Below are 54,613 nucleotides of genomic sequence, written 5' to 3'. Positions count from 1 at the left end.
GCAGGGCGGTGCGGTGCCAGTTGATCGGCTCGAAATAGGCTTGCGGCGGCGGCACCTGCACATAGTCATGGGCCGGCACGTAGAAGGCGCGATTGCCGCCGATCCGGAAGTCGATCCCCGTCGCCGCGATCAACGCCTCGACACGCGGTTCGATCAGACCCTTCGGCACCGGCGGTGCGGCGGTCGCGACATCCTCGGGCAGGTTCTCGCACTGGTCGGTGTTGAAGACGGTGAAGCGCTTCAGGAACGGGATCGCCTGGGCGTCCTCGCCGGTCTCGCGCGCGCGGCGCTTCGCATCCTCCGGCACGAAGCGATCGGCATAGACGACAGTAGTGCCGCGCTCGCCCTTGCAGACATTGCCGCCGAGCGACAGCGCCTGGCGGAAGGTCAACCAACTTTGGCCGGAAAAGCCGCGCTCGATGACGGCGCCCCAGAGCAGCAGCACGTTGATCCCGGAATAGGTCCGGCCGGTCGAGGCGTTGTGCGGCATGGACAGCGGCGCCTTCGCGGCGGCCGTGCCCCAGGGCTGGACCCATGGCACCCGGCCGGCCTCCAGTTCGGCGATGATCTTGTCGGTGATTTCGGAATAGAGATTGGTCCGGTCGCGCTGGGTGCCGGTTTTGCGGTTGTGTCTGGACATCGCGGTTCTCCGCGACGGGCGCCGGAGGCCTCTCCTCCAGCCCTCAACCCGTCACGGAAAACCCGTCCGCACTCTCACTCTATTGGGATCGGTGGAAAGGTGTTTCGCTCACTCGCCCGTGTATCCTCTGCGACCGACCGGTAACCGACGAAGTTCAGCCCCACCTCAGCAAGCTGCTTGCGTGCTTGCAGCACGTGGACCGAACCTGCTGCGTGACCAGCACATCCGCCAATATTTATCCCCAGATATCCGTACTCCCTACTCCTGTGAAGTAGGCCTTCCTTCACGGACTCAGGTGTTGCAACGATCTCTGTGCATCAGCGTGACCAACTGGACAACGGCAAGTTCAGCGATGCCCCAGAGTGACGATCACTCGAAGGAAAGAACCTCGCGCTCATCCATCTACCGATATCGGCTACGCTACCCAAAAGCGCGGCCGAACCCAGGAGGCAGTATGTCAGAGACTAAATTTCTCACGCCTGAAGAAGTCACCGAGCGCTATCGCGGCGGCGTGTCGTTGGGGACACTTCGAAACTGGCGTACCCAGAAAATTGGGCCATCGTTTATCAAGGTAGGTAAGGCCGTGCTCTATCCGATGGAGGAGCTTGAAACATGGGATGAAAGGAATAAAGTGCAGTGCAGTGCTTCAAAGCAATCGGACGAGCATGCCGGTGATCAGCCGTGAAAGTCACGTGCAAGCATTGTGGACATACCCCAGTCTCCGGCACCAGTAGACAGAAAAATCCGAAAAAATACATATATTTCATCGCATTATAAAGATGGCTATACTGGTGCACAACCACCCCTCGGGCGACCCGACCCCCTCCGAGGCCGACGTGCTGATGACCGAGCAGGTGCGCGACGCGGTCGAGGCCCTCGGCCTCGTGCTGCACGACCATCTCGTGATCGGCAAGGAGAGCGACGTGAGCTTCCGCGCGGAGGGCTACCTGTAGCGGCACCGGCCTGATCCCGGAAAGCCGCGCGGGGCCGCGACGGCACGCACCGGCGCGAGGCACGTCCCCGGCGTGACGGGACCGGCGCCTGCAACTGCACCCCGAACCCGAGCCTCGAAGCCCCCGGGCTCCGCCGCTCTCCGGGCCGCCCGATCTGGCCGGCGGGAGGGATCCCACTGCTCCGGCACGCGCCGGCAGACCTCCCCGCCCGGGCCCGGGCCCGGCAAGCCGCCCGGATCCCCGCCGCGGGGCGCAAGGCCTGCCTTGCCCGGATCGGGCCCGCCCGGCGCGCCGCGCATGGCAGACGACGGGCGACTGCGCTGTGCGGGAGGCACGGAGCAGGCTGCCCGACGGCGTGGAGACCGGGGCATCGCCGGAGCGGCGGGCCGCCCGCGTCAGTCCGCCCCGCGCGCGCGCGGCTCGCGCAGCCAGACCTCGACCCGGCGGTTCACGGCGCGCCCCGCGGCATGAGCGTTGCAGGCCACCGGCGAGATCTCGCCGTAGCCGAAGGTGGCAATGCGCACGTCCTGCACGCTGCCCGGGGGCAATGCGCCGAGCACCAGCGCGCGCATGTCCTCGGCATCGCGCAGGGAGAGGTCGCGGTTCAGGTCGGCCCGGCCGATGGAATCGGTGAACCCGGCGAAGAGCACCTCGCGGCCGCCGAAGGCGCCCGAGGCGAGCAGCCCCGCCAGCCGGCGGATCTCCTCCCGGCTGCGCGCGTCCGGCCGGCCGGTGGCGGGATCGGTACGCAGCGTCGTCGACAGCCGCTCGGCGTCGCGCAGCTCGGTGAGCAGGGCGCGGATCTCGCCGACGCGGCCCTCCTCGTCGGGTGCCAGCAGCGTGTTGGCAAGGCGCACGCCCTGCTCGCCCAGCCCGATGCGCATGGCCGAGAGGCTCACGTAGCCCGCCGCCTCGATCACCGGCATCGCCTCGGGCGAAAGCAGGAACCCGCCGAGCCCCTGCCCGGGCACGAGCGCGCGCCCCGGTGCCGCGGCGAGCATCAGCGGCACAACGAACGGATAGTCGCCCGATTTCACCGTGAAGGGCGCCGGCGGCTCGAGCCGCCCGCAGGCGTCCTCGAGCCCGAGCTGCCGCAGCCCGCCGGCATGCGAGCGGCCGATCACCGCCAGCGCGCCGGGCGTGGCCGAAACGGCCTCGGCAAGGCGCGCCGCGCTGTCGAACATCCTCACCCGCGGCCCGGGCCGGCGCCCGGCCGGCGCCAGCAGCAGTGCCTCGGTCCGCGCGCCGGCCCCGGTCTCGGGCGAGAGCATCATCGGCACGATGGGCGCCGGCGGACCGCCGAGCGCGGCCCAGTCGGTGATCTCGCCGGCAAGCACGCCGGCCAGCGCACCGAGCGACACCGCCTCCACCGGGCCGCCCGGAGCGGTCACCGGCACGAGGGCATCGAGCGCGAGCGTACGCACCGCGGGCGCGGGAACGCCCCGGTCATCGGCCGCGCCGCCCGGGGCACGTCCGAACGGCCCGGCGGCCGAGGCACGGCCCTCGCCCGGCCCGGGCCCGGCAGCCGGAGCGGGCCTGTCGTCGCCAGAGCCCGCGCTCGCGCTGTTGCCGCCGGCCTGGGCGCCGCCTCGGCCGGTGGTGTCTGGCGTGCCGCCGCGGGAACTTGCCCCTTGCGCGGGTTCCCCGGCCGTTCCGCTCGGCGCGCCGCCCCCGGCCCCCTGCGTTCGCGGGCCGCCTTCGGCCCCTTCCCCGGACAAGCCGCCTCCGGCCCTTTCTCCGGACAAGCCGCCTTCGGCGGCGGGCGCATCCCGCAGGGCGGAGAGTTCACGCGGGCTGAGCGCGCGGTCGGTCACCGCGAGATCGGCATCGCCGTCGAGCAGCGCCTGCAGTGCGGCGGAGCTGGGGAGGGTCTCACGCGTCGGCCCGGCGACCTGCGGCGCAGCGCGCGCCTCGAGGAGGGCCGGCAGCAGCGCCTCGGCCGCCGCGGGCGCAACCGCGAGGCGCGGGGCGGTCCGTTCGGCGGGAACTTCCCGCGGACAGGCGGCGCCCTCGCAGCGCACCCGCGTCGCGTCGAGCGCGATCTCGCCGATGGCGGTGGCCAGCCGGTAGCGGCCGTCCTCCACCCCGAGCAGCTCGCCGGTCACCGACATCGCGCCGTCCGCCGAGCGCAGCACCACGGTCCGGTCCGGCTGCGCGCCGCCACCCTGGGCCAGCCCGAAAGCCAGCCCGATGGCGAGGAAGAAGCCCCGTCTCGCACTCACAGCATCATCTCCACCCTGCCCGTTTTTCCGCCCGGCTGCCGCCGGTGTTGCGGAGGCCCTGCGCCCTTCCCCTCCCGAGCGGAGCCGGCCGCGGGCGCCATGAAGACCATATCGGCAGCCCGGGCGCAATGTCACCAGCCCCGGCCGCGCTTCGGCTATTGACCTCGCCGCGCCGCACCGCACTATGCGGCCCATCGGACCCTGGGAGAGCAGCATCATGAAATTCGGCATCGGCCAACCCGCGTCCCGCGTCGAGGACCAGCGTTTTCTTACCGGCAAGGGCTCGTATGTCGATGACATCGCCCTGCCCGGCATCCTCATCGGCCACGCCCTGCGCAGCCCTGTCGCGCATGCGCGCATCACCGCGCTCGACGTGGCCGAGGCCCGCGCCCTGCCCGGCGTCCACGCGGTCTACACCCATGCCGAGACCGCGCATCTCGGCCCCGTGACCTTCCGCATGCCGCTCAAGCAGACCGACGGGTCCGACCTTGCCACCGTGCTGCTGCCCCGTCTGGCCGACGGCGTGGTGCGCTACGTGGGCCAGCCCGTGGCCTGGATCGTGGCCGAGACGCGCGACATCGCCCGCGACGCCGCCGAGCTGATCGAGGTGGACTACGACGACCTTCCGGTGATGGTGACCCCCGAGGCCGCCCTCGCCCCCGGCGCGCCGGCGCTGCACGAGGGCGCGCCCGGCAACCTCGCCTATGACTGGGACGTGGGCGACGCCGCCGCCACCGAGGCCGCCTTCGCCGGCGCCACGCACATCGCCCGGGTGAGCGTGGTGAACCAGCGCGTGGTGGTGAACCCGATGGAGCCGCGCGGCATCCTCGTGCGCTACCTGCCCGAGACGGAGAGCTGGGAGGCCTGGACCGGCAACCAGGGCGCCCATTCGGCGCGTGACAACCTCGCCCGCGGCCTCGGCGTGCCCTCCGACAAGGTGCGCTGCCACACGCCGGACGTGGGCGGCGGCTTCGGCATGAAGCTGATGGACCACCCGGAATACCCGCTCGCCGCGCTTGCCGCGAAGGACACCGGCCGGCCGGTGAAATGGGTGGGCGACCGCTCGGAGAGCTTCCTCGCCGATGCGCAGGGCCGCGACCTCGCCTCCGAAGCCGAAGGCGCCTTCGATGCGCAGGGCCGGCTGCTGGCGCTGCGCGTCTCCTCGATCTCCAACCTCGGGGCCTACTACTCCTCCTCCGGCCCGGGCGTGCACACGCTGTTCTCCGCGCCGCTGCTGGGCGGGATGTACGACGTGCCGGTGTTCCACCACCGGGTGCGCGGCGTGCTCACCAACACCACCCCCACCGACGCCTACCGCGGCGCCGGGCGGCCGGAGGTGATCCACGTCACCGAGCAGGTGATGGAGGCGGCGGTGGCCGTGACCGGCATCGACGGCGCCGAGCTGCGCCGGCGCAACCTCATCCGCCCGGCCCAGATCCCCTACCGCACCCACGGCGGCTTCCTCTTCGACAGCGCCGACCCGGAGGCGAACCTCGACCGCACCCTCGCCGCCATCGACTACACCGGCTTCCCCGCCCGCCGGGCCGAGAGTGCTTCGCGCGGCAAGCTGCGCGGCATCTCGGTGAGCTACTACTTCGAGCGCACCGGCGGCGGCCCGAACGAGAACGCGACGATCCTGGTGAACACCGACGGCTCGGTCGACACCGCGGTGGGCACCCAGAGCACCGGCCAGGGCCACGAGACCGCCTGGGCGCAGATCGTGCACGAGAAGCTCGGCCTGCCCTTCGGCTCCATCCGCCTCGCGGCGGGCGACAGCGACAGGCTGCCGCTGGGCGGCGGCACCGGCGGCTCGCGCTCGCTCATCATGGCGAGCCGGGTGTTCATCCTCGCCGCCGAGGACGTGATCGCGCAGGGGCTGGAGCGCGCGGCCGACCGGCTGGAGGCAGCCCCCGCCGACATCGCCTTCTCCGCCGAGGAGGGCGGCGTGTTCCGCATCGCCGGCACCGACCGCACGGTCTCGCTGCTCGAGCTCGCCGCCGACGAGGCGATCTTCGGCCAGGGCCGCGTGGGCGACAGCACCTCCACCTTCCCCAACGGCTGCCACGCCGCGGAAGTGGAGGTCGACCCCGAAACCGGCCACACCGCCTACCTGCGCCACGTGGTGACCGATGATTTCGGCGTGATCGTGAACCCGCTGCTCGCCGCGGGCCAGGTGCATGGCGGCATCGCGCAGGGCGCGGGCCAGGTGCTGGGCGAGGCCGCGGTCTGGGACCCCGAGACCGGCCAGCCCCTCGCCGGCTCGTTCATGGACTACGCCATGCCCCGCGCCGCCGACCTGCCGATGTTCGAGACCGGCTTCAACGAGGTGCCCTCCACCACCAACCCGCTGGGCGTGAAGGGCTGTGGCGAGGCCGGTTCCGTGGGCGCCCTGCCCGCGCTGGCCCTCGCGGTGCAGAACGCCCTCGCCTCCGCCGGCGTCACCCTCGCGCGCCCGCCCTACACGCCCCAGGCGATCTGGACCGCCCTGCAGGGCGCCGCCTGAGCCGGGCGGCGGGACCCGCGCGGGGCCTTCACGCGGGGGCCGGGGCGCGGCCCGCCTTCCGCAGCGGCGACGGGCGCGGGGGCCGCAATCCGGGTCTCCGCCCCCGGCGCCGGGGCCGCGGTCTGCCCCGGGCGGCCCGCTGCCGGGACACGGAGATCCGCCCGCCCGCAGGGGCGGAGCGGGGGGCGGGGCCGCTCAATCCGGGTCGCGGTCGTGCACGGCCATGCCGTCGGGCAGGCGCACCCAGGGGTGGCGGCGGCAGTCGTAGACCGAGTCGCGCGGAGGCGGGAAACCGGGATCCGCGAAGGCGCCCACGGCCACCATCACCATGTCCGCCTCGCTGCCCTCGCCGGTATGATAGAGCGTCGAGCCGCAGACCGGGCAGAAGCGGAAGCGGAACTGCGCTCCCCCGTCGCCCCGGCGCAGGTACTCGGTGGCGATGCCACTCACCCGGAAGGGCGCGGTGAAGGCCGCGAGCGCGGCAAAGGCGCTGCCGGTGCGGCGCTGGCAGTCGAGGCAGTGGCACAGCCCCACCCCGAGCGGCGCGCCCCGGACCTCTATGCTGAGCTGACCACAGGCACAGGACGCGGTTCTCGACTCCATGCCGGACCCCCTTCTCCGCCGGCCGGCGCGCGGCCGGACCATGGAGCGCAGTGTGCCCTGCCCCGCGCCCGCGGCCAAGAGGCCCCGTGCAAGAGAAAACGCCGCCCCGGGGGCTCCCGGAGCGGCGTTCGTGAAGTGATGAGCGCAGCGGCGCCCGGCTCAGAACTTGCCGTGGCAGGCCTTGTACTTCAGGCCGGAGCCGCAGGGGCACGGCTCGTTGCGGCTGATCTGGCCCCAGGTTTCCGGGGCGTTGGGGTCGAGCGTGGTGACCTCGGCCTCACCGGCGACACGGGCCTGCAGCTCGGGCCGGGCCGCCGGCGCCGCGTCGGGAGCCGTCTGGGCCGGGGCGGTGTCGGGAGCGGGCTGGGCCGGGGCGGCGGCGCGGGGCTGGGCCTGCGCCTCGCCGGCCTGCTTGGCGGCGGCCATCTCCTGCAGCCGGGCGATCATCGCCATCTGCTCTTCGCGGGTCATGATCTGCACATGGCTGAGCTGGCCGGTCACGTCCTCGCGCAGGCGGTTCAGCAGGGCCTCGAACAGGGTGAAGGCCTCGGACTTGAACTCGTTGAGCGGATCGCGCTGCGCATAGCCGCGCAGGCCGATCACCGAGCGCAGGTGCTCGAGCGTCAGCAGATGCTCGCGCCAGTGCTGGTCGATGGTCTGCAGCAGCACCTGCTTCTCGACCGAGCGCATGGTCTCGGGGCCGTATTTCGCCACCTTCTCGGCCATGAGCTTGTCGGTCTCGGTGTAGAGCCGCTCGCGGATCTGGGTGTCGTCGACGCCCTCTTCCTCGGCCCAGGAAATCACCGGCAGCTCGGAGGCGAAGTAGCGGATCACGTCGGCGTGGAGGCCCTGCGTGTTCCACTGGTCGGCATAGGCCTTGGGCGGCATGTGCTTCGTGACGAGATCGTCGATCAGCTCGTGGCGCATGTCGCGCACGGTCTCGGACAGATCGTCCGCGGCCATGATCTCGCGGCGCTGGTCGAAGATGACCTTGCGCTGGTCGTTCATCACGTCGTCGTATTTCAGGATGTTCTTGCGGATGTCGAAGTTGCGCGCCTCGACCTTGCCCTGCGCCTTCTCCAGCGCCTTGTTCACCCAGGGGTGAACGATGGCCTCGCCCTCCTTCATCCCCAGCCGCTTGAGCATCTTGTCGAGCCGGTCGGAGCCGAAGATGCGCATCAGGTCATCCTCGAGCGAGAGGAAGAAGCGCGACAGGCCGGGGTCGCCCTGGCGGCCGGAGCGGCCGCGGAGCTGGTTGTCGATGCGCCGGCTCTCGTGGCGCTCGGTGGCGAGCACGAACAGCCCGCCGGCCTCGATCACCTGCGCCTTCGCCCCGGCCACCTCGGCGGCGACGGCCGCGCGGATGGTCGCCTCGTCGGCGCCCTCCCCGGCCCTCTCCATCTCCTCTTCCACCTGCATCTCGACATTGCCGCCGAGCTGGATGTCGGTGCCGCGGCCGGCCATGTTGGTGGCGATGGTGATGGCGCCGGGCCGGCCGGCCTGGGCCACGATATGCGCCTCCTGCTCGTGGAAGCGGGCGTTGAGCACGTTGTGGCTCAGCCCGCCCTCGGCGGCGGCGGCGCGCAGGGCGCCGGCGATGCGGGTGAGGTACTCGTGGCGCTCCACCTCCTTGCCGGGCTTGATCTCGGCCGCCCAGCCCTCCAGCCGCTCGGCGGTGGAGGAGAGGAAGTTCACGTCCTTGAGCAGGCGCGAGATCAGCTCGGATTTCTCGATCGAGGTGGTGCCCACCAGCACCGGCTGGCCGCGCACATGCGCATCGGCGATGTTCTCGACGATGGCGGCGTATTTCTCCATCGCGGTGCGGAACACCTGGTCGTCCTCGTCGCGCCGGGCGATGGGCAGGTTGGTCGGCACCTCGAACACGTCGAGCTTGTAGATCTCCATGAACTCGTCGGCCTCGGTGAGGGCCGTGCCGGTCATGCCGGCGAGCTTGTCATAGAGGCGGAAGTAGTTCTGGAAGGTGACGGAGGCGAGGGTGACGTTCTCCGGCTGGATCGCCACGCCCTCCTTGGCCTCGATGGCCTGGTGCAGGCCCTCGGAGAGCCGCCGCCCGGCCATCATGCGGCCGGTGAACTCGTCGATCAGCACCACCTCGGAGCCGCGCACGATGTAATCCTTGTCGCGCACGAACAGCTTGTGCGCGCGCAGGGCCTGGTTCACGTGGTGCACCAGCGAGACGCTCTCCGGATCGTAGAGCGTGGCCTCGCCCTTGAGGTGGCCGGCGGCGCGCAGGCGCTGCTCGACGAACTCGTTGCCCTCGTCGGTGAGGGTCGCGGTGCGGGCCTTCTCGTCGATCTCGTAATGGGCGTCGGCGAGCTCGGGGATGAACTTGTCGATCGCCACGTAGAGCTCGGACTTGTCCTCCGTGGGGCCGGAGATGATCAGCGGCGTGCGGGCCTCGTCGATCAGGATCGAGTCGACCTCGTCGACCACCACGAACCCGTGATCGCGCTGGAACATGTCCGAGAGCTGCGACTTGAGGTTGTCGCGCAGGTAGTCGAAGCCGAGCTCGTTGTTGGTGCAGTAGGCGATGTCGGCCTTGTAGGCGAGGCGCTTCTCCTGCTCGGCCTGGCCGGGCACGATCACGCCCACGCTGAGCCCGAGGAAGTTGTGGATGCGGCCCATCCACTCGGCGTCGCGGCGGGCGAGGTAGTCGTTCACCGTCACCACGTGCACCGCGCGGCCCGAGAGGGCGTTGAGATAGCTCGGCAGCGTGGCCACCAGCGTCTTGCCCTCGCCGGTGCGCATCTCGGCGATGGCGCCCTTGTGCAGGATGATGCCGCCCATGAGCTGCACGTCGAAGGGCCGCATGCCCAGCACGCGCTTGGCCGCCTCGCGCACGGTGGCGAAGGCGTCCGGCAGGATGTCGTCGAGGGTCTCCCCCGCCGCCAGCCGCGCCTTCAGCGCCGGGGTGCGGGCCTTCAGGTCCTCGTCGGAAAGTGCCGAGACCTCCGCCTCAAGCGCGTTGATCTTCGCCACGATCGGGCGGAGCGCCTTGATCTTGCGGTCATTGGCCGAGCCGAACACCTTGCGGGCCAGCGTCCCCATACCAAGCATTGTCTGCTCTCCCAGTCACGTCGCGGGTGCGCCGTCTCTTGGGCGCGGAATCTCGATAAGGCGGCACGCGCCCTGACCTGCGTTCACAGGAGCGTTGGGGGGATTGTCCGCCAGCGTCCGACGCAGTAGATGAGGGCAAGTCGCCGCCGTGGCCTCAGATCGGCCGGGCCGAGATGTAAGGGCCGGGGCGGCACCTGTCAACGGCACCCGGGGAAGCGGGCGCCCCGAGCCCCGCGCCGCCCCGGCGGCCGTGTCGCAGACACCCAAGGCTGCGCCGCAGACACCCACGAAAGGATCTTTCATGAAACTGCTCTCCTCGACGGCCCTGGCGCTGCTCGCCTCCGCGGCCCTCGTTCCGGCGGCCTTCGCCCAGGATACCGCCCCGGCGACCACGCCGGAGACGGCTGCTCCCGAAGCCACCGCAGACGCCCCGGCGCCGGCGGACTACGACGCGAACTCCGTCGTCGCCACCGTCGATGGCGAGGAGATCACCCTCGGCCAGATCAACATGGTCTGGGCCGCCCTGCCCGACCAGTACAAGAAGCTGCCGGGCGACGTGCTGTTCCCCGCGCTGATCGACCAGGTGGTCAACCAGATGCTGCTCGCCAAGCAGGGCGAGGCCGACGGCCTGGCCGAGACCGACGGCGTGAAGCTCGCGGTCGAGAACGCCCGCCGCGACGCCATCGCCGGCGCGCTGATCCGCAAGGCGATCGACGACGAGGTCACCGAGGAGGCGGTGCAGGCCGCCTATGACGAGCAGGTGGCCAGCCTGCCCGAGGAGCAGGAGATCGACGCCAGCCACATCCTGGTCGAGACCGAGGACGAGGCGAAGGAGATCAAGGCCGAGCTCGAGGGCGGCGCCGATTTCGCCGAACTCGCCAAGGAAAAGAGCACCGGCCCCTCCGGCCCGCAGGGCGGCGAGCTGGGCTGGTTCGGCAAGGGCCAGATGGTTCCCGCCTTCGAGGAAGTGGCCTTCGGCCTGGAGGCCGGCCAGGTCTCCGACCCGGTGCAGACCCAGTTCGGCTGGCACGTGATCAAGGTGAACGACACCCGCGTGAAGCCCAAGCCCACGCTGGACGAGATCCATGACCAGCTGGTGAACCAGCTCTCCGAGCAGGTGGTGCGCGAGCGCGTCGACGCCCTGCGCGCCGAGGCCACCATCGAGAAGCCGGACACCGGCATCCCGGCCGACGCCATCAAGGACCCGGCCCTGCTGAGCCAGTGAGCCGCAAGGGCTGAACCGGCCCCGCGACCGGGCCGGTTCGGCCCGGACCGTCTTCGCTCCAGACTGCCCGGGCCGCGAAACACGCTTTCGCGGCCCGATCATATCTGCAACACACACATATCCAGAGACTGACGGGGACATCCGGGGACAGAGCCATGGCCAAGGACAAGAAAGCCAAGAAGGCGAAAGCCGACAAGAAGAAGGACAAGGTGAAGAAGGCCGGGGCCGCGCCGGTGAAGGCCGCGCCCGCGGTCTCGCCGCTGGCGCCCGAGGGCGGCTTCCCCGCCCTGCCCGCCATCGCCGGCGTGCGCCTCTCCGCCGTCGAGGCCGGGGTGCGCTACAAGGGCCGGCTCGACGTGATGCTGGCCGAGATCGACGCCGGCGCCTCGGTGGCCGGCGTGTTCACCCGCTCGCTCACCCGCTCCGCGCCGGTGCACTGGTGCGAGGAGATCATCGCGCGCGAGGCCGATGGCAGCGCGCCGAAGGGCAAGTACGGCATCCTGGTGAACTCGGGCAATTCCAACGCCTTCACCGGCTCGAACGGCCGCATCGGCGTGGAGACCACCGCCGCCTCCGCCGCCGCCGCCCTCGGCACCAAGCCGGGCAAGGTCTTCGTCGCCTCCACCGGCGTGATCGGCGAGCCGCTGCCCGCCGAGCGCATCACCGCCAAGATGGACGAGCTCGCCGCCGGCCTCGCGCCGGAGAAGATGGAATTCGCCGCCCGCGCCATCATGACCACCGACACCTTCCCCAAGGGCTGCACCCGCACCCTGGAGATCGACGGCACCCCGGTCACCATCTCCGGCTTCGCCAAGGGCTCGGGCATGATCGCGCCCGACATGGCCACCATGCTGGTGTTCATCTTCACCGATGCGGCCATCGAGCAGCCGGTGCTGCAGAAGATCCTCTCCGCGCGCAACGCCGCCACCTTCAACTGCATCACGGTGGACGGCGACACCTCGACCTCCGACAGCCTGGTGCTGGCCGCCACCAACAAGGCGAAGATGGCGCCGATCACCTCCGCCACCTCCGCCGCCGGCAAGGCGTTCTCCGAGGCGCTCGGCGAGGTGATGCTCGACCTCGCCCAGCAGGTGGTGCGTGACGGCGAGGGGGCAACCAAGTTCGTCTCCGTCTCGGTCACCGGTGCGAAGAGCACCGCCGCCGCCCGCACCATCGGCCTCGCCATCGCCAACTCGCCGCTGGTCAAGACCGCGCTGGCCGGCGAGGACCCGAACTGGGGCCGCATCGTGATGGCGGTCGGCAAGTCCGGCCAGGCGGCGGACCGCGACAAGCTCACCATCCGCTTCGGCGACACGGTGGTGGCGGAAAACGGCTGGGTCTCGCCCGCCTACCGCGAGGAAGACGGTGCGGCCTACATGAAGCGCGCCGAGATCGACATCCATGTCGACGTGGGCGTGGGCAGCGGCGCGGCCACGGTCTGGACCTGCGACCTCACCCACCGCTACATCGAGATCAACGCGGATTACCGCTCGTGAAATCGGTGCTCGTCTCGGCCTGCGCGCTGGTCGATCCCGACGGCCGGGTGCTGCTCGCGCAGCGCCCGGAAGGCAAGTCCATGGCCGGCCTGTGGGAATTCCCCGGCGGCAAGGTGGAACCGGGGGAAACCCCGGAAGCCGCCCTCATCCGCGAGCTGCACGAGGAACTGGGCATCGAGACCTGGGCGAGCTGCCTCGCCCCGCTCACCTTCGCCTCGCATGCCTATGCCGACTTCCACCTGCTGATGCCGCTCTTCATCTGCCGGAAATGGCAGGGCATCGCCACGCCGCAGGAAGGCCAGGCCATCCGCTGGGTGCGCCCCAACGCGCTGCGCGACTACCCGATGCCTGATGCAGATCTGCCACTGATCCCGCATCTCCTTCACTGGTTGTAACATAGATTTTTGCAATCTCAGACCAAAATGGTACGTGCATCTCCCTTCAACTTCACGCATCTTTAACTCAGCGGCCATAGAAACTACATAAAACGCCGCCTCAACACGGGGAAAGGAAACGCCTAATGCTTGGAACCATCGTCATCGGGAGCTGTGTCTCCGTCCAGGGTGAAATCGTCCGGTACCACCGGGACGGTCGTATGAGCGTGCGTGTCGGAAACCTTACCTTCACGGGTCGCGCCGTGAACGCGGGTGAGGAAAACGCACCGCGCAAGCCGACCGTTGTCACCCCGCGTCGCGCCTCCGTGGCGTGAACGCACGGCTGGCCCCGGCAACGGGTGTCAGCAGAGTTAAGCAGTCTCAGTAACAGACTCCGCCCGGCCTCTCCTCCGAGGGCCGGGCGTTTTCATGCCCGCCGGCTCAGCCCGCCACCGGCGTGGCCCAGCCCTGCAACTCGCGGCACAGGATGTCGATCAGCATCGCCACATGCGCGTCATTCGCGTTCAGGCAGGGGATGTAGGTGAATTCCTCGCCGCCCGCATGCAGGAAGCTGTCGCGGATCTCCTCGTTGATCTCCTCCAGCGTCTCCACGCAATCGGCCGAGAAGGCCGGCGCCATGATGGCGATGCGCCGCACGCCGCTCTCCGCCAGCCGGGCCACTTCCTCGACCGTGTAGGGCTGCAGCCACTCCTCCGGCCCGAACTTCGACTGGAAGGTCACCCGCAGCTCCTCGCCGCTCATCCCCAGCCGCTCGCGCAGCAGCCGCGAGGTCTTCTGGCACTGGCAGTGATAGGGGTCGCCCTCCTCCAGGTAGCGCTTCGGCACGCCGTGGTAGGAGGTGATCAGCAGCTCCGGCCGCTGCGCCATCCCGGCATAGACCTCCTCCACCGAGCGGGCCAGCGCATCGATGTAGAGCGGATGGTCGTAATAGGCCGGCACCGTGCGGATGGCGGGCTGCCACTTCAGCTTCATCAGCGCACGGAAGGCCTGGTCGTTCGCCGTCGCCGTGGTCGCCCCGGCATATTGCGGGTAGAGCGGGAAGAACACGATGCGCTCGCAGCCCGCCTCCTGCATGCGGCGGATCACGCTCCCGGTGGAGGGATTGCCGTAGCGCATGCAGAAATCCACCATCACGCTGTCGCCGAACAGCGCCGCCATGCCGGCGCGCACCTGCTCGGTCTGCTCGCGGGTGATGGTGCGCAGCGGGCTCTCGTTGAGCTCGGTGTTCCAGATACCGGCATAGGCCCGGCCCGAGCTGAACGGCCGCTTGCTCAGGATGATGCCCTGCAGGATCGGCTGCCACTTCCAGCGCGGATAGTCGATCACCCGCGAATCGGACAGGAATTCGGAGAGATAGCGCCGCATCGACCAGTAGTCCGTGCCGTCCGGCGTGCCGAGATTGGCGAGGATCACCCCCACCTTGGCCCGCGCCACCGGCGGATGCCCCTCGGGCGCATGCGCAAGGCGCCCCTGCCCCGGCCGGTCGGGTTCCGTCAGCTCTGCCATGCGCGCTCTCCTTCGCTGCGTCGTCCGTCGCCCCGGTCTACCGCGCGCGCCCGGGCTCTCCAAGCGCGTCGCGGTCGCGGGGGATCACTCTTCACCGGGCTTCTGGCCCGTGCTCTGCTCCGCCGTGCCCAGCGCATCGGCAAGCCGCGCCACCGCCGAGCCCGGGCGCCTGGGCACCGGCTGGTTCTCGCCCGGCGCCCAGCCGGTGAGGAACACCAGCTCGAACGTCGCCGGCACCCGGCCGTCCGGCCCCGCCCAGCGCTGCTGGTAGATCTCGCAGGCCCGCAGCAGCACGTCGCGCCGCAGCGGCACCCGGCGGCGCTGGCGCATCACGTTGGTCTCGCCCATCGCGCGCAGCTCGCGCATCAGGTGCAGGGGCGAGGCATAGGTGACCGTGAGCCGCTCCGTGTCCGCCACCGGCATCGCGTAGCCCGCCCGCTGCAGCAGCGCGCCGAGGTCGCGGATCTCGGCCATAGGCGCCACCCGGGGCGACAGCCCGCCCGCGCGCTCCACCTCCGCCTCGGCCAATGCCGCGCGCAGCTCGTGGAGGGTCTGGCCGCCGAAACTCACCGCCAGCATCAGCCCGTCCGGGCACAGGCCCAGCCGGAGCTGGATCAGCGTGCCCACCGGGTCGCGCGCCCAGTGCAGCCCGAGCCCGTGCACCACGAGATCATGCGCGCCCCGTTCCAGCGCCAGCACCTCCGTGTCCGCCACCAGCGAAGGGGCGGCGGCGAGCCGCGGGTTCCCCGCCATCTCCTCCGCCCAGGCCTGCGCCTGCCAGCCCACCACCGCCGGTGCGCTAAACTCTCTGTTAACCTCGATCAGGCGTTCTGAGACACGCGCCGCCGCCTCGCGGTGCAGGAAGGTCTCCGGCTCGGGCAGGCGCGCGCGGCGCCGGTCGAGCAGGTCGAGGTCGAAGAGATCGGGAGGGGTGGTCATCATGGTCCGCCATTTGTCCGGGACACCGGAGATAATGCGTCAACGCCCGGGAGAAAACCCATTCCGGGCCTGAGCGGGATGCTCGGCGGCATGGGCCGGCAGATGCTCGACATGGTCTATCCGCCGGTCTGCATCGCCTGCGCCGAGCCGGTGGAGCGCCAGCGCGCCCTCTGCGGCCCCTGCTGGCGCGAGACGCGCTTTCTCACCGGCGCGCTCTGCGAGGGCTGCGCCCGCCCGCTCGACGGGCTGGCCCCCGGCGCCGGCCTGCACTGCGCGCGCTGCGCCGCCGCCCCGCCGCCCTGGCAGGCGGCCCGCGCCGCCATCGCCCACGAAGGGCCGGGCCGGCGGCTGATCCTGTCGCTCAAGCACTCGGGCCGGCTGGAACTGGCCGAGCCGGTGGCCGCCTGGATGGTTCGCGCCGGCGCCGACGTGCTCGCCCGCGCCGACCTGCTCGCCCCGGTGCCGCTGCACTGGCTGCGCCTCGCGCGCCGCGGGCACAACCAGTCGGCCGAACTGGCACGCGCCCTCTCCCGGCTCACCGGGAAGCCGATGGTGCCGGACCTGCTCCTGCGCCGCCGACGCACCGCGAGCCAGGTGGGGCTCGACCGCGCGGCCCGCGCCACCAATGTGGAAGGCGCCATCGTCGCCGCCCCGCAGCACGTGCTCCACGGCCGGCGCGTGCTGCTCATCGACGACGTGATGACCACCGGCGCCACCCTGGCCGCCTGCGCGCGCGCCTGTCTCGACGCCGGCGCCGCCGCTGTCGACGTGCTCGCCGCCGCCCGCGCCCTCGCGCCCGAAGGAGAAAGCCCGCCGACCCGATGATTGCATGCGGGGGCGAAACCCTTATATCTGGACCTGTTCCACCATCCCGAAGGGCCCCCCATGAAACAGGTCGAAATCTATACCACGCCCACCTGCGGCTATTGCCGGATGGCAAAGAACCTGCTCACGCAGAAGGGCGTCGCCTACACCGAATACGACGTGGCCGCAGACCCCACCCTGCGCCCGAAGATGGTCGAGCGCGCCGGCGGCAGCCGCACCGTGCCGCAGATCTTCATCGACGGCACCCATGTGGGCGGCTGCGACGACCTCTACGCCCTGGAGCGCTCCGGCAAGCTCGACCCGATCCTGGCCGCCTGAGGCATGCGCGCCGGCCTCGTCCAGCTCACCGCTTCCGACGATCCGCTGGGGAACCTGCCCGCAACGGAAGCCCTGCTGCGCGAGGCCGCGGCCGGGGGGGCCGAGCTCGTTCTCACCCCCGAGGTCACCAACATCGTCTCCTCCAGCCGCGCCCGCCAGCAGGAGGTGCTCTGCCTCGAGGCCGACGACCCGACGCTGGCACGGCTGCGCGAACTGGCAGGCGAGCTGGGCATCTGGCTGCTGATCGGCTCGCTCGCGCTCAGGACCGGCGATGCCGACGGCCGCTTTGCCAACCGCTCCTTCCTGGTCGGGCCGGACGGCGGCATCCGCGCGCGCTACGACAAGATCCACATGTTCGACGTCGCCCTCGAAGGCGGCGAGAGCTACCGCGAATCCGTCGGCTACCGCCCCGGCAGCGCCCTCGCCTGCCCCGAGACACCCTGGGGCCTGCTTGGCATGACCGTGTGCTACGACCTGCGCTTCCCCGCGCTTTACCGGGCCCTGGCGCAGGCCGGCGCGCGGCTGCTCACCGTGCCCTCCGCCTTCACCGTGCCGACCGGCCGGGCGCACTGGGAGGTGCTGCTGCGCGCCCGCGCCATCGAGACCGGCTGCTTCGTGCTCGCCCCGGCGCAATGCGGCGAGCATCCCGGCGGCGGCGCGAAGCCGCGCCGCACCTGGGGCCATTCGCTCGCCGTTGCCCCCTGGGGCGAGGTGCTGGCCGATGGCGGCGAACGCCCCGGCGTCACGCTGCTCGACCTCGACCTCTCGGAGGTCGACCGCGCCCGCGCCCGGGTGCCGAGCCTGCAGCACGACCGGCCGTTCGGCGCGGGAACGACGTGATGCGCAATCCGCTCGCGGTTCCCGGCACGGCGGACGAGGATCCGCTGACCGTCGCCCTGCTCTCGGAGATCCTGAGCATCGAGCAGCACGCGCGCACCCGCATCCAGCGCGCCCTGCCCGCGGGCATGCAGCTCTCGCATTACATGGTGCTCACGCATTTCGCCCGGCAGGGCGGCGAGCGCACGCCTGCCCAGCTTGCCCGCATCTTCCAGGTCACGCGCGGCGCCATGACCAACACCCTGCAGCGGCTGGACGAAGCCGGCTACATCCACATCCGCCCGGACTGGGACGACGGCCGACGCAAGTATGTCTCGGCCAGCCGCGCCGGGCTGGAGGCGCGCCAGCGCGCCGTGGCGGCCGTGGCGCCGCTGTTCTCGGAGATGGCCGAACGGCTCGGCCCCGAGAAGCTGCGCGCGGTGCTGCCGGTGCTGCGCAGCATGCGCATCCTGCTCGACGCCCGGGAGCAGCAGTAGCCCCGCGCCCCTCAGCCGGTGCGATGCGGGCGCTGCTGTGCGCCGCCGCGCCGCCGCCCGGAGAGGCCGGGGAAGGAAATCACCTCCGCGCCATGTCCTGCCAGCGAGCTCGCCGCCGGTGCGACGCCGCGCAGGTGCATCAGGTGCGAGAGCAGGCCGCGCAGCGCGGGGTCGGTGCCGGTCGCGGAGCCGCCGCAGAGCACCCGGCCCAGCCGCGCGACCTCGCCCTGTGCCCGCCGCGGCTCCGCCCGGAAGCTGCGGCCGCGCAGCGAGGCGGTGACGAAGAGCCGGTGCTCGGTGAGCGCCATCAGCCGGCCGAGGGTGAAGGCATCGAAGCGCCCGTAGGCAAGTGTCACCGTCGGCTGGCCCGGCGCGGGCGCGCCCTCGCCCCGGCGCGGCTCGATCAGCTTCGGGCCGCCCGGCCCGCGCGCACGTCCGCCATGGGTGCGCAGGCGCAGGCTGTGCAGCCCCTCCGCCATGGCCGCAACCTGGTAGTCGTCCCAGCCCTGCTCCTCCGGCAGCGCGGAGACCAGCAGATCGGCCACCCGGGCGCGCCCCTGCGCCGGCGGAGCGCCGCGCCGGGCCCGCATGCCGCGGGCATAGCCCGCCCAGCCTCCCGGGCCGGCGCCGAACTGCAGCGGGTCGGCCTGGCCGAGGCCCAGCATGTCCTCGTGCCAGAAATCGGCGAGGCCAAGCAGGAGGCCGAGGTTTTCCGCCGCCGGCGCATCCCGGAAATGCAGGTCCATGTGATGGGCGCCGCTGCGCAGTTCGGCCAGTGCCTCCGCGCCGATGGCGATCAGCAGGCCGAGGTGCACCGGCGACCAGCAACCGAAGCTCGCATGGCTGCGATTGGTGAAGCCCACGATCCGGCCGGGGTCGAGGCCGAAGGCGCGTGCGGTCTCCACGTCGCGGGTGACGGCGAAGAGCTGGCGCTGCGCCCCCTCCGCGCCGAGCCGGGCGAGCAGCCAGCCGCGCATACGCCCCGCGAGCATGCGCATCTCGGGGGCGATGATCTCGCGCTCGGCGAAGACCACCGCCGTGGTGGCGGGGTCGAGCCGGGCGGTGAGGCGGCGCAGGCGGTCGCCCTCCCCCGGAGACAGGAAGTGCACCACCGGCCCCTCCGCCGCCGGGTGGCAGAGGCTTTGCGCCACCATGGCGGGCCCGGGGTCTCCCGCCTCGGGGCCGAGATGCAGGACATCGGTGAAGCGCCGCCCGCCCGCCCCGCCGATCTCGCCCGAGCGGATGGCGCCGGCGAGGGTTTCGGGCCAGTGGCGGCAGGCTTCGAGGGCGCGGGAGATATCCCGCCCGTCCACCTCCGCCGGCTGCCCGGGCGGGTGGCGCAGCGCGGGGGCGGGAAAGGCCTCCAGCGCGGGGTCGACCGCGGTCTCCCCCGCCAGCCAGGCTCGCCGCCGCCCGGCGAGCCCCGCCCCCTCCTCGAGCGCCAGCAGCGTGGACAGCACCTCCGGCGTGAGGGCGGAACAGGACAGATCGAGCAGAAGGTCTCCCTCCCTCGCGTGCAGCGCCTCGAAACGGCCGGGACGCGAGACGAGCTGCGCATGCCGCCGCCGCCGCACCATCGCGGCGAGCAGTTCGAGATCCTGCAGATGCTCCTGCGTCACCATGTCGTGTCCCCGGGTGGCGCCCGCCGGCGAGAGCCGGCCGACGCGTGAAGGGGGGATATCCCGGCGGCGCCTGCTCAAGGCACCTGGCCGCCACCGCGATTCCCCCACAGCCCCATTGGAGCGCGGATTCGATAATCAGGTGTTAACCCCAAGGGGACAGCGCGGCTTGCGGTTGAAGCGAGGAGCCCCGCCGCACGCATCACGACAGGAGGGCGTCGAGCTCACCGGACAGGGTACGGGCCTCGAGAATCGCGGCTTCCAGCTCGGCCAGCCGGGCCTCGGGCGCCGTGGCGGCCGGCCGGGCCGTGGTGGCCGCGAGCACCTCCGCCTCCAGCGCGGGATCGAGCGGGATGCGGCGCTGGCGCAGGGAATGCCGCTGGCTCACCAGCTGGCGACGCAGCAGGGCGAGCTCGCGCTCGCGCTCGGCGATCTCCTTCGTGGCGGCGGCCGGCACGGGGTCGGCGTGGCTGCCGGTCGTGGCGGCGGCGGCGTCGGACACGGCCTCCGCCCGCTCCAGCGCCTCGGGCGCCGGGCTGTCCGGGCTGGAGACCACCTCGGGCCCGGACAGGGTGGCCGGCGGCAGCGCGCCGCTCTCCGCCCCCTCCGGCCCGGGCCCCCGGGAGCACGCTGCCAGCGCGAGGGCGAGGCCGAGGGGGGCGAGGCTGGCTGGATATCTCATGGTTCGGACCTTCCGACTTGTCCCGTGATCTCCCTCCGGCTCCCTGCCGTCGCAAGGTGCCGGGGGAAGGTGATCAGAGGGTAAACACGGTGGTGCCCGTGGTGCGGCGCGCCTCGAGGTCGCGGTGCGCCTCGGCGACCTCGGCCAGCGGGCGGGTACGGGCGACGTCGATCTTCACCTTGCCGGTCAGCACCATGTCGAACAGGTCGGCGGCGCGCTCCTGGGCGGAGCCGGGCTCGGCGATATAGGTGAAGAGCGTCGGGCGGGTGACGTAGAGCGAGCCCTTGGCCGCGAGCTCGGCCACGGTGATCGGCGGCACCGGGCCGGAGGCGCTGCCGAACGAGATCATCAGCCCGCGCGGGTTGAGGCATGCGGTCGAGCCCTCCCAGGTGGAGGCGCCGACCGAATCCATCACCACCGGCACGCCGCGCCCGCCGGTGAGATCCTTCACGGCGGAAACGAAATCGGTGGTGGAGTAATTGATCACCTCGGCCGCGCCATGCGCCTTGGCGAGGGCGCATTTCTCGTCCGTGCCGGCGGTGGCGATCATCCGCAGGCCCATGGCGCGCGCCCATTGGCAGGCGATGAGCCCCACGCCGCCGGCGGCCGCGTGAAACAGCAGCGTGTCGCCGGGCGCGAGGCTGGCGGTGGAGCGGAAGAGATACTGCACCGTGAGGCCCTGCAGCATCATCGCGGCGCCCTGCTCGAAGGAGAGCTCCTCGGGGAGCACCACCACCTGGGCCGCCGGCATCACCCGCTCCTCGGCATAGGCGCCGGGGGTGACGGCGGCATAGGCCACGCGGTCACCCTCCGCGAGATGGGTCACCCCCTCGCCCACCGCGGTGACGATGCCTGCCCCTTCGAGCCCGATCACCGCCGGCAGCGGCAGCTTGTAGAGCCCGGTGCGCTGGTAGACGTCGATGAAGTTCAGCCCCACCGCGTGCTGGCGGATGCGGATCTCGCCGGGCCCCGGCGCGCCCACCTCGACATCGACGTATTCGAGCACTTCGGGGCCGCCGAATGCGGAAATGCGGACTGCCTTGACCATGGCCTACCTCCGGGACGTTGCAGAGACGATGCGGCCCCGGCCGTTGCGGGCCGGGGCCGGTTGCGGGGGGCGCGAGCGCTCAGGCGGCGGCGGCGACGGCGCGTTTCGTCATCACGCCGATGAGATGGGCGCGGTACTCCGGGGTGCCGTGGATGTCGCCGATCATGCCCTCGGCCGGGGCCTTGAGCGAGGCGACCGCATCGGGGGTGAAGCTGGAGGAGAGCGCCTCCTCGGCCTCGGTCCAGCGGAACACGCCCTCCTCCGAGGCGCCGGTGACGGCCACGCGCACGCCGGTCGCGAACTTGGCCACGAACACGCCCACGAGGGCGAAGCGCGAGGCCGGCTGCACGAACTTCTGGTAGTTCGCCGCCTCCGGGATGGGGAACTTCACCGCGGTGATGATCTCGTGCTCCTCCAGCGCGGTGGTGAACATGCCCTGGAAGTACTCGTCCGCCGGGATCTCGCGCGCGGTGGTGACGATGGTCGCCCCCGAGGCCAGCGCCGCGGCCGGGTAGCAGGCCGAGGGGTCGTTGTTGGCGAGGCTGCCGCCGATGGTGCCGCGGTTGCGCACCGCCGGGTCACCGATATGCGAGGCGAGGGCGGCGAGCGCGGGGTAGGCGGTGGCCTCGGCCGCCACCTTCGCATGCGGGGTGGCGCCCTTCACCGTGAGCACGCCGCCCTCGGCCGAGACGCCGATGAGCTCCGCCATGCCGGCGAGGCTCACCAGCTTCGTGGGCATGGCGAGACGCTGCTTCATGGTGGGCAGCAGGGTCTGGCCGCCGGAGAGGGGCTTCGCGTCCTCGTCGGAGAGGGCCGCCAGGGCGTCGGCGACGCTCGCCGGTTTCACGAATTCGAAGTCATACATGGTCTTGTCTCCTTGGACGGGCCGTGCCCGTGTCTCACGTCCCGGTCTTCACCCTGCCGCATTCATCGCCGCCCAGACCCGGGCCGGCGTGAGCGGCATGTCGATATGCGTGACCCCCCTGGCGGCGAGGGCGTCGACCACCGCGTTCACCACGGCGGGCGGCGAGCCGATGGCCCCGGCCTCACCGCAGCCCTTCACCCCCAGCGGATTGTGGGTGCAGGGCGTGACACAGCTGTGATCGACGGCATACATCGGCACATCATCGGCGCGCGGCATCGCATAGTCCATATAGGATCCGGTCAGAAGCTGGCCATTTTCGTCATAGACCGCCTGTTCGAGCAGCGCCTGGCCGATGCCCTGGGCGATGCCGCCATGCACCTGGCCCGAAACGATCATCGGGTTGATGACATTGCCGAAATCGTCGGCCGCCGAGAAGGCGAGGATCTCGACCTTGCCGGTGTCGGGGTCGACCTCCACCTCGCAGGCGTAGCCGCCGGAGGGGTAGGTGAAGTTGGAGGGGTCGTAGAAGGCCGTCTCCTCCAGCCCGGGCTCGATGCTCTCCAGCGGGTAGTTGTGCGGCACGTAGGCGGCGAGGCAGACATCGCCCCAGGCGATGGACTTGTCGGTGCCCTTCACCGAGAACTGGCCGCCGGCGAGCTCGACATCGGTCTCGGCCGCCTCCATCAGGTGGGCGGCGATCTTCTTCGCCTTGGCGATGATCTTCTCGGTGGCCTTCACCATGGCGGTGCCGCCCACGGCGATGGAGCGCGAGCCGTAGGTGCCCATGCCCATCGGGATCTTCGAGGTGTCGCCATGCACGATGTCGACCTGGGTGGCGTCGATGCCCAGCATCTCGGCCACCACCTGGGGGAAGGTGGTCTCGTGCCCCTGCCCGTGGCTGTGCGAGCCGGTGTAGACCGAGATCGAGCCGGTGGCGTTCACCCGCACGGTGGCGCTCTCGTAGAGGCCGGCGCGGGCGCCGAGCTGGCCGACGAGCTGGGAAGGCGCGATGCCGCAGGCCTCGATGTAATGCGCGATGCCGAGGCCGCGCAGCTTGCCCTTCGCCTCCGAGGCCGCGCGCCGGGCGGGGAAGCCCGCCACGTCGGCGATCTCGACCAGCTTGTCCATCGTGGCGTGGTAGTTGCCGGTGTCGTAGACCACCGCGACGGGGGTCTGGTAGGGGAACTGCTCGGGCTTGATGAAATTGCGCCGGCGCAGCTCTATCGGGTCGATACCGAGCTCGCGGGCCGCCTTGTCGATCACGCGCTCGAGCTGGAAGGTCGCCTCCGGCCGCCCGGCGCCGCGATAGGCGTCCACCGGCACGGTGTTGGTGAACACGGCCTTCACGTTCACGTAGACCAGCGGCGTGGTGTAGTTGCCCGCCATCAGCGTGCCGTGCAGCCAGGTGGGCACCGAGGGCGCGAAGGTGGAGAGATAGGCGCCCATGTTGGCCAGCGTGTCGGTGCGCAGGGCGAGGAACTTGCCTTCGGCGTCGAGCGCGAGCTCGATCTTCGTCACGTGGTCGCGGCCGTGGCAGTCGGTGATGAAGGCCTCGGAGCGGTCGCAGGTCCATTTCACCGGGCGGTTCACCGCCTTCGCCGCGAAGGTGCAGAAGGCCTCCTCGGCGTAGTGGAAGATCTTGGTGCCGAAGCCGCCGCCCACGTCGGGTGCGACCACGCGCAGCTTGTGCTCGGGGATGCCGAGCACGAAGGCGCCCATCAGCAGGCGGATCACGTGGGGGTTCTGCGAGGTGGTGTAGAGCGTGTGCTCGCCGGTGGTGCGGTCATAGTCGCCCACGGCCACGCGCGGCTCCATCGGGTTTGCCACCAGGCGGTTGTTCACAAGCTCCAGGGTGGTGACATGGTGCGCGCCCCTGATGGCGGCATCCACCGCCTCGCGGTTCTCCTCCACGAAGCCCCAGTCGTAGCAGAGGTTGTTCTCGACATCGTCATGCACGAGCGGCGCACCGCCGGCCACGGCGGCCTTCATGTCGATCACGGCCGGCAGCTCGTCGATATCGACCATGATGGCTTCGGCGGCGTCCTTCGCCTCGGCCAGGCTCTCGGCCACGACGACGGCGATCGGGTCGCCGACGTGGCGCACCTTGCCGGTGGCGAGCACGGGGTGGCCGGGCTCCTTCATCGGCTGGCCGAAGCGGTCGGTCACCTGCCAGCCGCAGGGCAGCCCGCCCACGCCCTCGAAATCCTTCGCGGTGAAGATGCGGACCACGCCGGGCATGGCCTCGGCTTCGGCGGTATCGATGGAGGTGAGGTTTCCGTGGGCCACGGAGGAGCGCAGGAAATAGGCGTAAGCCTGTCCGCGCAGGTTGATGTCGTCGGTGTAGCGCCCGGCTCCGGAGAGGAAGCGCACGTCCTCGCGCCGTTTGGTGGAGGCACCGATCCCGTCATGATCCTTGGGCATTGTCTCTTCTCCCTGGCAGGGAGCGCGCGGGCTCCCGGATTGTCCGACCCGCGTTCTTCTTCCGGCTCGCGCCGCTGCGGGGTCTTGATGGGCTGGGGTGGGGTCTTGCCCCTTGGGGCGGGGGGCGCGCCCCCCGGAGCGGCGTCATGGCGCCGCTCCCCGTCATGTCTCGGCGCCCTGCCCCCCGGGGGGAACAGGGCCCGGCCGCTCAGCCGCGCAGGGTGGCGGCGGCGGCCTGGATCGATTTCACGATGTTGTGGTAGCCGGTGCAGCGGCAGATGTTGCCCTCGAGATACTCGCGGATCTCGGTTTCCGAGGGGTCCGCGTTGGTCTTGAGCAGGTCCGCGGCGGACATCACCATGCCCGGGGTGCAGAAGCCGCACTGCAGGCCGTGATGGTCCTGGAAGGCCTGCTGGATCACGCCCAGCGAGCCGTCGGGGTTTGCCATCCCCTCGATGGTGGTGACCTCCGCGCCCGCGGCCTCCTGGGCCAGCATGGTGCAGGATTTCACAGCCACGCCGTCGACATGCACCACGCAGGCGCCGCACTGGGACGTGTCGCAGCCCACGTGGGTTCCGGTGAGGCCCTGGGCCTCGCGCAGGAACTGGACCAGCAGGGTCCGGCCTTCGACCTCGCCTGACATCTTCTTGCCGTTAACCGTCATGGTGACTGAGGTCATGACATTCTCCCCGATTAAAGTCTTCGCGAGCCTATGGCGGAAGCCCGAGTCTCGCAACCACCTTGCGATTGCGCACACTTTTGCCGGCCGGGCCCGGCGGCGGCAAGGGGTTTGAGGAAGAATTGCGCCCTTGGTCGTAAACGGCTGCGCCGGGGCTCAGCCGCCGACCGGCAGCCGGGAGTCGCAGGCGGGGTCGATCTGCCACTTCCGGTTGCCCTGCACGAAGGAATCGCGGCCCGTGCCGTCGCGCCGGCTGGCCGCCGCCTCGCGGATGGCGGCGGCCAGGGCATCGGCAAGGTCGCGGTCATCGCCCGCGTCCACCGTGGCTGCGTAATTGTTGGAGATCGTGGTGCGCACCACCGACACCGGCAGCCCGTCGAACCGGCCGCCGAAGCCGGGCGCGGCGAGCGCGTCGGCCGCCCAGGCCACGTCCTCGAGCGCGTAGGAGCAGCCCCGCTCCGTCACGTCGTAGGAAGCGATGAGCGCGTGCCAGCGCCCGATCGCCACCTGCTCCGTGCCCGGCGCGTCGGCCGGAGGCGGCAGGGGATCGTCCGGGTCCGGCGCCACGGCGGGGGGCACGCCGCCGCTTCCGTCACCGTCATCGCGGGGCACGATCACCATCGTGTCGGGCGGGGCGGTGTAGCGGGTGGCATAGGTCTCCGCCGGCGCCTGCTCGGAGACCAGCGCCTCCAGCCGCGGCGCGCAGCTCGGGTCCCACAGGCCGGCGCGGGTGACGTCATCGACGAAACCGCGCACGAAGAGCGGCGCCTCCCCGGCCCCCGGCGCGCCGGAGACCGCCCGCGCCTCGGCCCGGGCCAGCGTCTCGACGAAGAAGCAGCTCCACTTCGCCCGCACCCGGTCCTCCTGCGCCTCCAGCACCTCGGCATAGACCGAGCCGAGGATCTCCAGCGTCTTGTCGGTGGTGAACTCGCGCTCGTCGAGGGCCGCGGCCTCGCGCTTGGCCTGCCAGGCGGTGACGGCGGAGAAGATCGACACTCCCGCCGCGATCAGCGATATCCAGTTCGACTTGTCCATGCCGGCCTCCCCCGGTCCTGCGGCCCTGTCCTGCCGCGGCAGCATGCGCCGGCGGCGGAGGGCAGACTGTGCGCCCGCGCACAGGGGCCGGAGACTGTGCGCCCGGGCAGGGCCGGGGCCGCCCGCAAGCGCGGGGCCGAAACTGCGCGCAAGCGCAAAGCCCGAAACTGCGCGCCGGCGCGCAAGGCCCGAAACTGCGCGCGGGCGCGCAAGGCCCGAAACTGCGCGCGGGCGCGCAAAGCCCGAAACTGCGCGCCGGCGCGCAAGGCCTGCGGCCCCGCGTCCCGCCCCCGGGGCCGCGCTTGCATCGCCGGGCCGCCGCGGCTAGGCCTGTTTCAAAGAACAGAACCCCACGGGCCCGGAGGACCGCCGCGATGATCGGACGCCTGAACCATGTCGCCATTGCCGTGCCCGACCTCGGCGCCGCGGCGGCGCAGTATCGCGACACGCTGGGCGCCACGGTCGGCGCCCCGCAGGACGAGCCGGAGCATGGCGTGACCGTGGTGTTCATCGAGCTGCCCAACACCAAGATCGAGCTGCTGCACCCGCTGGGCGAGGGCTCGCCCATCGCGGGCTTTCTCGAGAAGAACCCCGCGGGGGGCATTCACCACATCTGTTACGAGGTCGAGGATATCCTTGCCGCGCGCGACCGGCTGAAGGCCGCCGGCGCCCGGGTGCTGGGCACGGGCGAGCCGAAGATCGGCGCGCATGGCAAGCCGGTGCTGTTCCTGCACCCGAAGGATTTCAACGGCGCCCTCGTGGAACTGGAGCAGGTATGACCATCACCTCCGTCATCGTCCTCTACGCCGTCACCTGGTTCATGTGCCTGTTCGTGGCGCTGCCGATCCGGGTGACCACCCAGAGCGACACCGGCGAGATCGTCCCCGGCACCGCGCCTTCGGCGCCGGTGAACCCGCGGCTGGGGCGCAAGATCCTCTGGGTCACGGTGGCCACCACGGTGATCTGGGCGCTGCTCTGCGGCTTCATCCTGTCGGGGATGCTCACGGTCCGTGACATCGACTTCTTCAACCGAATGTGATTCGGAGCGGAGCCGGCGGCCCGTGCTACGCTGAAGCCTCCACACCCAGAGAGGAGACACGCAGATGAAGATACTCGCCGCCCTCCTGACCGCATGTTCGATGCTGGCCGTGGTGGGCACTGCCGCCGCCTGCCCCTGGTCCAGCGCCAGGGTGACCTCAGACCAGAGCGCCGAGATCACTCCGGCCGCGCCGAAGACCACCGGAAGCTGAGCCCGCGCCGAAACGCCCTGCCGGGAGGGCCCCTGCGCGGGCCCTCCGGCCTCGCGGGTCTTCGCCCCCGCGCAGGCATGTCCCGGGCCTGACCCGGGACCTCGCCGCCACCCGCCCCGCGCCGATGCTGCCGGGGAGGCCCCGGGTCAGGCCCGGGGCAGGTCGGCGCCCCGCCGTCCCCTTCCGCCCCGCACCTTCCAGACCCGCTGCGCGCGCCGCACGCGGCTCCCCCTTCAGGAGCGCCGCTTCATGACCAGCCCCCGCGGCTCCGCCCTGTCCGCCCTCGCCCGCTGGCCACTTCTGCTGTTGCCCGCCCTGCTCACCGCCTGCACCAGCCTCGGCGCCGGCGTGCTCGAGCGGCTCGGCCGCTCGCAGACGGTGGAGAGCAGCACCGGCATTCCCTACGGAGACGACCCCGCGCAGGCCTACGACCTCTTCGCCGAGCGCGGCCTGGCCGATGACGCCCCGCTGATCGTGTTCTTCCACGGCGGCTCGTGGGACAGCGGCAGCCCGGGGCTCTACGCCTTCGCCGGCCAGTCGCTCGCGGCCCTCGGCACCATCACCGCCCTGCCCGGCTACCGGCTGGCGCCCGATGTCACCTTCCCGGCCTTCGTGGAGGACGGCGCGGCGGCGGTGGCGGCGGTGAAGGCGCGCTACCCGGGCCACCCGCTCTACCTCGCCGGCCACTCGGCCGGCGCGCAGATCGCCGCCCTGCTCGCGCTCGATCCGCGCTGGCTCGGCGCCGAGGGGCTCTCCCCCTGCCGCGACGTGGCGGGGTTCATCGGCCTCGCCGGCCCCTACGACTTCCTGCCGCTGCAGCAGGATCGCTACCGCCGCATCTTCCCCGAGGAGACCCGGGCCGAGAGCCAGCCGGTCAACTACGCCGCCGGCGCCCACCCGCCCGCACTCATCCTGCACGGGGAGGCGGACGATGTCGTCTCCCCCGCCGAGAGCGAGGCGCTGGCCGGGGCGCTGGAGGCGGGCGGAAACGCGGTCACCCTGCGGCTCTATCCGGAGGTGGGCCACGTGGGCATCGCCTCGGCGCTCGCCCCCATCCTGCGGGGGCGCGCGCCGGTGATCGAGGACGTGCGCGCCTTCCTCGCCGCGCCTCAGGCCGGCTGCGGGCGCAGCCCGGTGAGCCGGTGATGCAGGTGGGTGAAGGTCGCCACCCCGAGGATCGGGATCACCAGGTTGAGGATCGGGATGCTGAGCGGAATCGCCATCAGCGTGCCGGCGAGCCAGATCTGGCCGAAATGCCTCTTGCGCAGCGCCTCCGCCTCGGCCGAGGGCATGCGGCGCACGGCGATCATCTGGAAATACTCCCGCCCCAGCAGGTAGCCGTTCACCAGCCAGAAGATCAGCGGCGCCACCGGGGCGAGCACCAGGTAGAACACCAGCGCCACCAGGTTTGCCACGATCATCAGCCCGAGGAAGCGCGCGGCGTCGAGCAGCGCCTCGAGCATCGGCTGGGGGGTGACCTCGGGCAGCTGCGGGTAGTGCCGCTCCTCCACCGCCTCCACGATGTCGTCGAGGAAGAAGCCGATGAACACCGAGGCGATGGGGAACATCAGGAAGGCCGAGGCGAGGATCATCGCCACCACGGCAAAGCCGGTGGCCACCCCGCCCAGCGACACCTCGCCCAGGAAGGGCACCGGCACGTCCCAGGCCGGCAGCAGCGTGCCCAGCCAGCCCACGCCGAAATAGGAGGCGACGAGCAGCACCACCGTGAGGCCGAGGGACTTCACCAGCACGGCTGAGAAGCGGGCATCGGTAAGCTGGGAGAAGGCGCGGAGGAAATCGCCGATCATCAGGCGTCCACCCAGTCGGTGATCGCTTCGAGCACCGGGCGGTCACGCTCGGCCGGGGCCACGCCCTCGGTGCCGATATGGATGAAGCCGGCGAAATACTCGCCCTCGCCGAGGCCCTGTGCGGCGCAGAACTCCGCGTCGAACGCCGCCCAGCCGGTGATCCAGCTCGCCCCCCAGCCGGAGGCGAGCGCCGCGTTCACCAGCGCGAGGCAAACCGCCCCGGCCGAGAGGCGCTGCTCCACCTCCGGGATCTTCGGCGAGGGTTTCGGCGCCGAGACCACGCCCACGATGAGCGGTGCCACGGTGAAGGTGTTGCGCACCTTCTCCACGTCGGAGGCGGGCTTGCCCAGCGCCTCGGCCCGGGCGGCGGCCTGCTCCGCGAGCCGGGCGAGGGCCGCGCCGGAGAACACCTTGAAGCGCCAGGGCACCAGCATGCCGTGATCGGGCGAGCGGGCGGCGGCGGTGAGCAGCGGCATGAGCGCCGCGCGGTCCGGCGCCGGGGCGACGAGGGTCTTTGCCGGGCGGGAACGGCGGGTGAGCAGGAAGTCGAGGACCTCCGGGCGGGCTTCGGGCATGGGAACTCCGGTCTGTTGAGCGCCTTGGATGTGTTCGCGCCACCGGCCCGAGTCAAGCCATGCGGCCCTCGGGCGGTCGTGGGGCCGCGGCGGCCTCAGCCGCGGGCGACGAGGATGGGCGCGGTGAGCGAGGAGAGGCTGCGGCGCTGCCGGCCGTCGGCATCGAAGTTCTCCGCGTCGAGCCAGGCCTCGAAGGCGGTCTGCAGCAGCGGGAACTCGAGGTCGATGGCGGCATACCAGGCGGTGTCGCGGTTGCGGCCCTTCACCACCAGCGCCTGGCGGAACAGGCCCTCGTAGCTCAGCCCGAAGCGCTGTGCGGCCCGGCGCGAGGGGGCGTTGAGCGCGTTGCACTTCCACTCGAAGCGGCGGTAGCCGGCGAGGAAGGCCCAGGACATCATCATCCACACCGCCTCGGTGGCCGCCCGGCTGCGCTGCATGCGCGGGGCGAAGGCGATGTTGCCCAGCTCGATGCTGCCCGCCTCCGGCGCGATGCGCAGGAAGGAGAACACCCCGGCCCAGCTGTCGCTCGCATGGTCCCGGACGGCCCAGAACATCGGGTCGGTGCCGGCCCCGGCGCGCTCCGCCCAGGCGCGGAAGGCGGAAGCATCCGCGAAGGGCCCGTCGGCCATGTAGTCCCACATCGCGCCGTCATCCTCCGCGAAGGCGGAGAACAGCGCATCGGCATGCGCCGCTGCGCTGAGCGGCTCGAGCCGCGCGTAGCGGCCTTCGAAGGAGCGGCGGTCGGGGCGGGGCGGCGGGGTCCAGTTCGGAACCTCCGGGCCGATCGGGCGTGCATCATCCATGTCAAGACAGGAGCCGAAGCGGCGCGGCAGGTCAAGCGCCGCGCACGCGGGTTCGCAATTTATCGCGCGATTCCCGGCGCCTGCGCGGCCGGGCGGCGTCCCGGCCCGCCGCGCGCTCCCGGGCCCGGCCGTGGCCGTGCCCCCCGGCCCGCCTGCCGCGCATGCCCCCGGCCGGGTGGTTCCCCTCGAGGGCGCGGGGGGCTCAGGCGAGGAAGCGCGGGTTCTTGCCCATCTGCAGCTCGGGGAAGATGCGGGCCTCGATGTCGGAGGGGGCGAGGTCGAACATGTCGCGCAGGGTCCAGCCCAGCCAGCGGCGCATGTCGTCGGTGGGTTGCAGGTCGCGGTCCTCGAAGAGGTCGCCCTCGCCCAGGCCCGGCCAGGCGCCGTAGACCTTGCCACCCTTCACCGCGCCGCCCGCGAGGATCATCGCCCCGCCGGTGCCGTGGTCGGTGCCGCGCGAGCCGTTCTCCCGCGCGGTGCGGCCGAACTCGGTGACGCAGACCACCGTGGTGCGGCCCCAGGTGTCGCCCAGCCCCGCCTTCAGCGCCAGAATGGCGTCGGAGAGGTTGGAGAGCGCGCGCGGCAGCGACTGGTGCTGGGCGCGATGCGTGTCCCAGCCACCCAGCGAGAAGGCGGCGATGCGGCTCTCGCGGCTGAGCTGCTCGGCGGTGTAGCGCGCGAGCGGCACCGGGCCGAGGCGGTTTTCGCCCTCCATCGCGCCGCTCTCCTCGTTGGCGAGCTTGAAGGCGGCGTCGCTGGCGGCCTGCATCGCGGGGTCCTTCGCGTAGATCATGTCGAGCAGGTCGTGCGCCTGGGGCGACATGTCGAGCTCGGCATCCGGCGACCAGGCCGAGACCGGCGCCTTGCCGTCGAGCAGCATCATGTCTTCCTGCCCCACCGCGAAGGCCGTCCGCACGTCGGCGCCGGGCATCATGGTGAGCGCGCGGTTCAGCCAGCCGTCCCGCGCGGGCGTGAGGGTGCCGTCGGCGCTGGCGCTGCCGTTCTCCAGCAGGTCCTGGCCGTCGAAATGCGAGCGGCGGTCGCGGTAGGGGGTGGAGACCGCGTGCACGAAGCCCAGCTCGCCCGCCTGCCACAGCGGCATCAGCGGCTTCAGCGCCGGGTGGAGCGAGTAGAAGCCGTCGAGGTCGGTGGCACCTCCCGCCTCGCCGAACTTCAGCGTGGGGCGCATGGCGGCGAAGGCCTTGTCGCCGTAGGGCTGGACCACGTCGAGCGAGTCCATCGCCCCGCGCAGCAGGATGACGACGAGCCGGTTCTCGCCCGGCACGGCGGCGAAGGTGACGGGGGTGAGCAGCGGGCTCGCGGCGGCCGAGCAACCGAGGGCCAGGCCGGTTCCGAGGAAGCGGCGGCGGCCGGGGTCGAAGGATCGGGTCATGGCGTCCTCAGCGGCGGTTGAACACGGGGGAAAGCAGGGTGAGCGAGATGCCCTCCCATTTCTGCTCCGCGGCCGAGACCGCGAAGGTGAGCTTGTCGTCGGCGGCATCCCCGAGGGTGGCCTCGAGGAATTCGCGCGGGTCGGTCTTGCGGCCGAAGCGCTGGGAGAGGAACTTGGCGAAGCGGATGCGCCCGGCCAGCCCCTGCGGGGTGATCCAGGCGTCCACCTCCTCCGGCCAGCCGTTCGGCCCGCCGGGCTGCATCAGCGGCTGGCCCATCAGGATGAGGTGCCGCTTGGTCTGCTGCGCGAGGCGCATGCGCTGCTTCTCGAAGGACATGGCGTCGAAGGCGCGCAGGCAGGCGATGGAATAGTCGAGCGGCTGGCGCGCCTTGGTGAACTCCGGCTTCCAGGCCTGCTCGTGGTCGAGCAGCGCGGCGTAGACCGCCTTCAGGTCGCCGCCATCGCCCCAGGCCTCGGCCACCTGGGCCACGTGGCCCTCGTCCGGCGTGTCGGAGACGAAATGCACCACCAGCTTGCGGGCGATGTGCCGGGCGGTCTCGGGCTTGCGGGCGAGGTCGCGCAGGAAGTCCTTGGCGTCCTCCGGGTTGGCCTTCTTGCCACCGTAGGAAGCGCCGAGCACCGTCTCGGCGCCCGGCTCGGCGCGGTTTCCGGCGAAGAGCACGCCGCGCTCGGGGTTGACCGTGTAGCCGGTGAGCAACTCGGCGAACTGGACCACGTCCTCCTGGGTGTAGCTGCCGCCCACGCCCAGGGTGTGCAGCTCGAGCACCTCGCGGGCGAGGTTCTCGTTCAGGCCGCGATTGTTGCGCCGGCCGGCCACCGACTCGGGCCCGTAGGAGACGTTCTGGTCGAGGTAGATGATCATCGCCGGGTCGAGCGTGCAGGCGATGAGCATCTCGTCGAACTTGCCGGCCACGTGCGGGCGGATGGAATTCTCCACCATCAGCGGGCCGAGGGTGGCGAGGTTCACCCCCTTGGAGATCACGGTGAAATGATCGGCCCAGAAGGAGATCAGCCGCTCGCGGAAGCCCTGCGGCGACATCACCGGCGGCACGATGCGCCGGGCCTGCAGGGGCAGGCGCACCTCCGCCACCGCCTGGTTGGCGGCCTTCAGCGCGTCCGACATGCCCTTCTCGCCGTCCTCGACCTTGGCGCGCACCGCGTCGCGCCGCGCGCGGATGAGCTCGTAGACATGCACCACCGAAGGCAGGCCCCCGGCCGACATCGGGTCCGCCGCCTCGAGCTGGGCGGTCAGGTCTGCCGCGCCGGAGGGGGGCGTCTCGCCGGGGCGGAAGCCGTATCCGTAACGCAGGGCCGCAATGGTGGCAGTGCTGATGGACATGACGCCTCTTCACTGGATTCTTCAGGGGTTGGCAGGGTCTCGCGGATCTGTACGGGCGATGCGCCCGGTTCCGTCGTTCACTCTTGCGGGAGGATGTAGCGCGCCCCGGAGAGCGGCAAGCCCTTAAATTCGTGTCTCACGCGAATTTGCCCGCGACGCTCGCGCGGCCCGGCGCGGATTGCCAGCCGCCCGGCCTGCCGCTAGACCTGCGCCGGATGCGCCACTTGCGAGGGAGCCCGGCCGGATGCAGACCGTGATCACCATTTGCGACACCTGCCGCTTTTCCGAGGCGGAGAAGCTCTCGCCCGGCGGCGAGACCGGCGGCGCCCTGCTCGCCGCCCTGGTGGAAGAGGGCGCTCGCGAAGGGGCAGAAGGCTCGGTTGAAGGTGGGGCGGTCTCGGTGCGGCGGCACTCCTGCCTGATGGGCTGCGAGCGGCATTGCAACGTGGCGCTCTCGGCGCCGGGCAAGCTCACCTACGTGCTCGGCCGCTTCGCGCCGGAGGCGGAGGCCGCGGCGGCGATCCTCGATTTCGCCCGCCAGCACGCGGTCTCCGACAGCGGGCAGGTGCCGTTCCGCAGCTGGCCCCAGGGGGTGAAGGGACATTTCGTCGCCCGCATCCCGCCCTTGCCCGCGACATGAGCGACCACCCCTCCTCCTCGGCCCTGCGCGACCATGGCGGCGGGCTCGACGCCGCCGCGGCGCGCTGGGGCGGGCGGCCGCAGGACTGGCTCGACCTCTCCACCGGCATCAACCCCCGCCCCTGGCCGCTCCCCGCCCTGCCGCCCGAGGCCTGGACCCGCCTGCCCGACCGCGGCGCCTTCGCGGCGCTGGAGCGGGCGGCGCGCGCGCTCTGGCAGGTGCCGGACGGCCACACCGTGCTCGCCGCCCCCGGGGCCTCGGCCCTGATCGCCGCCCTGCCGCGCCTCACGGCCCCTGGCCGGGCGCATATCCCCGGCCCCACCTACAACGAGCACGCCGCCGCCTTCCGCGCCGCCGGCTGGCAGGTGGAGGACGGGCCGCTGCCGCCCCCACCCGGCCCTGACGACGTCACCGTGCTCGTGCACCCCAACAACCCCGACGGCCGCCGCTGGCGCCTCGATGACGCCGGCCCCGGCCCGCTCATCGTCGACGAGAGCTTCGCCGATGCCGAGCCCGGCCTCGCCCTGCCGCATGGCCGGCAGATCACGCTCAAGAGCTTCGGCAAGTTCTGGGGGCTCGCCGGGCTGCGCCTCGGCTTCGCCATCGGCCCGGCGGAGGTGATCGCCCCGCTCGCCGCCGCCATCGGGCCCTGGGCCGTCTCCGGCCCCGCCCTTGCCATCGGCGCCGCGGCCCTCGCCGACCGGCCCTGGGCGGAGGCCACGCGCGCCCGCCTCGCGGCCGATGCCGCCCGGCTCGACGCGCTGCTCACCGAGCGCGGCTTCACGATCGAGGGCGGCACGCCGCTCTTCCGCCTCGCCGCCTGCCCCGGCGGCGCCGCCCTTCAGGCCGAGCGGCTGGGCCGCGCGCATGTGCTGGTGCGCCGTTTCCCCTGGTCGGAGCGGCTGCTGCGCTTCGGCCTGCCGGGCTCCGAGGCGGGCTGGGCCCGGCTCGAAGCCGCGCTGGACTGAGGCTGCCCCATGTCCCACGCCGAGATGCTGCTGCTCGCCCTCGCGCTCGACGCCCTGTTCGGCGAGCCGGACTGGCTCTGGTCGCGCCTGCCCCACCCGGTGGTGGTGATGGGCCGGGCGCTCGGCCGGGCCGAGGCGGCGATGAACCGCGGCCGCCACCGCCAGGCGCGCGGCGCGCTGGTGCTCTTCGCCCTCGGCGCCGGGGCCGCGGCGGTGGGCGCTGCGATCTCCGCCCTGCCCGACGCCGGGCTGCTGGAGGCCGCAGCCGCCGCCACGCTCCTCGCCCAGCGCAGCCTGGCCGACCATGTCTCGGCCGTGGCGAGCGCCCTCACCCGCAGCCTCGGCGCGGGGCGCGAGGCGGTGGCGCGCATCGTCGGCCGCGATGTCGCCGCCCTCGACCGCGCCGGCATCTCCCGCGCCGCGATCGAGAGCACGGCGGAGAATTTCTCCGACGGGGTGGTGGCCCCGGCCTTCTGGTTCCTGCTCCTCGGCCTGCCCGGGCTCGCGCTCTACAAGCTGGTGAACACCGCCGATTCGATGATCGGCCACATGAGCCCGCGCTACCGCGACTTCGGCCGCGCGGCGGCGAAGCTCGACGACGCGATGAACTGGGTGCCCGCCCGGCTCACCGGCGCGATGCTCGCCCTCGCCGGCCGCAGCCGCGCCGCCTGGGAAGGCATGCGCACCGAGGCCCGACTGCACGCCTCGCCCAACGCCGGCTGGCCCGAGGCGGCAATGGCCGGCGCGCTCGGCGTCTCGCTCGCCGGCCCGCGCAGCTACGGCGGCACGCGCGTCGAGGCGCCCTGGATGAACCCCGGCGGCAGCCGCAACCCGGGCCCGGAGGACATCTCCCGCGGCCTCGCCCTCACCTGGCGGGCCTGGTGGGGCATGGCGGGGGCGCTTGCCCTGCTCGCCCTCCTCTCCTGAGCCGGAACGCCCCGGAGCGCTTGCGCCTGACGGCACCCGCCCGCCTGCCCGGGCTGGACAAGCCCGGCCGCCTCGGCCAGCATCCGCTGATACCGCAGCCCCCGGGGAGACATGCGCATGAGATCGCCCTACAGCAGGCTTGCAGGCGAAACCCCGCCCGCCATCGGCCACAACCAGGGCCCGCCGCTCGACCCCGGCACGAGCTGGCGCCGGCATTGCTGGGGTGCTGCGCGCAAGTCGCTCGTCGGCACCATCCCGCTCGAGGTGGTCCGCCGCCGGGTGAAGCGCGCGCGCGAGCTGGGGCTCGACTACCCGGCCTATGCCTCGATCCTGCTCGGCACCGGGCGCGACATTGTGGGCTTCCTCTTCACCTGCGAGGCGATCGGGCTGCGGCTGCAGCGCACCGTCAGCCTGCCGCTGCCGGTCACCGCCAAGCTCGGCGCGCTGGAGCGCTGCGAGCGCCTGCTGATGACCGACCGCGACACCGACCCCGCCCGCCTCTCCGGCCTGCTGGAGGACGAGCTGAAGCTGCGTTTCGCCGGCACCGGCCCCGAGCCGGAAAACCCCGCCCACCCCGCGGCCGGCCGCGCCGCCATCCGCGCCCTGCTCGACCCGCTGAACCTGCCGGGAGATGCGGTGGTGATGATCGGCACCCGCGCCGAGGAGCGCGACTGGGCCGAGGCCGCCCGCCTCGCCAAGTTCATGGCCGCCCCCGGCTACTTCGGCTCCACCGCCGCCTGAGTGCCTGCGGCACGGCTGAGCGCGGCAGGGCTGGAAGCGAAACGGCCGGGCGGGGCGAATCCGGACGCGGCGGGAGTGAGCCCGGCGCAGCTGCACGCAGCAGGGCCGACGCGGCGAGCGACGCATCGCGGCTGTGCGCGCCCGGGTTGACCGCAGTGGTCCGATCCCCGGGCGCAAAGGAGGCGCTGCCTCCATCCTGCCCCGTCACCCCGGCGCGGGCGGCCCGGCACCTCAGGCGCGGCAGGCCAGGCACCGGAAAGCGCCCTGCGCAGTGCACCCGGCCCCATGCCCGCAGGCACATGCGGCCGCAAGCGCCAGCCCAGGGTTCCGGATTTCGGAACAGGCGTCCCGATTGACGCGGCGACGCCCGCTCAGCGCGCCAGCGCCAGCAGGCCGTCGATGTCGCAATGCGCCTCGAGATGCGCCGCCAGCGCGTCCAGCGTCGCGTCGACCTCGGCGCCGTAGCCGATCCCGCCGGGCGTGCCGCCGAGCCCGGCGATCCAGGCAGCGCGGAAGGCGTCGGAGGTGAAGATGCCGTGCAGGTAGGCGCCCGCCACGCGTCCGTCGGCCGAGACGGCGCCCTCCGGCCGGCCGTCGATCTCCAGCCAGGGGCGGGCGCGGTCCGGGCCCTCGGTGGCGCCGATGTGGATCTCGTAGCCCCGCACCTCCGTGCCGCTCTCGGGGTGGCGGCCGCTCACCTCGGCGAGGCGCTTCTTCGGGTGCATCACCGTCTCGAGGTCGAGCAGGCCGAGGCCCGGCACCGCGCCCGGCGGGCCCTCGATGCCCCCGGGGTCGCGGATCACCCGGCCCAGCATCTGGTATCCGCCGCAGATGCCCAGCACCCGGCCGCCGCGGCGCAGGTGGGCGGCGATGTCGATGTCCCAGCCCTGGGCGCGCAGGAAGGCGAGGTCGCCCGCCGTGCTCTTGGTGCCGGCGAGGATCACCACCGCCGCGTCGCCGGGAATGGCCCGGCCCGGCGGCACCATCTCCACGCTCACCGAGGGTTCGAGCTTCAGCGGGTCGAGATCGTCGAAATTCGCGATGCGTGACAGCATGGGCACGGCGATCTTCAGCGGCCCGCCGCGGCTGGAGCCGATGTCCACCGCGTCCTCCGCCGGCAGCCGGTGGGCGCCGGAAAACCACGGCACCAGCCCGAAGGAGGGCCAGCCGGTGCGCGCCACGATCTCCGCCATGCCGGCCTCGAACAGGCCCGGGTCGCCGCGGAACTTGTTCACCATGATGCCGGCGATGCGGGCGGCATCCGCCTCCGCCAGCACCGCGCGGGTGCCGACGAGCTGGGCGATCACCCCGCCGCGGTCGATGTCCCCCACCAGCACCACCGGCGTGCCGCTCGCCTCGGCGAAGCCCATGTTGGCGATGTCGCCGGCGCGCAGGTTGATCTCCGCCGGGCTGCCCGCGCCCTCGACGATGACGAGATCCGCCTGCGCCTTCAGCCGCTCGAAACTCTCCAGCACCGCCGCCAGCAGCCGGGGCTTCATCGCCGCGTAGTCGCGCGCGCGCAGGGTGGCGATGCGCCGGCCCTGCACCACCACCTGGGCGCCGGTGTCTGTCTCGGGCTTCAGCAGCACCGGGTTCATGTCGGTGTGGGAGGCGAGGCCGCAGGCCCGCGCCTGCAACGCCTGGGCCCGGCCGATCTCGCCGCCATCGGCGGTGACGGCGGCATTGTTCGACATGTTCTGCGGCTTGAAGGGGCGCACGGTGAGGCCGCGGTGCACGGCGGCCCGGCACAGCCCCGCCACCAGCATCGACTTGCCCACGTTCGAGCCCGCGCCCTGGATCATCAGCGCCTTCGCCATGCTGCCCCCCTCCTGCTGCCGGCGCGAGCCTAGCCGCGCGGCGGGGCAGATGCCAGCCGGCTCAGCGGTCGCAGGTGACGGAGGCGAGATGCGTGGCCTGCGGGTCATGCCAGCGCAGCAGCAGCTTGCTGTTCGGCCCGTAGCTCGGCCCGATGCGCGGCGAGCGCAGGTCCGGCTCGCGCCCCGGCGTGTCCGGCGGCGGGGTAGAGAAACGCGGCGGCGGAATGGTGTCGGTACGCGGCGGGATGCGCTGGCGCTCGCTGCCGCGGGTGGGGGGAAAGGCGTCGCGCTCCTCGCGCGGCAGCGGCACGGCGGGCGAGCGTTCGGGCCTCGGGGCGGAGAAGCGCCCCTCGTCCTGCTGGCGCTGCGCCATCTCGGCCACGGGGTCGAGCAGCACGGCGTGCAGCGTGCCCTCCGGCCGGCGCCACACCGCCTCCACCGCTTCCACGGCGCCCGCCGCCCGGCGGGTGCAGTAGCGCGCTGCCGGGCCCCATTCCGCCACCAGCCCGGCGACCACGTCATCGAAGCTCACCTCCGGCCCCGGCGGGTCGAACAGGATCTGGCGCAGGCCGTCCTCGTCGAGTTGCAGCCAGGCGCGGAAGGCCTGGCCACCCACGGCGGCCGCCTCCAGCCGCAGCGGCGCCGCGAGCCCGGCACCATATTCGCGCGGCGGCTCCACCGCGCGCGCCGCGCCGCCCAGCGCGGCACGCAGCGCCGGCACGTCCGCGTTCCAGGCCAGCGTTTCCCAGGCTGCCGCCTGCTCGCCGCCCGTCTGGCCCGCAGCCTGACCCGCTGTCGCCGACAGCCAGCCCGCGCCAAGCGCGGCCGCGAGAGCCCCGGCCCGCCGGATGTGCCTGTTGCTGCGTCGCATGTGGTCCTCCTCTGCTGCCGGGCGTCACCTGCGCGGCAGGCCCCCGAGCCTAGGGCGCCCGAGGCGTGGCTGCATTCACGATTTATTCAGCCCGCCCGTGCCAGCCTGTCTCATCGCGGGACGAGTGCCGCGCCTGGCGCCCCGCGATGCCGCGCGGGGCCGAGATCCTCTCCGGGTCATCCTGTCCGGAAGCGGCATCGCAAGGGCGTGCTGAAGGGACATGGAGTTGCCGATGCGGAATGCAAGCGCTGTCGCACGCGGGCGGGGAGGCCGGCGCCCGTGCCGAGCGTCTTGAGCCGCCTCGCCGGCCCGCTTCGCCGCCGGCTGCGCCGGGCCGGCCGGCAAGGGCTCTTGCTGCCGGCCATGCTCCTCGCCGCCTGCACCGGCCCCTACCCGAGCGACATGCTGCTCCGCCCCGTGGTGGAAACCTATCCGCTGCCGAACCGGACCTATCTCACCTTCTCGCCGGCCACCGGTTTCGAGGTGGAGTACTTCGCCCCCGACGGCACGGCGCAGCTCTGGGCGCCGCACGCCGGCGCTCCGGTACCCGGCGTCTGGCGCGTGGAGGACCCGCTGCGCCGCAAACCGGGCGCCCCACCGCCGGACAAGCCGGTGCCGGACACCTCGATGACCGAGCTTCTGTCGAAGGCCTCGCCCGCCTTCCATGGCGCCGAAGCGAAGCTCTGCCGCCGCTACGGCGCCCGCGCCAGCCCCGATCTTCCGTCCTGGCAATGGGAGTGTCTGCCCGTGCGACGCGAAGCTGCGCAGGTGGTCGCGGTACGCGAGGGAGACATATATCGCCTGCGCAGCGGCACTCTGCCCGCGCTTCTGTTGCAGCGCTGCCGCCCGCCGGACCAGTTCGAACTGCTGCGCGACGTGAGCTGCTGAGCACGGCGCGCGCCAATCCCCCCGGAGCCCCCTCCTGCGGAGAACGGAGAACGGAGAACGGAGAACGGAGAACGGAGAACGGAGAACGGAGAACGGAGAACGGAGAACGGAGAACGGAGAACGGAGAACGGAGAACGGAGAACGGGCCTGGCTGCAGGCAGCCCCCCTGCAAACCCCCGCCCCCCGGCCTCGCAAATGTGACCGCACCGCCTGAACCGCGCGAGAGGGGCCGCGCCTGACCGCGGATGCGCGCGCACACAGGCTTGTGCGGCGCAGTTTGTCACGACCCACCACACGGAGGCCGAGCGGCCCCCGACACCGTGATTGCGCCTCCCGCGGTGGCGGGCGGAACACGGGCAACTCGCCCGGGCAGAAGCGCCTGGCTCTGCCCCGGCCCACCCCACGCAGGCCCCGCAGGCAGATCGCCCGGGTCCCGCAGCGGCGGAGGCCCGGAGAGGCCTTCGCCACGCCCGCCGAGCTGCAGGGGCCGCGAGGCCCCTTCGGCGAGGCGGGCGTTCCTCGCCCGTAGGTTCAACCGGCGCCGGCCTTTCACGGGGGCCCGCCGCCCTTCGGGACGGCTCGACGCGCTACTCGGCGGCGATGGCCGGGCTCGCGGCGTGGATCCAGTTCCACATCCGCACCGGGGTCATCGGCATGTCCACCCGACGCACGCCGGCCGCCCAGACGGCATCGAGCGCCGCGTTGGTCACGGCGGCGAGCGCGCCCACCGTGCCGGCCTCGCCGCAGCCCTTCATGCCGATGTCGTTGGCCGTGGAGGGCACCAGCTCGGCATGGAACGGGATCATCGGGATGTCGTCGGCCCGGGGCATCGCGTAGTCCATGAAGCTCGCGGAGAGCAGCTGGCCGTCGGCATCGTAGACCACCTGCTCGGTGAGCGCCTGGCCGATGCCCTGCGCCACGCCGCCATGGATCTGGCCCTGCACCAGCATCGGGTTCATCAGCACGCCGAAATCGTCGACCACGGTGTATTTCACCACTTTCGTCACGCCAGTCTCGGGGTCGACCTCCACCTCGACGAAATGCGCGCCGTTGGGGTAGGAGCGGCCGGGCACGGTGTTCTCGTGGTCGGTCACCAGCAGGTCGAGCTTGCCGGCGCGCCGGGCCCGGGCCGAGAGGCTCATCAGGTCGGTGGTGCGGTCGGTGCCGCGCACGCGGAACAGCCCGTCCTCGAAGTGGATGTCGGCGGAGGACACCTCGAGCTCCTCCTCGGCGAGCGGCATGAAGCGGTTCACCATCACGTCCGTGGTGGCGTTGATCGAGTTGCCCTGCATGGTCACCGAGCGCGAGCCGCCGGTGCCGCCGCCATGGGCGATCAGGTCGCTGTCGCCCTGCACGAAGCGGATCTTCTCGAACGGAATGCCCGAGCGGCTGTGCAGGATCTGCGCGAACACCGTCTCGTGCCCCTGCCCGTTCGACTGGGTGCCGACGTAGAGGTCGACCATGCCATCCTCGGCAAAGGCGATCTTGGTGGATTCGTTCTGCGCCCCGAGGATCGATTCGATGTAGTAGCACAGCCCCAGGCCGCGCAGCTTGCCGGCCGCCGCCGAGGCCTCGCGCCGGGCGGGGAAGCCGGCGATGTCGGCCTCGGCCACCGCGCGGTCGAGCACGCGGTTGAAATCGCCCACGTCGTAGAGCTCACCGGCCACCGAGCGGTAGGGGAAGGCCTCCTTGGGGATGAAGCTGCGGCGGCGGAAGGCCACCGGGTCCTGGCCGAGCTCGCGGGCCGACCAGTCCATCAGCCGCTCGATCACGTAGATCGCCTCGGGCCGGCCAGCGCCGCGGTAGGCGTCGATGGGCGTGGTGTTGGTGAACACGCCCTTCACGCCGAAGAACGCCTTCTGCACGTCGTAGACGCCCGGCATCACCTTCAGCGCCAGCTCGGAGGGGATGTACTGCGCGAAGGCCGAGCAATAGGCGCCCATGTTGGCCACGCAGTTGATGCGCAGGGCGATGAGCTTGTACTCGGCGTCGAAGGCGGCCTCGGCGGTGGTGACATGGTCGCGCCCGCCCACGTCGCTCATCATGCCCTCGCCGCGCTCGGCGAGCCAGCGCACCGGGCGGTTCAGCATCCGCGCCGCGGTGGCGAGCAGGAAGTGCTCGGGGTAGTTGTAGCTCTTCATGCCGAAGCCGCCGCCCACGTCGGGGTTGGTGACGCGGATGTCCTCCGGCGCCATGTGCAGCTTGGAGGCGAGCTCGGATTTCGTGTCCCACACGCCCTGGCCGTTGAGCGCGAGATGCAGGCGCTTGCCGTCCCATTCGGCATAGGCGCCGCGGGTCTCGACCGGGTTGGCGATGACGCGGTTGTCGATCAGCTCCAGCTTGGTGGTGTGTGCGGCGGCGGCGAAGATGCCGTCGATCTCGGCCTCGTCGCCATGCGCCCAGTCGAAGGCGACATTGTCCGGCGCCTCGGCATGCAGCGGCTCGCCGCCGGGCGCGGTGTCGACATGGGCGGGAAGCTCCTCGTACTCGAAGGCGATCAGTTCGCCCGCGTCGCGCGCCGCCTCGATGGTCTCGGCGATCACCACCGCCACCGGCTGGCCCACGAAGCGCACCCGGTCGGTGGCGAGCAGCGGGTAGACCGGGGCGGCACCGGAGGAGCCGTCGCGGTTCTTCACCGTGGAGAAATCCATCGCGTTGTCGCACTTGCCCTCGAGATCGGCCGCGGTCAGCACCGCGAGCACGCCCTCGGCCGCGGCGGCCTCGGAGACATCGAGCGAGGTGATCGTGGCGTGGCCCACCGGCGAGCGGAACACCCACAGATGTGCGGCGGTCGCGGGGGCGAGATCGTCCACGTACCGCCCCTTGCCGATGAGAAACCGGGTATCCTCGACACGGGTGACGGGCTGGCTGACACCGAACTTGGTCATGGCGGGCGCTTCCTTTCGCAGATTCGCCTGTGAAGGTAACGAATGGTGCGCCTGCGTCCATCCCCCAAATGCCGCCAAGCCCCGGAACCGGCGCGGGATTCGCCGCGGCGTCAGTAGCCCCAGAGCGCGGGTTCGGCGAATTCCACCGAGTTTCCCGCCGGGTCGCGCACGTAGAGCGAGCGCGCGCCGTTGGGCCAGCGGAAATCCGCCTCGGCCGGGTGGCCGGCCGCCTCCAGCCGGGCGCGCAGCCGGTCGAGCCCGGTGCTGCGAAAGCAGACATGCCCCGGCCCGGTGGCGCCGTGCGGCGGTACGGGGAGGGCGGCGTCGGGGGCGCTCTCGCAGGTGGCGGCGGGGTCGAAGACGAAGAACATCGAGGGGCCGGCGCGGAAGAACACGTGCCGCCCCGCCTCGCGCATCACCACCGACAGGCCGAGCAGGCCGCCGTAGAAGGCCTCTGCCGCGACGAGGTCGGAGGCATAGAGGCAGGTCTCCAGCAGCCCGTCGACCAGCGCCTCGCGGCCGGTCGCTTCGTGGGGTGTGCTCATGGGCCTGTCCTCCTGTTCCGGGCACCGTCGCCGGCAGCCTAGCGCAAGCCGGCGGGGGTTCGCCACGGCAGGTTGTCCCGGCGGCTTCACATCGGGTGCCGGGCCGCCTATCGTTGCAAACGAAACGAAGCGAGGGGCAAGTTCATGACCGTTCTCTACGACTACTGGCGCTCGTCCGCCGCCTACCGCGTGCGCATCGCGCTGAACCTCGCCGGGATCGCCTACGAGAGCGTGCCGGTGAACCTGCTCACCGGCGCGCACCGCACGTCCGAGCACCTGGCGCGAAACCCGCAGGGGCTGGTGCCGGCGCTGGAGATCGACGGGCAGACCTTCACCCAGTCGCTCGCGATCATCGAGTATCTCGACGAGACCCGGGGCGCGGGCTTCCTTCCGCAGGAGCCGGCGGCGCGGGCCCGGGCCAGGGCCACCGCCTATGCCATCGCGATGGAGATCCACCCGGTGTGCAACCTGCGCGTCTCGCGGCTGGTGGCCGAGCGCTCGGGCGGGGCGATGAGCGTTCAGGACTGGATGGAGGCCTTCCTGCCGGCAGGGCTTGCGGACGTGGAGAGGCTGATCGCCGGCGAAGGGCAGTTCTGCCACGGCGATCACCTGAGCATCGCCGACATCTGCCTGGTGCCGCAGGTGTTCAACGCCCGGCGCTACGGCATCGACCTCTCGGCCATGCCGCGCATCTGCGCGGTGATGGAGCGGCTGGAGGCGCTGGAGCCGGTGGCCGCCGCGCATCCCGACCGGGTGGGCCCGCCCCCCGAAGCCTGAGGGCGGAGGCGGGCCCGGGACGTCACGCAGCCTTCGCGCCGGCAGCGGAAAGCGTCTTCGCCGACGCTGGCCGGGTGCCGTCGGGAGATGGAGGGCCCGGCGCCCGCTCCTGTCGGGAAGATGCGGAACGGGGTGTGTTCGGTGGCGGGAGGGTAGCGAGACGGGCGGGCCATCGCCCGATGGCCGCAGCGCGGGACGGCGGCCGTGGCGCGAGCGGCGAAAAACGTCGGACGGGGGCATCGAGCCCCCGACCGCCGTGTCGCCGCGTGCCGCGTCTCCGGCGCGGGGCCGGAGGGCGGCGCGGTGTATCAGGCCTCTTCGGCGGCGAGGAAGCGCTCGGCGTCGAGCGCGGCCATGCAGCCCATGCCGGCCGAGGTGACGGCCTGGCGGTAGACGTGGTCCGTCAGGTCACCGGCAGCGAAGACACCGGGCACCGAGGTGCGGGTGGTGCCGGGCTGCACGGTGACATAGCCGCCGTCATGGGTCTCGAGCTGGTCGGCGACGAGCTCGGAGGCCGGGGAATGGCCGATGGCGATGAACACGCCGTCGGCCTTCACCTCGCGGGTCTCGCCGGTGCGCACGTCCTTCAGCACGGCGGAGGTGACGCCGAGCGGGTCGTCGGCGCCGATCACCTCTTCCAGCGTGTGGTGCCAGATGGTCTCGATCTTGGGGTTCTTCGCCAGCCGGTCCTGCAGGATCTTCTCGGCGCGCAGGGTGTCGCGGCGGTGCACCAGCGTGACCTTGGAGGCGAAGTTGGTGAGGAACAGCGCCTCCTCCACCGCGGTGTTGCCGCCGCCGATCACCAGCACCTCGCGGTTGCGGTAGAAGAACCCGTCGCAGGTCGCACAGGCGGACACGCCGAAGCCCTTGAACTTCTCCTCCGAGGGCAGGCCGAGCCAGCGCGCCTGGGCGCCGGTGGCGAGGATCAGCGCGTCGGCGGTGTAGGTGGTGCCCGATTCGCCCTTCGCGGTGAAGGGGCGCTGCGAGAGGTCGACGGAGGCGATGTGGTCCATGATGATCTCGGTGCCCATCGCCTTGGCGTGGGCTTCCATCTTCACCATCAGGTCGGGGCCCTGGATCTCGCTCTCGCCGGGCCAGTTCTCGACCTCGGTGGTGATGGTGAGCTGGCCGCCCGGCTGCATGCCCTGCACGAGGATCGGCTCGAGCATGGCGCGCGAGGCATAGACGGCGGCGGTGTAGCCGGCCGGGCCGGAACCGATGATCAGCACGCGGGTGTGGCGGGTCTCGGACATTCTCTCGCTCTCCTGTCGTCGCGGCCGGGCGGGCCGGGGAGCGGTCTATATAGGCAAGGGCGCGGGCGAGGGGAAGCCGAGCCGCCCGCAGAGCATGGCGGCCATGCGCTCGGTCTCTGCCAGGGGCTCGTAGGACCACGCGCCCGGCCCCTCGGCGGCGGGCCGGGTGATGCCGCGGGCCTGCAGCGTGGCGTGGAAGCGGCGGAACTTCGGGTCGACCTGGCCGAGGCCGGAGACATGCACCGGCCGGCCGGTGACCGCGGCCTCGGAGGTCATGTTCACGCTGTCCTCGGTGACCATGATGGCATCCGCAGCACCCAGCAGGCCGGGATAGGGGTTTTCCCCCTCCCCGTCCCAGATCCAGGCATCGGGGCGGGCGGCGCGGATCTCGGGCACCACCCAGGAGGGGGTGCGGCGCGACGGCGTGGCGAGCAGCGACCAGCCCTCGAAGAGCGCGAGATCCTCGAGCAGCCGGGCGAGGGAAGCACGGTCGAAGCGCGCCGAGCGGCTGGGCCCGCCGAGCAGCAGCACCAGCCGAGGGGCCGGCAGCGCGGGCAGCCAGGGCGGCGGCACCAGCGCGCGGCCGCCCAGCCGGTTGAGCGCGCCGAGCGAGGTGAGCACGTTGGGCCCGCGCAGCCGGTCATGCTCGGGCACGATCACCGCGTCGAAATCGGCGGTGGCCATCTGCGGGTCCAGGATGGCGACGGCGCGTGCCCCCCCGCGGCGCAGGGCCGCGGCGGCGAGGTTTCCCCGCCGGCCGGCGCCGATCACCATGTCGGGCACGCCCTCGAAGGCCGGGCCGGGACGGAAGGCGAAGCGGCCGAAGCCCGCCGCCATCCGCTGCGGCAGGGCGCGGAAAACGGGCTTGAGACGCACCGCGTGCTCGTCTATCTGCGCAGGGAACCGCCGGGCCAGCGCCTCGGCCAGCCCCAGTGCCTGGGTGGCATTGCCGGGCCTGCCATCGGTCACCACGCGGATCTTCAGGGAATCCCTATCCAAATCTTGCTTAATCTCGCAACTTTATTGCCCCCGGGGCGCGGGCAGGATAACAAGAGTCCGAACCGCCCCCCGGCGGCACAGTCACATGCGATATTAGACCGAACATGCCCAGCATCAAACTAGACCCGATCGACCGCCGGATCCTCGCCGAACTGCAGGCCGACGGCAGGATGACGAATGTCGAGCTTTCCCGGCGCGTGGGCATCTCGGCACCGCCCTGCCTGCGCCGCGTGCGCGCGCTGGAGGAGACCGGCTTCATCACCGGATACCATGCCGAGGTGAACTCGCGCGAGCTCGGCTTCGAGGTGATGGTCTTCGCCCTGGTGAGCCTGATCAGCCAGGCCGAGGTGGACCTCTCGGCCTTCGAGGCCCGGGTGCGCTCCTGGCCGCTGGTGCGCGAGTGCCACATGCTCAACGGCGAGATCGACTTCATGCTCAAATGCGTGGCGCCGGACCTCTCGAGCTTCCAGCGCTTCCTCACGGAGAACCTCACCTCGGCCCCCAACGTGGCCAGCGTGAAGACCTCGCTCGTGATCCGCTGCGGCAAGGACGAGCCGGGCGTGCCCTTCGAGGTGGTGGAAGAGCGCGCCCGCTCCGAGAGCTGAAAGCCTACCCCGCCCCGGTCGCCGGGCACAGGCGCCGTTTCGACGCGGGCCCGGGCGATGCCGCGCCCCGCCCGCCTCACACCACGTCCAGCGCGAGCGGCAGGCGCGAGAGCGGGTCGGCCCCGGCCTCGGTGACCAGCGAGGTGCGGCCCAGCGTCATCGCGGTGCCGCTGTCGCTGTCCATCAGGATCATGTGCAGGAAGAACACCTGGCCGGGCACGATGGCGGCCGGGGCGGCCTCGTAGAACATCTCGCGCTCCATCCAGCTCGGCGAGAAGCGCGCGCCCAGCGCGTAGCCGCAGGCGTTGAGCCGGTGCGAGGAGAGGCCGCGTGCGTCGAGCGTGGCGGCATGGGCGGCGAAGACATCGCCCATCACCGCGCCGGGCCGCAGGGCGGCCTCGCAGGCGAGCAGCGCCTCCTCGGCGGCGGCATGCAGCTCGACATGGCGCGGGCGCGGCCGGCCCACCACCACCGTGCGCATCAGCGCCGCGTGGTAATGCCGCCAGACCCCGGCCCATTCCAGGGTGAGCTGGTCGTCGGCACCGAGCGTGCGGCGGCCGGAGGCGTAGCGGCACAGCAGGGCATGGGCGTCGGAGCCGATGATCACCTCGTTGGCCGGGTAGTCGCCGCCGCGGGCGAAGATCTCGCCCTGCAGGGCGGCGAGGATGGCGGCCTCGTCGGCGCCCGGGCGGATCAGCGGCAGGGCGGCCTCGTAGGCGGCATCGCCCAGCTCGGCCGCGCGGCGCACGCAGGCGATCTCGGCCGGGCTCTTGACCAGCCGCAGCGCCGAGACGAGGCCGGAGGCCGGCTCCAGCCGCGCCTGCGGCAGGGCGGCGGCGAGGCGCAGCCAGTTCTGCGCCGTGAGGCCGTGGGTGTCGGTCTCCACCCCCAGCCGGGCGGTGGCGGGCAGGCCCAGCCCGGCCAGCAGGGCGGCGAGGTCGCGGCCCGGGTCGGCGTCGGCCGCGTCCTTCCAGATGCGGATGTCGGCGATGGTGGAGGTGAGCTGCGCCTGTCGCAGGTCGGCCGAGCGGGTGAGCAGCACCGGCGCGCGGCCCGGCACCGCCACCAGGCACTGGAAGAAGCAGTAGCCGAAGGTGTCATGCCCGGTGAGCCAGTACTGGCTCTCGGGCGCGAACATCAGCAGCGCGTCGAAGCCCGCGGCGGCGATGGCGGTGTCGAGGGCGGCCTGGCGGGCGGCATATTCGGCCGGTTCGAAATGCAGCATGGCGGGCCCTCCCCGGGGTGTTTCAGAGGCGGATGATGGAGATCAGCCGGCCGTAATCGGCCTCGCCGGCATGGGTGGTGCGGCGGAAGGAGAAGAAGCGTCCGGGGTCGGAATAGGTGCAATGGCCGGTCCATTCCGCCTCCAGTCCCATGGCGCGCAGGCGGCCGAGCACGAAGCCGGGGAGGTCGAAGAGCATGCGGTCGCCGGTGCCGTTGGCGAAGTGGCGGGCATAGGCGGGGTCCTCGGCGAGGAAGGTGTCGAGAAACTCCGGGCCCACCTCGTAGGCGCGCTGGCTGATGCAGGGGCCCACGGCGGCGCGGATCTCGCGGCGCGCGGCGCCGAGCTGTTCCATCGCCGCCACCGTGGCCTCCAGAACGCCGCCGATGGCGCCCTTCCAGCCCGAGTGCGCCGCCCCCACCACGCCGGGCGCGGAGAAGAGCACCGGCGCGCAATCGGCACTCAGCACGCCGAGTGCGAGGCCCTCGCGGTCGGTCACCATGGCGTCGGCCTCGGGGCGGGTGGCGAAGGGCTCGGTGACCGTGATCACCCGGTCGGAATGCACCTGCGCGAGGCTGCACAGCCGGTCCGGGGTGAGGCCCATCGCCTCGGCCGCGCGGGTGCGGTTGATGGTCACCATGCTCGACTGGTCGGAGGAGCCGGGGCCGCAGTTGAGCCCCGCGAACACGCCCGAGGAGGCGCCGCCCCGCCGGGTGAAGAAGCCGTGGCGTGCGGAGGCCAGCAGGTCGGAAGTCAGGATTTCCAGCGTCATTCTCTCCCCTCGAAGCCGGGTGGCGGCGGATCGTCCGGCCCGGTGAGCGCCAGAACCTTGAAGAGTCGCCCCATTTGTTCCGGCGAGACCAGCCGAGTCAACTGGCCCCGCAGCGCCTCCTGCCCGGCGTCATCGGCGCGGGCGGCGAGCGCCTCGGCCCGCGCTCCGGCGCCGAGGCGCATCAGGTAGGCGCCCTGCTCCGCATAGCCCGCCACCCGTGCGCCGGCGGCAGAGGCCGCGGCAGCGAGGGCCGCGAAATCCACATGCGCGGTGAGATCCGCCTCGCCCGGGGCCTCCAGCGGGTCGGCCACGGCGTGGTTGCGCAGGGCCTGGAACGTGTCGCCCTGCCCGTCCCAGCCGCCGTAGTCGATGGCAAGCGCGAGCCCGCCGCGCGCCGCCAGCCGGCCGCCCAGCGCGGTGGCCACCGCCTCGCCCGCCGGGCAGATCTCGCGCACAACAACGCCCTCGGGTGCTGCGCCGAAGCGCGGCATGGGCACGGGGGGGGCGAGACCGAGGGTGAGCCGCCCGCCCTCCAGCCCCACCATGCTCTCCGCCCAGCCCGCGGGCCCGGCGGAGCGGAACTGGCGGATGGGCAGCGCGTCGAAGAACTCGTTGGCGAGCAGGAACAGCGGCAGGTCGGGCAGCTCGGCCACCGTATCGGCCCAACTCACCTCGAAGCCCTCCAGCCGGCGCTTCTGCGCGGCGCGCAGGGCGGGGCTGGTCTCCACCAGCCAGATCCGCGCGGCGGCGTGGAAGCCGGGCACCCGGGCGGTGGCGCGCAGCACGTCGGCCATCAGCGTGCCGCGGCCGGGGCCGAGCTCGGCCAGCAGGAAGGGCGCCGGCGCGCCGCGCGCCATCCAGGCCTCGGCGAGGGCGAGGCCCAGCATCTCGCCGAAGATCTGGCTGATCTCCGGCGCGGTGGTGAAATCGCCGGCCGCCCCCAGCGGGTCACGCGTGGGGTAATAGCCGAACTCGGGATGCGCGAGGCACAGCGCCATGTAGTCCGACAGGGGCATCGGCCCCTCGCGCGCGATGCGCCGGGCGAGGATCTCGCCCAGGCTCATGCCGCCCGGCGCCCCCGCCGCCAGGACCAGGCGAGGAAGGCGAGCCCGGCCAGCACCATCGGCACCGAGAGCACCTGCCCCATGGTCACCCCCATCGCCTCCGGCCCGGTGCCGAAGCGGAAGATATGGCCCCAGGGGTTGTCCGGGGTGATGAACTGGCCGTCGCCCTGGCGGAAGTTCTCCACCAGGATGCGCGCCGCCCCGTAGCCGGTGAGGAACACGCCCACCATGCGCCCCGGCGCCTTCAGCCAGCCGAAGCGGAAGGCGAGAACGGCCATGAGCAGCAGCAGGAGGAGCCCCTCCAGCCCCGCCTCGTAGAGCTGCGAGGGGTGGCGGGCGCAGACATCGCCGGGCCACCATTCCGGGCAGGGCGCGCCGGGAAACACCATGCCCCAGGGCACGTCGGTGGGCCGCCCCCAGAGCTCGCCGTTGATGAAGTTCGCCAGCCGCCCCAGCAACAGGCCGATGGGCGTGGCCATGGCCACCGCGTCGGCCACCTGCAGCACCGGCAGGGCGCGGCTGCGCGCGTAGAGCAGGATGCCCGCCACCACGCCCAGCATGCCGCCGTGGAAGGACATGCCGCCGTCCCAGACCTTGATGATCTCGAGCGGATTTTCGAGGTACTGGCCGAGGTTGTAGAACAGCACGTAGCCCAGCCGCCCGCCCAGCACCACGCCGAGCACCATGTAGGTGAGCAGCTCCTCGGGCTGTTCGCGGGTCATCGGCGCGCGGTCCCCCGGCCAGAGCCGCGGCCGGCTCACCAGCCAGACGATGTAGCGCCAGCCCAGCAGCAGGCCCACGATGTAGGCCATCGCGTACCAGCGCAGGCTGAGGGTGGCACCGAACAGGTCGACGGAGAAGATCACCGGGTCGATATTCGGGAATTGCAGCACGAGCGGCATGGTCACCTCGGGAGTTTCACGCGCCCCTCGTGCCGGGGGGTGCCCCCCCTGTCAAGCCTCGGCGCGCCGGGGCGCGGGCCTGCCGCGGGGGCAGAAACACCGCGCGGGCCGCCTTGGCATTCGGCCCGGCCCGCGCCATATTGCCCTGCAACAGACCCCGAACCCCGGAGAGGCCGCCATGCAGACCCGATCCAAGATCTTCGACGACATGTCCCAGCTCATGACCAATGCGATGGGCGTGGCGCAGGGCGCGCGCACCGAGGCCGAGACGGCGATGAAATCGCTCATCGACCGCTGGATGGCCGACCGCAACCTCGTCACCCGCGAGGAGTTCGACGCCGTGCGCGCCATGGCCATCAAGGCCCGCGAGGAGAACGAGACCCTCAAGGCCCGCATCGCCACGCTGGAGCAGAAACTGGGCTGAGGCCCGCCTCTCGCCCCCCCGCGCGAGACCAACCCCGACACTGGTCACGGGCCGCCCGCAGCCGGCGGCCCGAAGCCGCCCCGAGAGGCCTCCGGCAGGCCCCGGGGCCCCTTTACCCCGCGGTAAAACCCTGTCACCTCTTGTGCACCCGACCCCGGGGCACGTCCGCGCCAGGCGCAGCGCTCCCCGATCATTCCGAGAGACGAGACGAAGGGAGCGAGGCGCCATGAAGATGCGCGAGAACCGATTCAAGACCCGGCTGAAGGCGGGCGAGGTGCAGTACGGGATCTGGGCGATGCTCTGCTCCACCGCCGTCACCGAGATCATGGGCGGCAGCGCCTTCGACTGGGTGCTGATCGACACCGAGCACGCGCCCAACGAGCTGCCGGGCATCATCGACCAGATCCGCGCCCTCGACACCACCGACACCCCCGCCCTCGTGCGCCCGGCCTGGAACGACACGGTGCTGATCAAGCGCCTGCTCGACTCGGGCGCCGAGAGCTTCATCATCCCCTTCGTGCAGACCGCCGAGGAAGCGCGCGCCGCCGTGGCCGCCACCCGCTACCCGCCGCAGGGCGTGCGCGGCGTGGCCGGCGTGAGCCGCAACGCGGGCTACGGCCGGGTCGCCACCTACCTGCAGGAAGCGGCGGACCACATCGCCGTGGTCGTGCAGATCGAGAGCCGCGAGGCGATGGCCAACCTCGAGGAGATCCTCGCCGTGGAGGGCGTGGATGCGATCTTCGTCGGGCCCGCCGACCTCGCCGCCTCCATGGGCCATCTCGGCAACCCCGGCCACCCGGAGGTGCAGGCCGCCATCGCCGAGATCGCCGAGCGGGTGAAGGCCGCGAACGGCCGCATGGGCATCTTCACCGGCGGGGCCGAGGACGCCGCCCGCGCCGCCGCCCTGGGCTATCACTTCATGTCCGTGGGCGCCGACGTGATGGTGTTCACCAGGGCCATCGACGCGCTCGCCGCCCAGGTGAAGGGCTGACACGCGGCCGGGCCGGCGCCTTCGGGGCCGGCACCCGCCCCTGCCGGGCCGCGCGCGTGTGACGCCAGCCGCCCCCTGCCCGCCGGTCCGAAACCTCACGACCCCGCGGGCACCGCACCGGGCTCCGGGTCGCGGAAGCCCCACCCGGCATGGCGCCCGAGCGCCCCGGCCACGGCGCTTCCAGGGGGGGGGGACGCGCGAGCCCCCGCTCCGCCTTCCCATGCACGGCCGCATGGTTGCGAAGCTGCGGCCGCTCGCCGGTGGGCGCTGCGCCCGGACTCACCGCCCCGTCGGGGGCGGGGCCCGCACGCCCGCTCCGGCCCCCGGCCGCGAATTCCATGCATTTTCCAAGCCGCTTGCGAAAGCGGTTCCGAAGCGCCATTTTCCGGACATGACGTCGCCTCGCTTCACCCGTGACATGATCATCGAAGCCGTGCGTGCCCCCTCGCTGGGCGGCACCTCGGACTACGACCTGAACCCGGACGTGCGCAAGCTGCTGCCCCCGGGCTACAAGCTGCGCCCGGCCGCGGTGCTCTGCCCGCTCATCGAGCGGCGGCAGGGCGTGCAGGTCATCCTCACCCGCCGCGCTGCCACCCTGCGCCACCATGGCGGGCAGGTGGCCTTTCCCGGCGGCAAGGTCGACCCCGGCGATGCCGGCCCGCTCGACGCCGCCCTGCGCGAGGCGCATGAGGAGATCGGGCTTGCGCCCGACGAGGTGGATATCGTCGGGCCGATCGACGGGCACGAGACCGTGACCGGCTTCTCCATCTCGCCCTTCGTGGGCTTCGTGGCCGAGAGCTTCGTGCCGGTGCCCGAGGCAGGCGAGGTGGAGGAGGTGTTCGAGGTGCCGCTCGACTTCCTGATGGACCCGGCCAACCACCGCCGCGGCCACCGCATGCAGAACGGCAACCGGCGCTACTTCTACGAGATGCCCTTCGAGCAGCACTACATCTGGGGCGCCACGGCGCGCATCCTCAAGGGGCTGTCGCTGCGGCTGGGCGCGCTGGAACGGGCATGAGGCTCACCGAGAGCTGGCTCGCCGCCGCCCCCACCCGCGCGGTGATGGCGGCGCTGGCCCGCCCCGCCCCCGGCGCGCCGCCCGAGCCGCGGCGCGCGCTCTTCGTGGGCGGCTGCGTGCGCAACGCGCTGCTCGGCGCGCCGGTCTCCGACATCGACATCGCCACGCCGCTCGCGCCTTCCGAGGTGATCGCCCGGGCCGAGGCGGCGGGGCTGCGCGCGCTCCCCACCGGCATCGACCACGGCACGGTGACGGTGCTGAGCGAGGGCATCCCGCACGAGGTCACCACCTTCCGCCGCGATGTCGCCACCGATGGCCGCCACGCCGAGGTGGCCTTCACCACCGAGATCGCCGAGGACGCCCGCCGCCGCGACTTCACCATGAACGCGCTCTACGCCGACGCGGAGGGCGAGGTGGTCGACCCGCTCGGCGGTCTGCCCGACCTCGAGGCCCGCCGGGTGCGCTTCGTGGGCGACGCGGCGGCGCGCATCGCCGAGGACCACCTGCGCATCCTGCGCTTCTTCCGCTTCCACGCCTGGTACGGCGACCCCGCGCGCGGGCTCGACCCCGCCGGCCTTGCCGCCTGCGCGGCCGGCGCGGCGGGCGTCTCCGCCCTCTCGCGCGAGCGGGTGGGGGCGGAGATGCGCAAGCTCCTCGCCGCCCCCGACCCCGCACCGGCCCTGGCCGCGATGGAGGGCTGCGGCGTGCTGGCCCGCGCCCTGCCCGGCGCGCAGGCGGCCCGGCTCC

51 protein-coding genes and 3 pseudogenes (1 of these 54 cut by a window edge) are annotated in these 54,613 nt (G+C 72.1%); 25 read left to right on the top strand and 29 right to left on the bottom strand.

Features of this window, described 5'->3' with window-relative positions; translation table 11 throughout:
- A protein-coding gene (locus D3P35_RS22390) for an ArdC family protein (RefSeq protein ID WP_118138101.1) crosses the window boundary here: on the bottom strand, positions 1-640 show its 5' portion. 323 nt of this gene lie to the left of the window's left edge; the window shows 640 of its 963 coding nt (coding positions 1-640); the start codon lies at positions 638-640; its stop codon lies beyond the left edge, outside the window.
- A gap of 454 nt (positions 641-1,094) precedes the next feature.
- On the opposite strand from D3P35_RS22390, the gene D3P35_RS22385 reads away from it, so the two are divergent.
- Both D3P35_RS22385 and D3P35_RS22380 read left to right on the top strand, forming a co-directional pair.
- Entirely contained in the window at positions 1,095-1,325 is a 231-nt protein-coding gene (locus D3P35_RS22385; protein ID WP_118138099.1) for a helix-turn-helix domain-containing protein, read from the top strand.
- 100 nt (positions 1,326-1,425) lie between these two features.
- Positions 1,426-1,593, top strand: a pseudogene (locus D3P35_RS22380) (JAB domain-containing protein); the annotation flags it as partial.
- A 395-nt stretch (positions 1,594-1,988) separates the two neighbouring features.
- Here D3P35_RS22380 and D3P35_RS22375 read toward each other — a convergent pair.
- Positions 1,989-3,815 (bottom strand): phosphate ABC transporter substrate-binding/OmpA family protein, encoded by a 1,827-nt coding sequence (locus tag D3P35_RS22375; RefSeq protein WP_118138095.1) that lies wholly within the window; start codon positions 3,813-3,815, stop codon positions 1,989-1,991.
- Positions 3,816-4,032: 217 nt separating this feature from the next.
- Between D3P35_RS22375 and D3P35_RS22370 the strand changes: the two genes are divergently transcribed.
- Positions 4,033-6,318, top strand: a complete 2,286-nt coding sequence (locus D3P35_RS22370) for a xanthine dehydrogenase family protein molybdopterin-binding subunit (protein WP_198670757.1) — start codon at positions 4,033-4,035, stop codon at positions 6,316-6,318.
- A gap of 195 nt (positions 6,319-6,513) precedes the next feature.
- Here the strand turns inward: D3P35_RS22370 and D3P35_RS22365 are convergent, their stop codons facing one another.
- From D3P35_RS22365 to secA, 3 genes and pseudogenes are all read right to left on the bottom strand, one after another.
- Positions 6,514-6,921: a GFA family protein gene (locus D3P35_RS22365; RefSeq protein ID WP_118138093.1), complete on the bottom strand. Its 408-nt coding sequence runs from the start codon at positions 6,919-6,921 to the stop codon at positions 6,514-6,516.
- Between the two features lie 159 nt (positions 6,922-7,080).
- Positions 7,081-7,347, bottom strand: coding sequence for an SEC-C metal-binding domain-containing protein (locus D3P35_RS27035; protein WP_370032282.1), 267 nt, complete (start codon positions 7,345-7,347; stop codon positions 7,081-7,083).
- Positions 7,320-9,999: pseudogene (gene secA / locus D3P35_RS22360) on the bottom strand (preprotein translocase subunit SecA); the annotation flags it as partial. The gene D3P35_RS27035 and the pseudogene secA, both read right to left, overlap by 28 nt.
- 301 nt (positions 10,000-10,300) lie before the next feature.
- Between secA and D3P35_RS22355 the strand changes: the two are divergent.
- The 3 genes from D3P35_RS22355 (at position 10,301) to D3P35_RS22345 (ending at position 13,115) form a co-directional block, all read left to right on the top strand.
- Entirely contained in the window at positions 10,301-11,224 is a 924-nt protein-coding gene (locus D3P35_RS22355) for a peptidylprolyl isomerase (protein ID WP_118138089.1), read from the top strand.
- A gap of 155 nt (positions 11,225-11,379) precedes the next feature.
- Entirely contained in the window at positions 11,380-12,720 is a 1,341-nt protein-coding gene (argJ, locus tag D3P35_RS22350; protein WP_118138087.1) for a bifunctional glutamate N-acetyltransferase/amino-acid acetyltransferase ArgJ, read from the top strand.
- Positions 12,717-13,115, top strand: a complete 399-nt coding sequence (locus tag D3P35_RS22345; protein ID WP_118138085.1) for a (deoxy)nucleoside triphosphate pyrophosphohydrolase — start codon at positions 12,717-12,719, stop codon at positions 13,113-13,115. Before argJ ends, D3P35_RS22345 begins: the two co-directional genes overlap by 4 nt.
- Before the next feature lie 420 nt (positions 13,116-13,535).
- On the opposite strand, the gene hemH is transcribed toward D3P35_RS22345, so the two are convergent.
- Positions 13,536-14,621 (bottom strand): ferrochelatase, encoded by a 1,086-nt coding sequence (hemH, locus tag D3P35_RS22335; protein WP_118138081.1) that lies wholly within the window; start codon positions 14,619-14,621, stop codon positions 13,536-13,538.
- A gap of 84 nt (positions 14,622-14,705) precedes the next feature.
- Entirely contained in the window at positions 14,706-15,563 is an 858-nt protein-coding gene (locus tag D3P35_RS22330; RefSeq protein WP_370032270.1) for an SAM-dependent methyltransferase, read from the bottom strand.
- Positions 15,564-15,650: 87 nt separating this feature from the next.
- Between D3P35_RS22330 and D3P35_RS22325 the strand changes: the two genes are divergently transcribed.
- From D3P35_RS22325 to D3P35_RS22310, 4 genes are read left to right on the top strand one after another with little or no spacing between them, the layout of a single operon-like run.
- Entirely contained in the window at positions 15,651-16,385 is a 735-nt protein-coding gene (locus tag D3P35_RS22325) for a ComF family protein (protein ID WP_118138123.1), read from the top strand.
- 60 nt (positions 16,386-16,445) lie between these two features.
- A complete protein-coding gene (gene grxC / locus D3P35_RS22320; RefSeq protein ID WP_118138079.1) occupies positions 16,446-16,703 on the top strand; it encodes a glutaredoxin 3 in 258 nt (85 codons plus the stop codon).
- 3 nt (positions 16,704-16,706) lie between these two features.
- Entirely contained in the window at positions 16,707-17,543 is an 837-nt protein-coding gene (locus D3P35_RS22315; RefSeq protein ID WP_118138077.1) for a carbon-nitrogen hydrolase family protein, read from the top strand.
- Complete coding sequence (locus D3P35_RS22310; RefSeq protein WP_118138075.1) at positions 17,543-18,016, top strand: MarR family winged helix-turn-helix transcriptional regulator; 474 nt, start codon at positions 17,543-17,545, stop codon at positions 18,014-18,016. Before D3P35_RS22315 ends, D3P35_RS22310 begins: the two co-directional genes overlap by 1 nt.
- An 11-nt stretch (positions 18,017-18,027) precedes the next feature.
- On the opposite strand, the gene D3P35_RS22305 is transcribed toward D3P35_RS22310, so the two are convergent.
- The 7 genes from D3P35_RS22305 to D3P35_RS22275 form a co-directional block, all read right to left on the bottom strand.
- The gene (locus D3P35_RS22305; RefSeq protein WP_157982268.1) at positions 18,028-19,635 is read right to left on the bottom strand and encodes a hypothetical protein; all 1,608 of its coding nucleotides are present in this window, start codon (positions 19,633-19,635) and stop codon (positions 18,028-18,030) included.
- A 202-nt stretch (positions 19,636-19,837) separates the two neighbouring features.
- Positions 19,838-20,317, bottom strand: a complete 480-nt coding sequence (locus D3P35_RS22300; protein ID WP_118138071.1) for a hypothetical protein — start codon at positions 20,315-20,317, stop codon at positions 19,838-19,840.
- Positions 20,318-20,390: 73 nt separating this feature from the next.
- Entirely contained in the window at positions 20,391-21,365 is a 975-nt protein-coding gene (locus D3P35_RS22295) for a quinone oxidoreductase (RefSeq protein WP_118138069.1), read from the bottom strand.
- 79 nt (positions 21,366-21,444) lie between these two features.
- On the bottom strand, positions 21,445-22,230 hold the full coding sequence (locus D3P35_RS22290; protein ID WP_118138067.1) for a xanthine dehydrogenase family protein subunit M: 786 nt from the start codon (positions 22,228-22,230) through the stop codon (positions 21,445-21,447).
- A gap of 48 nt (positions 22,231-22,278) precedes the next feature.
- A complete protein-coding gene (locus D3P35_RS22285) occupies positions 22,279-24,651 on the bottom strand; it encodes a xanthine dehydrogenase family protein molybdopterin-binding subunit (RefSeq protein WP_118138064.1) in 2,373 nt (790 codons plus the stop codon).
- Positions 24,652-24,859: 208 nt separating this feature from the next.
- A complete protein-coding gene (locus tag D3P35_RS22280) occupies positions 24,860-25,330 on the bottom strand; it encodes a (2Fe-2S)-binding protein (protein ID WP_118138062.1) in 471 nt (156 codons plus the stop codon).
- 156 nt (positions 25,331-25,486) lie between these two features.
- Positions 25,487-26,365: a hypothetical protein gene (locus D3P35_RS22275; RefSeq protein WP_118138060.1), complete on the bottom strand. Its 879-nt coding sequence runs from the start codon at positions 26,363-26,365 to the stop codon at positions 25,487-25,489.
- A 374-nt stretch (positions 26,366-26,739) separates the two neighbouring features.
- Between D3P35_RS22275 and mce the strand changes: the two genes are divergently transcribed.
- From mce to D3P35_RS22260, 4 genes are all read left to right on the top strand, one after another.
- Positions 26,740-27,144 (top strand): methylmalonyl-CoA epimerase, encoded by a 405-nt coding sequence (gene mce / locus D3P35_RS22270; RefSeq protein WP_118138058.1) that lies wholly within the window; start codon positions 26,740-26,742, stop codon positions 27,142-27,144.
- Entirely contained in the window at positions 27,141-27,404 is a 264-nt protein-coding gene (locus D3P35_RS22265; RefSeq protein ID WP_118138056.1) for a DUF1467 family protein, read from the top strand. The genes mce and D3P35_RS22265 overlap by 4 nt, the downstream gene beginning before the upstream one ends.
- Before the next feature lie 64 nt (positions 27,405-27,468).
- On the top strand, positions 27,469-27,615 hold the full coding sequence (locus D3P35_RS26330) for a hypothetical protein (RefSeq protein WP_157982267.1): 147 nt from the start codon (positions 27,469-27,471) through the stop codon (positions 27,613-27,615).
- A gap of 249 nt (positions 27,616-27,864) precedes the next feature.
- Positions 27,865-28,761, top strand: coding sequence for an alpha/beta hydrolase (locus tag D3P35_RS22260; protein WP_118138048.1), 897 nt, complete (start codon positions 27,865-27,867; stop codon positions 28,759-28,761).
- On the opposite strand, the gene D3P35_RS22255 is transcribed toward D3P35_RS22260, so the two are convergent.
- The 5 genes from D3P35_RS22255 to D3P35_RS22235 all read right to left on the bottom strand — a co-directional run bounded on the left by D3P35_RS22255 (position 28,725) and on the right by D3P35_RS22235 (position 33,554).
- The gene (locus tag D3P35_RS22255; protein WP_118138046.1) at positions 28,725-29,423 is read right to left on the bottom strand and encodes an EI24 domain-containing protein; all 699 of its coding nucleotides are present in this window, start codon (positions 29,421-29,423) and stop codon (positions 28,725-28,727) included. The two genes, D3P35_RS22260 and D3P35_RS22255, sit on opposite strands and share 37 nt — an antisense overlap.
- Complete coding sequence (locus D3P35_RS22250) at positions 29,423-29,998, bottom strand: nitroreductase (protein WP_118138044.1); 576 nt, start codon at positions 29,996-29,998, stop codon at positions 29,423-29,425. Before D3P35_RS22250 ends, D3P35_RS22255 begins: the two co-directional genes overlap by 1 nt.
- A gap of 95 nt (positions 29,999-30,093) precedes the next feature.
- Positions 30,094-30,801, bottom strand: coding sequence for a GNAT family N-acetyltransferase (locus D3P35_RS22245; protein WP_118138042.1), 708 nt, complete (start codon positions 30,799-30,801; stop codon positions 30,094-30,096).
- Positions 30,802-31,003: 202 nt separating this feature from the next.
- Positions 31,004-32,194, bottom strand: coding sequence for a DUF1501 domain-containing protein (locus tag D3P35_RS22240; protein WP_118138040.1), 1,191 nt, complete (start codon positions 32,192-32,194; stop codon positions 31,004-31,006).
- Positions 32,195-32,201: 7 nt separating this feature from the next.
- Positions 32,202-33,554, bottom strand: a complete 1,353-nt coding sequence (locus tag D3P35_RS22235; protein WP_118138038.1) for a DUF1800 family protein — start codon at positions 33,552-33,554, stop codon at positions 32,202-32,204.
- 244 nt (positions 33,555-33,798) lie between these two features.
- Between D3P35_RS22235 and D3P35_RS22230 the strand changes: the two genes are divergently transcribed.
- From D3P35_RS22230 to D3P35_RS22215, 4 genes are all read left to right on the top strand, one after another.
- Complete coding sequence (locus tag D3P35_RS22230) at positions 33,799-34,194, top strand: DUF1636 domain-containing protein (RefSeq protein ID WP_118138036.1); 396 nt, start codon at positions 33,799-33,801, stop codon at positions 34,192-34,194.
- Positions 34,191-35,162 (top strand): aminotransferase class I/II-fold pyridoxal phosphate-dependent enzyme, encoded by a 972-nt coding sequence (locus D3P35_RS22225; RefSeq protein ID WP_118138034.1) that lies wholly within the window; start codon positions 34,191-34,193, stop codon positions 35,160-35,162. The genes D3P35_RS22230 and D3P35_RS22225 overlap by 4 nt, the downstream gene beginning before the upstream one ends.
- Before the next feature lie 9 nt (positions 35,163-35,171).
- Positions 35,172-36,089, top strand: coding sequence for an adenosylcobinamide-phosphate synthase CbiB (cbiB, locus tag D3P35_RS22220; protein WP_118138032.1), 918 nt, complete (start codon positions 35,172-35,174; stop codon positions 36,087-36,089).
- 117 nt (positions 36,090-36,206) lie between these two features.
- Positions 36,207-36,830, top strand: coding sequence for a hypothetical protein (locus D3P35_RS22215; protein ID WP_118138029.1), 624 nt, complete (start codon positions 36,207-36,209; stop codon positions 36,828-36,830).
- 371 nt (positions 36,831-37,201) lie between these two features.
- On the opposite strand, the gene D3P35_RS22210 is transcribed toward D3P35_RS22215, so the two are convergent.
- Together D3P35_RS22210 and D3P35_RS22205 are read right to left on the bottom strand one after the other, a co-directional pair.
- Positions 37,202-38,647, bottom strand: a complete 1,446-nt coding sequence (locus tag D3P35_RS22210; RefSeq protein WP_118138027.1) for a cobyric acid synthase — start codon at positions 38,645-38,647, stop codon at positions 37,202-37,204.
- Positions 38,648-38,708: 61 nt separating this feature from the next.
- Positions 38,709-39,518 (bottom strand): hypothetical protein, encoded by an 810-nt coding sequence (locus tag D3P35_RS22205; RefSeq protein ID WP_118138025.1) that lies wholly within the window; start codon positions 39,516-39,518, stop codon positions 38,709-38,711.
- Positions 39,519-39,797: 279 nt separating this feature from the next.
- Between D3P35_RS22205 and D3P35_RS22200 the strand changes: the two genes are divergently transcribed.
- A complete protein-coding gene (locus tag D3P35_RS22200) occupies positions 39,798-40,406 on the top strand; it encodes a hypothetical protein (RefSeq protein WP_157982266.1) in 609 nt (202 codons plus the stop codon).
- A gap of 587 nt (positions 40,407-40,993) precedes the next feature.
- On the opposite strand, the gene D3P35_RS22195 is transcribed toward D3P35_RS22200, so the two are convergent.
- Together D3P35_RS22195 and D3P35_RS22190 are read right to left on the bottom strand one after the other, a co-directional pair.
- A complete protein-coding gene (locus D3P35_RS22195) occupies positions 40,994-43,294 on the bottom strand; it encodes a xanthine dehydrogenase family protein molybdopterin-binding subunit (RefSeq protein WP_118138021.1) in 2,301 nt (766 codons plus the stop codon).
- A gap of 110 nt (positions 43,295-43,404) precedes the next feature.
- Entirely contained in the window at positions 43,405-43,839 is a 435-nt protein-coding gene (locus tag D3P35_RS22190; protein ID WP_118138019.1) for a VOC family protein, read from the bottom strand.
- 144 nt (positions 43,840-43,983) lie between these two features.
- Here D3P35_RS22190 and maiA point away from each other — a divergent pair, with 144 nt between their 5' ends.
- Positions 43,984-44,616, top strand: a complete 633-nt coding sequence (maiA, locus tag D3P35_RS22185; RefSeq protein ID WP_118138017.1) for a maleylacetoacetate isomerase — start codon at positions 43,984-43,986, stop codon at positions 44,614-44,616.
- Positions 44,617-44,924: 308 nt separating this feature from the next.
- On the opposite strand, the gene trxB is transcribed toward maiA, so the two are convergent.
- Both trxB and D3P35_RS22175 read right to left on the bottom strand, forming a co-directional pair.
- Positions 44,925-45,869, bottom strand: coding sequence for a thioredoxin-disulfide reductase (gene trxB, locus D3P35_RS22180; protein ID WP_118138015.1), 945 nt, complete (start codon positions 45,867-45,869; stop codon positions 44,925-44,927).
- A 45-nt stretch (positions 45,870-45,914) separates the two neighbouring features.
- Entirely contained in the window at positions 45,915-46,868 is a 954-nt protein-coding gene (locus D3P35_RS22175; protein ID WP_157982265.1) for a mitochondrial fission ELM1 family protein, read from the bottom strand.
- Positions 46,869-46,972: 104 nt separating this feature from the next.
- Between D3P35_RS22175 and D3P35_RS22170 the strand changes: the two genes are divergently transcribed.
- Positions 46,973-47,473, top strand: coding sequence for an Lrp/AsnC family transcriptional regulator (locus D3P35_RS22170; RefSeq protein ID WP_118138011.1), 501 nt, complete (start codon positions 46,973-46,975; stop codon positions 47,471-47,473).
- Positions 47,474-47,549: 76 nt separating this feature from the next.
- Here the strand turns inward: D3P35_RS22170 and D3P35_RS22165 are convergent, their stop codons facing one another.
- Genes D3P35_RS22165 through lgt form a run of 4 tightly spaced genes read right to left on the bottom strand, consistent with a single transcriptional unit; the run spans position 47,550 to position 51,433 of the window.
- Positions 47,550-48,698: a Xaa-Pro peptidase family protein gene (locus D3P35_RS22165; protein WP_118138009.1), complete on the bottom strand. Its 1,149-nt coding sequence runs from the start codon at positions 48,696-48,698 to the stop codon at positions 47,550-47,552.
- A gap of 22 nt (positions 48,699-48,720) precedes the next feature.
- On the bottom strand, positions 48,721-49,467 hold the full coding sequence (gene pgeF, locus D3P35_RS22160; protein WP_118138007.1) for a peptidoglycan editing factor PgeF: 747 nt from the start codon (positions 49,465-49,467) through the stop codon (positions 48,721-48,723).
- Positions 49,464-50,531, bottom strand: a complete 1,068-nt coding sequence (locus tag D3P35_RS22155; protein ID WP_118138005.1) for a class I SAM-dependent methyltransferase — start codon at positions 50,529-50,531, stop codon at positions 49,464-49,466. The genes pgeF and D3P35_RS22155 overlap by 4 nt, the downstream gene beginning before the upstream one ends.
- Positions 50,528-51,433, bottom strand: coding sequence for a prolipoprotein diacylglyceryl transferase (lgt, locus tag D3P35_RS22150; protein ID WP_118138121.1), 906 nt, complete (start codon positions 51,431-51,433; stop codon positions 50,528-50,530). Before lgt ends, D3P35_RS22155 begins: the two co-directional genes overlap by 4 nt.
- 178 nt (positions 51,434-51,611) lie before the next feature.
- On the opposite strand from lgt, the gene D3P35_RS22145 reads away from it, so the two are divergent.
- From D3P35_RS22145 to D3P35_RS22130, 4 genes and pseudogenes are all read left to right on the top strand, one after another.
- Positions 51,612-51,857, top strand: coding sequence for an accessory factor UbiK family protein (locus D3P35_RS22145; protein ID WP_118138003.1), 246 nt, complete (start codon positions 51,612-51,614; stop codon positions 51,855-51,857).
- 226 nt (positions 51,858-52,083) lie between these two features.
- Positions 52,084-52,848 carry an HpcH/HpaI aldolase/citrate lyase family protein gene (locus tag D3P35_RS22140; protein WP_118138001.1) on the top strand — a complete coding sequence of 255 codons (765 nt, stop codon included), beginning with the start codon at positions 52,084-52,086 and terminating at the stop codon, positions 52,846-52,848.
- A 391-nt stretch (positions 52,849-53,239) separates the two neighbouring features.
- Positions 53,240-53,866 (top strand): CoA pyrophosphatase, encoded by a 627-nt coding sequence (locus tag D3P35_RS22135; protein ID WP_118137999.1) that lies wholly within the window; start codon positions 53,240-53,242, stop codon positions 53,864-53,866.
- Positions 53,863-54,613: pseudogene (locus tag D3P35_RS22130) on the top strand (CCA tRNA nucleotidyltransferase); the annotation flags it as partial. The gene D3P35_RS22135 and the pseudogene D3P35_RS22130, both read left to right, overlap by 4 nt.

The sequence above is a fragment of the Oceanicella sp. SM1341 genome (genome assembly GCF_003448965.1).
In the GTDB taxonomy this organism is placed as follows: domain Bacteria; phylum Pseudomonadota; class Alphaproteobacteria; order Rhodobacterales; family Rhodobacteraceae; genus Paroceanicella.
This window is presented reverse-complemented; position numbering and strand designations above follow the sequence as displayed.

Excerpts from the sequence above, each read along its gene's own strand:
- pgeF (WP_118138007.1), bottom strand. The coding sequence starts at position 49,467 with ATGACGCTGGAAATCCTGACTTCCGACCTGCTGGCCTCCGCACGCCAC.
- D3P35_RS22210 (WP_118138027.1), bottom strand. The coding sequence starts at position 38,647 with ATGGCGAAGGCGCTGATGATCCAGGGCGCGGGCTCGAACGTGGGCAAG.
- mce (WP_118138058.1), top strand. The coding sequence starts at position 26,740 with ATGATCGGACGCCTGAACCATGTCGCCATTGCCGTGCCCGACCTCGGC.
- grxC (WP_118138079.1), top strand. The coding sequence starts at position 16,446 with ATGAAACAGGTCGAAATCTATACCACGCCCACCTGCGGCTATTGCCGG.
- D3P35_RS22145 (WP_118138003.1), top strand. The coding sequence starts at position 51,612 with ATGCAGACCCGATCCAAGATCTTCGACGACATGTCCCAGCTCATGACC.
- cbiB (WP_118138032.1), top strand. The coding sequence starts at position 35,172 with ATGTCCCACGCCGAGATGCTGCTGCTCGCCCTCGCGCTCGACGCCCTG.
- D3P35_RS22245 (WP_118138042.1), bottom strand. The coding sequence starts at position 30,801 with ATGGATGATGCACGCCCGATCGGCCCGGAGGTTCCGAACTGGACCCCG.
- D3P35_RS26330 (WP_157982267.1), top strand. The coding sequence starts at position 27,469 with ATGAAGATACTCGCCGCCCTCCTGACCGCATGTTCGATGCTGGCCGTG.
- D3P35_RS22265 (WP_118138056.1), top strand. The coding sequence starts at position 27,141 with ATGACCATCACCTCCGTCATCGTCCTCTACGCCGTCACCTGGTTCATG.
- D3P35_RS22140 (WP_118138001.1), top strand. The coding sequence starts at position 52,084 with ATGAAGATGCGCGAGAACCGATTCAAGACCCGGCTGAAGGCGGGCGAG.
- D3P35_RS22285 (WP_118138064.1), bottom strand. The coding sequence starts at position 24,651 with ATGCCCAAGGATCATGACGGGATCGGTGCCTCCACCAAACGGCGCGAG.
- D3P35_RS22370 (WP_198670757.1), top strand. The coding sequence starts at position 4,033 with ATGAAATTCGGCATCGGCCAACCCGCGTCCCGCGTCGAGGACCAGCGT.
- maiA (WP_118138017.1), top strand. The coding sequence starts at position 43,984 with ATGACCGTTCTCTACGACTACTGGCGCTCGTCCGCCGCCTACCGCGTG.
- D3P35_RS22255 (WP_118138046.1), bottom strand. The coding sequence starts at position 29,423 with ATGATCGGCGATTTCCTCCGCGCCTTCTCCCAGCTTACCGATGCCCGC.
- D3P35_RS22295 (WP_118138069.1), bottom strand. The coding sequence starts at position 21,365 with ATGGTCAAGGCAGTCCGCATTTCCGCATTCGGCGGCCCCGAAGTGCTC.
- D3P35_RS22315 (WP_118138077.1), top strand. The coding sequence starts at position 16,707 with ATGCGCGCCGGCCTCGTCCAGCTCACCGCTTCCGACGATCCGCTGGGG.
- D3P35_RS22290 (WP_118138067.1), bottom strand. The coding sequence starts at position 22,230 with ATGTATGACTTCGAATTCGTGAAACCGGCGAGCGTCGCCGACGCCCTG.
- argJ (WP_118138087.1), top strand. The coding sequence starts at position 11,380 with ATGGCCAAGGACAAGAAAGCCAAGAAGGCGAAAGCCGACAAGAAGAAG.
- D3P35_RS22170 (WP_118138011.1), top strand. The coding sequence starts at position 46,973 with ATGCCCAGCATCAAACTAGACCCGATCGACCGCCGGATCCTCGCCGAA.
- D3P35_RS22195 (WP_118138021.1), bottom strand. The coding sequence starts at position 43,294 with ATGACCAAGTTCGGTGTCAGCCAGCCCGTCACCCGTGTCGAGGATACC.
- D3P35_RS22355 (WP_118138089.1), top strand. The coding sequence starts at position 10,301 with ATGAAACTGCTCTCCTCGACGGCCCTGGCGCTGCTCGCCTCCGCGGCC.
- D3P35_RS27035 (WP_370032282.1), bottom strand. The coding sequence starts at position 7,347 with ATGGCCGCCGCCAAGCAGGCCGGCGAGGCGCAGGCCCAGCCCCGCGCC.
- D3P35_RS22230 (WP_118138036.1), top strand. The coding sequence starts at position 33,799 with ATGCAGACCGTGATCACCATTTGCGACACCTGCCGCTTTTCCGAGGCG.
- D3P35_RS22385 (WP_118138099.1), top strand. The coding sequence starts at position 1,095 with ATGTCAGAGACTAAATTTCTCACGCCTGAAGAAGTCACCGAGCGCTAT.
- D3P35_RS22135 (WP_118137999.1), top strand. The coding sequence starts at position 53,240 with ATGACGTCGCCTCGCTTCACCCGTGACATGATCATCGAAGCCGTGCGT.
- D3P35_RS22300 (WP_118138071.1), bottom strand. The coding sequence starts at position 20,317 with ATGAGATATCCAGCCAGCCTCGCCCCCCTCGGCCTCGCCCTCGCGCTG.
- D3P35_RS22165 (WP_118138009.1), bottom strand. The coding sequence starts at position 48,698 with ATGCTGCATTTCGAACCGGCCGAATATGCCGCCCGCCAGGCCGCCCTC.
- D3P35_RS22205 (WP_118138025.1), bottom strand. The coding sequence starts at position 39,518 with ATGCGACGCAGCAACAGGCACATCCGGCGGGCCGGGGCTCTCGCGGCC.
- D3P35_RS22330 (WP_370032270.1), bottom strand. The coding sequence starts at position 15,563 with ATGATGACCACCCCTCCCGATCTCTTCGACCTCGACCTGCTCGACCGG.
- hemH (WP_118138081.1), bottom strand. The coding sequence starts at position 14,621 with ATGGCAGAGCTGACGGAACCCGACCGGCCGGGGCAGGGGCGCCTTGCG.
- D3P35_RS22260 (WP_118138048.1), top strand. The coding sequence starts at position 27,865 with ATGACCAGCCCCCGCGGCTCCGCCCTGTCCGCCCTCGCCCGCTGGCCA.
- D3P35_RS22275 (WP_118138060.1), bottom strand. The coding sequence starts at position 26,365 with ATGGACAAGTCGAACTGGATATCGCTGATCGCGGCGGGAGTGTCGATC.
- D3P35_RS22225 (WP_118138034.1), top strand. The coding sequence starts at position 34,191 with ATGAGCGACCACCCCTCCTCCTCGGCCCTGCGCGACCATGGCGGCGGG.
- D3P35_RS22190 (WP_118138019.1), bottom strand. The coding sequence starts at position 43,839 with ATGAGCACACCCCACGAAGCGACCGGCCGCGAGGCGCTGGTCGACGGG.
- trxB (WP_118138015.1), bottom strand. The coding sequence starts at position 45,869 with ATGTCCGAGACCCGCCACACCCGCGTGCTGATCATCGGTTCCGGCCCG.
- D3P35_RS22365 (WP_118138093.1), bottom strand. The coding sequence starts at position 6,921 with ATGGAGTCGAGAACCGCGTCCTGTGCCTGTGGTCAGCTCAGCATAGAG.
- D3P35_RS22250 (WP_118138044.1), bottom strand. The coding sequence starts at position 29,998 with ATGCCCGAAGCCCGCCCGGAGGTCCTCGACTTCCTGCTCACCCGCCGT.
- D3P35_RS22235 (WP_118138038.1), bottom strand. The coding sequence starts at position 33,554 with ATGTCCATCAGCACTGCCACCATTGCGGCCCTGCGTTACGGATACGGC.
- D3P35_RS22325 (WP_118138123.1), top strand. The coding sequence starts at position 15,651 with ATGGGCCGGCAGATGCTCGACATGGTCTATCCGCCGGTCTGCATCGCC.
- D3P35_RS22215 (WP_118138029.1), top strand. The coding sequence starts at position 36,207 with ATGAGATCGCCCTACAGCAGGCTTGCAGGCGAAACCCCGCCCGCCATC.
- D3P35_RS22155 (WP_118138005.1), bottom strand. The coding sequence starts at position 50,531 with ATGAGCCTGGGCGAGATCCTCGCCCGGCGCATCGCGCGCGAGGGGCCG.
- D3P35_RS22280 (WP_118138062.1), bottom strand. The coding sequence starts at position 25,330 with ATGACCTCAGTCACCATGACGGTTAACGGCAAGAAGATGTCAGGCGAG.
- lgt (WP_118138121.1), bottom strand. The coding sequence starts at position 51,433 with ATGCCGCTCGTGCTGCAATTCCCGAATATCGACCCGGTGATCTTCTCC.
- D3P35_RS22240 (WP_118138040.1), bottom strand. The coding sequence starts at position 32,194 with ATGACCCGATCCTTCGACCCCGGCCGCCGCCGCTTCCTCGGAACCGGC.
- D3P35_RS22310 (WP_118138075.1), top strand. The coding sequence starts at position 17,543 with ATGCGCAATCCGCTCGCGGTTCCCGGCACGGCGGACGAGGATCCGCTG.